The sequence below is a fragment of the Enterobacter sp. BIGb0383 genome, from assembly GCF_003751845.1.
In the GTDB taxonomy this organism is placed as follows: Bacteria; Pseudomonadota; Gammaproteobacteria; order Enterobacterales; family Enterobacteriaceae; genus BIGb0383.
The window spans coordinates 1,712,754-1,770,424 of the sequence record NZ_RJKQ01000001.1 but is presented as its reverse complement, the minus strand read 5'-3'; the positions used below and the strand labels follow the sequence as shown (position 1 = coordinate 1,770,424).

Genomic DNA, 57,671 nt, shown 5'->3' with positions numbered 1-57,671 from the left:
CTCCGTCGATCCGCTTGGCTTACGGCGCTTGCCGACGTTTTTGGCGTCGCGATGGCGTACTTTCACCCGCACCTTCTCTTTATCTTTCTCTTTTTTCTGCTCTGCGCGCTTCGCCAGCACTTTCTTCGACGGCTTGCCGGTCTGCTTCTCGCTCGGTGCGCGGGAGGTCGGACGCAGCTCGTCGATAACGCGGGGTTTCAGCGGCTCTTCAATATAGCGGCCGATCTTGCCCAGCAGCAGGTGGTCGTGCGCTTCAACCAGCGAGATCGCAGTCCCTTTACGGCCCGCACGGCCGGTACGGCCAATACGGTGCAGATAGGTATCGGCGGTGCGCGGCATATCGAAGTTAAAGACGTGGCTGACGTCCGGGATATCGATCCCACGGGCGGCGACGTCGGTCGCTACCAGCACGTTAACGCGACCGTCGGTGAGGCGCTTAATCGCTTCGGTACGTTTGGCCTGCACCATCTCGCCTTCGAGGTAGCAGTTGTTAATCCCGACCTTACGCAGCAGCTCTGCCAGCTCATGCACACGCTCGCGCTTGCGCACGAAGATGATGGAGCGGGAGACGTCCGGCTGTTTTAACAGGTGGGTCAGCAGGGCGGTTTTGTGCTCTGCGTTGTCGGCGCGGTAGTACCACTGATGAATTTTCTTACGCTCGCGGGTGGACGGCGTCGCGGAAACTTCGACCGGATCTTCCAGCAGGCGCTTGGCGAAATCGCTGACGGCGTTGCCTTCCAGGGTCGCGGAAAACAGCATGGTCTGCTTGCGCCAGCGGGTTTCACCGGCAATATGTTCGATGTCCTGAGCGAACCCGAGGTCCAGCATACGGTCGGCTTCGTCAAGGATCAGCGTCTCAACGGCGCGGCAGTCAAAGTTCTCTTCTTTGATGTACTGCATCAGGCGACCGGTCGTCGCGACCACGATATCCTGGTTTTCGCTGAACACTTCGGCGTGATTCATAAAGGCCACGCCGCCGGTGATGGTGGCGATATCCAGATGGGTGTTCGCCGCCAGTTCGCGGGCGTGTTCTGCCACCTGCACGGCCAGCTCGCGGGTCGGTGTCAGGATCAGAATACGCGGCGGGCCGGATTTTTTACGCGGAAAATCGAGAAGATGCTGCAACACCGGCAGCAAATATGCCGCCGTTTTACCGGTGCCTGTTGGCGCGGAACCGAGCACATCACGCCCCTCTAGCGCAGGCGGAATGGCAGCAGCCTGAATGGCGGTTGGGCGTGTGAAGCCTTTATTCTGGAGGGCTTCCAGCAGGCTCTCGTCGAGTTCGAGTTCGGAAAAAGTCGTTACAGTCATTATCTACCTCTGTGTGGGGCGCTGATTATAGACGTTACGGCCACAATCTTCATCTGTTTGTATGGTTAAGGCTTCTCCGGTATCGTTCATTACCCTATGCTATCGACCTTTTTTTGCCAGAAAGGTGGCTTTTGATGTCTGAATCAGGTTCCGCACTGCGTCGTGATGGATTTACCTTTAAACAGTTTTTTGTCGCCCACGATCGCTGTGCGATGAAAGTGGGTACCGACGGGATCCTGCTGGGCGCATGGGCGCCCGTCGCACGAATCAAACGTATCCTCGATATCGGTACCGGTAGCGGGCTGCTGGCCTTAATGCTGGCCCAGCGGACCGACGACACCGTCACCGTGGACGCCGTTGAAATTGACAGTGAGGCGGCTGAACAGGCCAGAGAAAATGCAGCGGCTTCTCCCTGGGCCGGGCGTGTTCAGGTACACGCCGCGGACATTCAGTCCTGGGTCGGGCAGCAAACCCAGCGTTATGATCTGATCGTCAGCAATCCGCCTTACTTTACGCCAGGCGTCGAATGCGCCACACCCCAGCGTGATCGGGCGCGTTCAACGTCGTCACTGGAGCATAGCGCCTTGCTGGCCTGTGCCGCCAGCAGTATTACGGAAGAGGGTTTTTTCTGCGTGGTCTTGCCGGAAAATATCGGCACTGTCTTCACCCAGCAGGCGCTGGAGATGGGCTGGCATTTGCGGCTGCGCACCGATATCGCGGACAACGATGCGCGTCTACCGCATCGGGTGCTGCTGGCGTTTTCTCCCCGCGCCGGGGAGTGCTTTAGCGATCGGATGGCGATCCGCGGGCCGGATCAGCAATACTCAGAAGCCTATACCGCGCTGACCCGTCCGTTCTATTTATTTATGTGAGGCGAGAGAATTGACGGTCCCGACGTCGGCAGCAGGTCCGGGTAGTCCAGCGTAAAGTGCAGCCCGCGGCTCTCTTTACGCTGTAGCGCACAGCGGACGATCAGCTCGGCGACCTGCACCAGATTACGCAGCTCAAGAAGGTTGTTCGAGACGCGAAAGTGGGCGTAGTACTCGTCGATTTCCTGCTGCAGCATGGTAATACGGCGCAGCGCTCGCTCCAGCCGTTTGGTGCTGCGGACAATCCCGACGTAGTCCCACATAAACAGCCGCAGTTCGTGCCAGTTATGCTGGATCACCACCCGCTCATCGGCGTTTTCGACCCGACTCTCATCCCAGGCCGGGATCGGCGGCCGCTCAGGCCCGGCAGACCGTCGCTTCTGAATATCATCGGCGGCGGACCAGCCGTATACCAGACACTCCAGCAGCGAGTTTGACGCCATACGGTTAGCGCCGTGCAGCCCGGTATAGCTCACCTCGCCAATCGCGTACAGACCGTCAACGTCGGTACGGCCATAGTCATCCACCATCACGCCGCCGCAGGTATAGTGGGCGGCGGGAACGACGGGGACCGGCTCTTTAGTCAGATCGATACCCAGACCGAGCAGCTTCTCGTAAATCATCGGGAAATGCTGGCGAATAAAAGCTTCCGGCTTATGGCTGATATCCAGATACATGCAGTCTGCCCCGAGCCGCTTCATCTCATGATCGATAGCTCTGGCGACGATATCACGCGGTGCCAGCTCGGCACGCTCATCGAAGTCCGGCATAAAACGCGAACCGTCCGGACGCAGGAGCCAGGCTCCCTCGCCGCGCAGCGCCTCGGTAAGAAGAAAATTGCGTGCCTGCGGATGAAACAGCGCCGTCGGATGAAACTGGTTAAACTCAAGGTTTGCCACGCGGCAGCCCGCACGCCAGGCCATGGCGATCCCGTCTCCGGAGGCAATATCCGGGTTGGTCGTATACTGATACACCTTTGATGCGCCGCCGGTCGCCAGCACCACCGATCCCGCCCGACAGGTTTCCACCGACTCTTTATTACGGTTCCAGATCCAGGCACCCACGGCGCGTCGGGGACCGGGCAGGCCAATCTTGTCGGAGATAACCAGATCGACGGCGTTACAGCGCTCAAGAATGCGGATATTGGGGTGACTCAGGGCTTTGCTCACCAGAGTGGTTGCCACCGCTTTACCGGTCGCGTCGGCGGCGTGCAGGATACGCCGATGGCTGTGGCCGCCCTCGCGGGTCAGATGCCAGGCGGTTTCACCATTTTCCCCGGTCTGCGTATCAAACAGGACGCCCTGATCGATCAGCCACTGCACGCAGTGGCGGGCATTTCCGGCCACGAAAGAGACCGCGTGGCGATCGCAGATCCCCGCACCGGCAATCAGCGTATCGTCAACGTGAGATTCAACGCTGTCGGTTTCATCAAAAACGGCGGCGATCCCGCCCTGCGCATAAAAGGTCGAGCCTTCGCTGACCGGGCCCTTGCTCAAAACAATAACCGAGCTGTGTTCAGCCAGGCGAAGCGCCAGCGACAGTCCCGCTGCGCCGCTGCCAACGATCAGCACGTCGCAGGAAAGTTCAGGTGTTACGTTCATGGTATTTGTTTAATTTACTAAACATGGTTACCGGAGCTTAGCATCGCAATGGTCGTTCAGGCAGCTATTTTTTCATTTTTGTTGTGTGCGCTAAACACGGAGGCGGAGGAAGAAGACGCCTGAGAGAAAGACGAAATAGTGCGAAGCCAATCGTTACCCTCAGATTTTATGATGAAAAAAGAGCAGGCATACGTTACTCTTCTGGCGTCTTTGTGCTTTTTCAGGCAGAAAGTGCGAGCTTCGCAGTGCGCGGACGTATAATGAGTGATAATTAAGCATCGCTGCGAAACGATACACAAAAACAAAGGCGTGACGGAACTTTACAATCAACTGACGCTCTAATCCTCTGCTTGCTCGTATTTGCAGTATTGGAGTGGCGTTCTGAAGACGCGTGGAAACAAGGTTTGGGGAGATATTACCTCGGATGAGCGAGCAGTTAACGGACCAGGTCCTGGTAGAACGGGTCCAGAAGGGAGACCAAAAAGCTTTCAACTTACTGGTGGTTCGCTACCAGCATAAAGTGGCGAGCCTGGTTTCCCGCTATGTGCCATCGGGCGATGTGCCTGACGTGGTGCAAGAATCATTTATCAAAGCCTACCGCGCGCTGGATTCGTTCCGGGGCGATAGCGCTTTTTATACGTGGCTGTACCGTATTGCCGTCAACACGGCGAAGAATTATCTGGTTGCTCAGGGACGCCGCCCGCCGTCCAGCGATATCGACGCGAATGACGCGGAGAACTTCGAAAGCGGTGGGGCGCTGAAAGAAATTTCGAACCCTGAGAACTTAATGTTGTCAGAAGAGCTGAGACAAATTGTTTTTCGCACCATCGAGTCGCTTCCGGAAGATTTACGCATGGCAATTACCTTGCGGGAGCTGGATGGCCTGAGCTATGAAGAGATAGCCGCCATTATGGATTGCCCGGTAGGTACGGTTCGTTCGCGTATCTTCCGTGCGCGAGAAGCTATTGATAATAAAGTTCAACCGCTAATCAGGCGTTGACGATAGCGGGATACTGGAAAAGGTATTAGGCATGCAGAAAGAACAACTTTCCGCTTTAATGGATGGTGAAATGCTGGATAGCGAGTTGCTCAGCGAGCTGTCGCGTAATCCTGAAATGCAAAAAACCTGGGAGAGTTACCACCTTATTCGTGACTCGCTCCGGGGCGATACCAGCGATGTCCTCCATTTCGATATCTCATCCCGCGTGATGGCCGCTATTGAGCAAGAGCCGCTGCGCCAGGTGACGACGCCGCTCATTCCTGAAGCTCAGCCCGCGCCGCATCAGTGGCAGAAGATGCCTTTCTGGGCAAAAGTACGTCCGTGGGCGAGCCAGCTGACGCAAATGGGCGTTGCTGCCTGCGTTTCACTGGCGGTGATCGTTGGCGTTCAGCAGTATAACGGACAGTCTGACTCAACATTGCAGGCTGAATCACCGGTGCTTAACACGCTGCCGATAATGGGCAAAGCCAGCCCGGTGAGCCTGGGCGTGCCTGCGGATGTGTCCGCCAGCGCCGGTTCGGGTCCACAGCAGGTTCAGGAGCAACGCCGCCGTATTAATGCTATGCTCCAGGATTACGAACTGCAGCGCCGCCTTCACGCTGAACAGCTTCAGCTTGAGCAGGCGCAAACCCAGCAGGCTGCCGTGCAGGTGCCGGGTAACCAAACTTTAGGAACGCAATCGCAGTAATGAAGCAACTCTGGTGTGCCATGTCACTTGTGACGGGTAGCCTGCTATTCCCCTTCAACGCCTCGGCAGATGTTTCGTCCGGGGCGTTGTTGCAGGAGATGTACCAGGCCAGTCAGTCACTCAATTACGAACTCTCTTTCGTCAGCATCAATAAGCAAGGCGTTGAATCTCTGCGCTATCAGCACGCACGTCTGAATAACCAGCCGCTGGCCCAGCTGCTTCAGCTCGATGGCCCGCGTCGTGAGGTGGTGCAGCGCGGCACGGAGATCAGCTATTTCGAACCGGGGCTGGAGCCTTTCACGCTCAACGGCGACTACATTGTCGATTCGCTGCCTTCGCTGGTCTATACCGATTTCAAACGCCTGACGCCTTACTACGATTTTATCTCCGTAGGCCGAACCCGTATTGCCGACCGGATGTGCGAAGTGGTTCGCGTCGTGGCGCGAGACGGGACCCGCTACAGCTACACCGTCTGGCTGGATGCCGAAAGCAAACTGCCTCTGCGTGTCGATCTTCTGGATCGCGATGGCGAAGCCCTGGAACAGTTCCGGGTTATTGATTTCAACATCAGTGCCCAGGTGAACAAGAGCATGCAGGAGCTTGCCGCTGCCAGTCTACCGCCGCAGCTCTCCGTGCCGGTTGGCGACAAAGTCAGCTTTAACTGGGCGCCGTCCTGGCTGCCACAGGGCTTCACGGAAGTTTCCAGCAGCCGCCGTCCGCTGCCAACCGTCGAAGGCCCAATTGAATCACGCCTCTATTCCGATGGCCTGTTCAGCTTCTCCATTAACGTGAATCGCGCCACCCAGTCCAGCACCGATCAGATGCTGCGTACCGGCCGCCGCACGGTGACTATCAGCGTCCGTAACGGCGCAGAGATCTCGGTGCTTGGCGAACTGCCTCCGCAGACGGCGAAACGTATTTCCGACAGTATTAAGTTCAGGGCAGCGCAATGATTAAAGAGTGGGCAACGGTAGTCTCCTGGAATAACGGACAGGCGCTGGTAAGCTGTGACGTGCAGTCCTCCTGCAGCAGCTGTGCTTCCCGCTCGGGCTGCGGAACACGCGTGCTGAACAAGCTTGGACCGCAGACGCAGCATACTCTCAGCGTGCCGAGCCAGGCACCGCTGGTGGCCGGGCAAAAAGTGGAATTAGGCATTGCCGAAGGGAGCCTGCTTGGCTCGGCGGTGCTGGTCTATATGTCGCCGCTGGTGGGGCTTTTTATCATGGGTGGCCTGTTCCAGGCGCTTTTCACCAGCGATCTCGCTGCCCTTTGCGGCGGCATTCTCGGCGGCGTCGGTGGATTCCTGCTGGCCCGTGGCGCTTCCCGTCGGCTGGCGGAAAAAGAAGCCTGGCAGCCGGTGATATTAAGCGTTGGTCTGCCACCTGATGCGCTGCGCGTTGATGCCTCACCTGCCGAAATAAGCCCGTAGTCCCGCTGCCCGCGATCCTTGCGTGCAAGTGGAGGACATAACCCATCAATGTAGTGTAGAATGCGGCGTTTTCGGACTCTACACGTCGGGCTCAGACAGCGCGTTGCGCGAAGCCTCTAAGTTATTCGTAAGGCATAATAATCTCCATATATGAAGAACATACGCAACTTTTCTATCATCGCTCATATCGACCACGGTAAATCGACGCTGTCTGACCGTATTATCCAGATTTGCGGCGGGCTTTCTGACCGTGAAATGGCTGCCCAGGTCCTCGACTCAATGGATCTGGAGCGCGAGCGCGGGATCACCATTAAGGCGCAGAGCGTCACGCTCGATTTTAAAGCCGCCGACGGTGAAACCTACCAGCTGAATTTCATCGACACCCCTGGCCACGTTGACTTCTCCTATGAAGTTTCCCGTTCGCTGGCCGCCTGTGAAGGCGCGCTGCTGGTGGTGGATGCCGGGCAGGGCGTGGAAGCGCAGACCCTGGCAAACTGCTACACCGCGATCGAAATGGATCTGGAAGTGGTGCCGGTTCTCAACAAAATTGACCTGCCTGCCGCCGATCCGGAACGCGTCGCTGAAGAAATCGAAGACATCGTCGGTATCGACGCCACCGACGCGGTACGCTGCTCGGCGAAAACCGGCGTCGGCGTACAGGACGTGCTTGAGCGTCTGGTGCGCGACATTCCTGGACCGGAAGGCGATCCGGAAGCGCCGCTGCAGGCGCTGATTATCGACTCCTGGTTCGATAACTACCTCGGCGTTGTCTCCCTGGTGCGTGTGAAAAACGGCACCCTGCGTAAGGGCGACAAAGTCAAAGTGATGAGCACCGGCCAGGTCTATAACGCGGACCGTCTGGGGATCTTCACGCCGAAACAGGTTGACCGTACCCAGCTGAATTGTGGCGAGGTAGGCTGGCTGGTTTGTGCGATCAAAGACATCCTCGGCGCACCGGTCGGCGATACCCTGACCCTGTCGCGTAACCCGGCAGACAAAGCCCTGCCTGGCTTTAAGAAAGTGAAGCCGCAGGTTTATGCTGGTCTGTTCCCGATTAGCTCCGATGACTATGAATCCTTCCGCGACGCGCTGGGTAAACTGAGCCTGAACGATGCTTCCCTGTTCTACGAACCGGAAAGCTCCACGGCGCTGGGCTTCGGCTTCCGCTGCGGCTTCCTCGGCCTGCTGCACATGGAGATCATTCAGGAGCGTCTGGAGCGTGAATACGACCTGGAACTGATCACCACGGCACCGACGGTGGTCTACGAAGTCGAGACCACCGGTAAAGAGACGGTCTACGTTGACAGCCCTTCCAAGCTGCCGGCGCTGAACAATATTTCTGAGCTACGCGAACCGATCGCGGAGTGTCATATGCTGCTGCCGCAGGAGTATCTCGGCAACGTAATGACCCTGTGCGTGGAAAAACGCGGCGTGCAGACCAACATGGTCTACCACGGCAATCAGGTTGCGCTGACCTATGAGATCCCGATGGCGGAAGTGGTCCTCGACTTCTTCGACCGTCTGAAGTCCACCTCCCGCGGCTATGCGTCGCTGGATTACAACTTCAAGCGCTTCCAGACCTCGGACATGGTGCGCGTGGACGTGCTGATCAACAACGAACGCGTGGATGCGCTGGCGCTGATCACCCACCGCGACAACGCGCCGTACCGCGGTCGTGAGCTGGTGGAGAAAATGAAAGAGCTGATCCCGCGTCAGCAGTTTGATATCGCCATTCAGGCCGCTATCGGCACCCATATCATCGCCCGTTCTACGGTTAAACAGCTGCGTAAAAACGTACTGGCGAAGTGCTACGGTGGTGACGTAAGCCGTAAGAAGAAACTGTTGCAGAAACAGAAAGACGGTAAGAAACGCATGAAGCAGGTCGGCAACGTCGAACTGCCGCAGGAAGCGTTCCTCGCCATTCTGCACGTTGGCAAAGACGGCAAATAAACCCTAAGGAGTTGGCATGGCGAATATGTTTGCCCTGATTCTGGTGATTGCAACGCTGGTGACAGGGCTTTTATGGTGCGTCGATAAATTTGTATTTGCACCAAAACGTCGGGAGCGTCAGGCCGCCGCGCAGGCTGCGACCGGCGACCAGCTGGATCCTAAAACGCTGAAAAAAGTCGGCCCGAAACCGGGCTGGCTGGAAACCGGCGCCTCCGTGTTCCCGGTTCTGGCGATTGTGCTGGTGGTGCGTTCGTTTATCTACGAACCTTTCCAGATCCCGTCAGGCTCGATGATGCCAACTCTGCTGATCGGCGACTTTATCCTGGTGGAGAAATTCGCCTACGGGATTAAAGACCCGATTTACCAGAATACGCTGATCGAAACCGGGCATCCGAAGCGCGGGGATATCGTGGTCTTCAAATATCCTGAAGACCCGCGCCTCGACTACATCAAGCGTGCGGTGGGCGTGCCGGGAGATAAAGTTACTTATAATCCGGTCTCGAAAGAAGTCACCATTCAGCCGGGCTGTCCTTCCGGGCAGGCCTGCGGCAGTGCGCTGGCGGTGACCTATTCTGACGTGCAGGCCAGTGATTTTGTCCAGACCTTCGCACGCAGCAACCGTGGGGAAACCAGCAGCGGCTTCTTCCAGCTTCCTCCGGGCGAAAGCCGTGAAAGCAGCGTTCGCCTGGCCGCGCGTAAAGAGACCCTTGGCGATGTGACCCACAATATTCTGACCGTACCGATCGTTCAGGATCAGCTGGGTATGTACTACCGCCAGCAGGACCAGCAGCTGGCGACCTGGGTTGTTCCACCGGGCCACTACTTTATGATGGGTGATAACCGCGATAATAGCGCGGACAGCCGCTATTGGGGCTTTGTGCCGGAGCGGAACCTGGTCGGTAAAGCGACGGCTATCTGGATGAGCTTCGAAAAACAGGAAGGTGAATGGCCCACCGGCGTGCGTCTGAAACGCATTGGCGGCATTCACTAATTTGTTCGGCTGCGGTCATAATGACCGCAGCCGAAATATTTAGTACATAAATCCCATCTGGCTAACGACAACCCCGGTCGTTGCGTATAGAATATTCCCCGCTATTGTAACGGTATTCAGGTTGTCTCCCCCGGGAGCCACGGCACACGAAAGCGCGTTGATTGACTCAGGTCGGTTTCGTGTGCTGCATTGTTGACGCATTCATTTATTGGTATCGCATGAACCCCATCGTAATTAATCGGCTCCAGCGGAAGCTGGGCTACACTTTTACTCATCAGGAGTTGTTGCAACAGGCATTAACTCATCGCAGTGCCAGCAGCAAACACAATGAGCGTCTGGAGTTTCTGGGAGACTCCATTTTAAGCTACGTTATCGCCAACGCACTCTATCACCGCTTCCCGCGAGTGGATGAAGGGGATATGAGTCGTATGCGCGCGACGCTGGTTCGCGGTAATACGCTGGCGGAGCTCGGTCGCGAGTTTGAGCTTGGCGAGTGTCTGCGACTGGGGCCGGGCGAGCTGAAAAGCGGCGGCTTCCGCCGTGAGTCGATTCTGGCGGACACCGTGGAAGCGCTGATTGGCGGCGTGTTCCTCGACAGCGATATTCAGAGCGTTGAGAAACTGATACTGAGCTGGTATCAGACCCGTCTGGACGAAATCAGTCCGGGCGATAAGCAAAAAGATCCGAAAACCCGTTTGCAGGAGTATTTGCAGGGTCGCCATCTGCCGCTGCCGTCTTATCTGGTGGTGCAGGTCCGTGGCGAAGCACACGATCAGGAATTTACTATCCACTGCCAGGTCAGCGGCCTGAGTGAACCGGTAGTTGGCACGGGTTCCAGCCGTCGTAAGGCGGAGCAGGCTGCCGCCGAACAGGCGCTGAAAAAACTGGAGCTGGAATGAGCGAAGAAAAAAGTTACTGCGGATTTGCAGCCATCGTGGGTCGTCCCAACGTTGGCAAATCCACCCTGCTGAACAAGCTGCTCGGGCAGAAGATTTCTATTACTTCCCGTAAAGCGCAGACCACGCGTCACCGCATCGTCGGTATCCACACCGAAGGGCCGTATCAGGCAATCTACGTGGACACCCCCGGCCTGCACATGGAAGAAAAGCGCGCTATCAACCGCCTGATGAACAAGGCGGCCAGCAGCTCCATTGGTGACGTTGAGCTGATCATCTTTGTCGTTGAAGGCACCCGTTGGACCGCCGATGACGAAATGGTGCTCAACAAACTGCGCGGCGGTAGAGCGCCGGTGATCCTCGCGGTCAACAAAGTAGACAATGTTCAGGAAAAAGCCGACCTGCTGCCGCACCTGCAGTTCCTGGCGAGCCAGATGAACTTCCTCGATATCGTGCCGCTGTCTGCGGAAACCGGTACTAACGTGGATACCATCGCGAGCATCGTGCGTAAGCATTTGCCGGAAGCGACCCATCACTTCCCGGAAGACTACGTCACCGACCGTTCCCAGCGCTTTATGGCCTCCGAAATCATCCGTGAGAAACTGATGCGTTTCCTCGGTGCGGAGCTGCCGTATTCGGTGACCGTAGAGATCGAACGCTTCCAGACCAACGAACGCGGCGGGTATGACATCAACGGTCTGATCCTCGTTGAGCGTGAAGGTCAGAAGAAGATGGTGATCGGCAACAAAGGGGCCAAGATCAAAACCATCGGTATCGAAGCGCGTAAGGATATGGAAGAGATGTTCGAAGCCAGCGTTTACCTTGAGCTGTGGGTAAAAGTGAAATCTGGCTGGGCCGATGACGAACGCGCCCTGCGCAGTCTCGGCTATGTAGACGATCTTTAAAGACGACGAATAAGATGGAGGGCTGGCAAAGGGCATTTGTCCTCCATAGCCGTCCGTGGAGCGAAACCAGCCTGATGCTGGACGTCTTCACGGAAGAGTCGGGTCGCGTGCGCCTGGTAGCAAAAGGCGCACGTTCAAAACGCTCCAGCCTCAAAGGCGCTCTGCAACCTTTTACCCCTCTGCTGGTCCGCTTTGGCGGGCGCGGCGACGTCAAAACCCTGCGCAGTGCCGAACCCGTTTCGCTGGCGTTACCGCTCAGCGGTATCACGCTCTATAGCGGTCTCTACGTCAACGAACTGATCTCCCGCGTCCTCGAACAGGAAACGCGCTTCTCCGAACTCTTCTTCGACTACCTCAACTGTATCCAGATGCTGGCGGGCGCCACAGGCTCGCCGGAACCGGCCCTGCGTCGCTTTGAGCTGGCGCTGCTGGGTCACCTGGGCTACGGCGTCGATTTCCTCCACTGCGCGGGGAGCGGTGACGAAGTGGATGACGTGATGACCTATCGCTACCGCGAAGAGAAAGGCTTTATTGCCAGTCTGGTTATCGATAACGCCACCTTTACCGGACGTCATCTGCGGGCGCTGGCCGCACGGGAATTTCCTGACAGCGACACCCTGCGCGCGGCGAAACGCTTTACTCGCATCGCCCTGAAGCCGTATCTTGGCGGCAAACCGCTGAAAAGCCGGGAGCTGTTCCGGCAGTTTGTGCCGAAACCGCGTTAAACTATTGCTCTTAATTCCAGGATCTGAGGATTGTCATGGCTGAATTACTGTTAGGCGTCAACATCGATCATATTGCTACTCTGCGCAATGCCCGTGGCACCGCGTATCCCGATCCGGTCCAGGCGGCTTTTATTGCCGAGCAGGCCGGGGCTGACGGGATCACCGTCCATCTGCGCGAAGATCGCCGCCATATCACCGACCGCGACGTGCGCGTTCTGCGCCAGACGCTGGATACGCGGATGAACCTGGAGATGGCGGTCACCGAAGAGATGCTGACCATTGCCTGCGAGACAAAGCCTCATTTCTGCTGCCTGGTGCCGGAAAAGCGTCAGGAAGTCACCACCGAAGGCGGGCTGGACGTAGCCGGTCAGCGGGACAAAATGCGCGACGCCTGTCAGCGCCTGGCCGATGCAGGGATCCTGGTATCGCTGTTTATCGACGCCGATGCAGAGCAGATCAAAGCGGCTGCCGAGGTGGGCGCGCCTTATATTGAGATTCATACCGGCTGCTATGCCGATGCCAAAGACGAAGCCGCTCAGGCGCAGGAGCTGGCGCGTATCGCTAAAGCCGCGACATATGCGGCAAGTCTCGGGCTGAAGGTCAATGCGGGCCACGGTCTGACCTACCACAACGTGCAGGCTATTGCCGCGCTGCCGGAGATGCACGAGCTGAATATCGGCCATGCCATTATTGGCCGGGCGGTGATGAGCGGCCTGAAAGAGGCGGTCAGCGAAATGAAACGCCTGATGCTGGAAGCGCGTCGCTAATGGCTATTCTGGGGCTGGGAACCGACATTGTCGAAATCGCCCGCATTGAAGCGGTGATTGGCCGCAGCGGGGATCGGCTGGCGAAGCGCGTACTCAGCGAAAACGAATGGGCTATCTGGGAGTCTCATCAGCAGCCCGTCCGTTTCCTGGCGAAACGCTTTGCGGTTAAAGAGGCGGCGGCGAAGGCCTTTGGCACCGGTATTCGCAACGGACTGGCGTTTAATCAGTTTGAGGTGTTTAACGACGAGCTGGGCAAACCGCGGTTACGGCTGTGGGGAGAAGCGCAGCGGCTGGCGGAAAAGCTGGGCGTCGGGTCGATTCACGTTACCCTGGCCGATGAACGCCACTACGCCTGCGCGACCGTGATTATCGAAAGTCGTTAAATCTTATCGGCGTGGTGCATCAGGACAAACTTGTCCCACAGCACTTCTTCGGTCTCGACCCGTGCCGGGTCCTTCACAATCGTATTGGGGATCGGGCACACTTTCAGGCAGGTCGGCGTTTCATAGTGGCCGATGCACTCGGTGCAGCGGTCGCTGTTAATCTCATAAATGCTGTCACCCATCGAAATGGCCTCATTCGGGCACTCCGGTTCGCACATATCGCAATTTATGCATTTTTTGGTGATTAACAGCGCCATCGGGAAACTCTCAGAAACAACACAAACAGGGCGGGCATTATACGCGCATTCCCTGCTCAGACCAGCTTTTTAACCAGCGCTTCGCTGTGGCGGATCCGCTCCGGCGCGCGCTCCAGATCCTGCTGAACCAGCCCCATAAACAGCAGATCGGTCAGCATCATCTGCGCGCTGGTGGACGAGATCGCCGCGCTGCGCGTGGCCTGCTCTTCGGCGATGGTATAGAGGCAGTGCGTGGCCCGCTGCTGTAGCGCGTTAGGGGTAAAGCCGGTGATCGCCAGGATCTTACCGCCCACGCGCAGGGTTTCATCTGCCGCGAGATTAATTTCACGCCGCTCGCCGCTGTAGGAGATCGCCAGCAGCACATCTTCCGGTGCCATCGCCTGTACCGTCGCCAGCAGGGCGTGCATATCCTGCTCCACCACCGCATTCAGCCCTATCTTCATTAGCTTCCAGCCGAAATTGCGCGCCACCAGGCCGGACGCGCCGATCCCGGTTAAGACGATACGCCGGGCATCGCGCAGCAGCGCAACGCTTTCCAGCAGCTTATCTTCGCTGTTGACGTCAAGCGAGGCATGCATGGCGGCCAGATTCTCTTTAATCAGCTTCTCGCCGACCAGGCGCAGCGGATCGTCGCCGCGGATCTGGTTATGGACCGGCACAGAGTGCGGCGTCGGACTGCTGGCCAGCGCCTCGCTCAGCGCCAGCTTGAGCGCCGGAAAGCCCTTAAACCCCATTTTTTGCGCGAACTTGACCACGCTGGACTGGCTGACACCGGCCTCCACGGCCAGCTGCTGCGAGCTGAGATGGCGGGCGCGATCGGGCTTGTCCAGCAGGAAGTCGGCCAGTCTCTTATCGCTTTGCGCCAGGCCTGGGTATCGCTGACGAATGCGGATCAAACAGTTCATGGAGGCTCCGGGGTAAAAATGTGACAGTAACAGCAACTTTGTGTTCTGACACCAACGAATGAATTTTATATTCCACGTCATGGTGGTTATTATGAATTAAATATTCAAAAAGGGTCAAATATGAATCTTGGATCGCTGATTTCAGAAACGCGTAACCCGCAGACGATGGATCTGGACGCGCTGACAACAATCGAGCTCGTTAACCGCTTTAATCAACAGGATACGCTGGTTGCGCAGGCGGTAAAAGCCACTTTACCCGATGTGGCGCGTGCGGTGGATGCGGCCGGAGCAGCGCTGCGGGCGGGCGGTCGTCTGATCTATATGGGCGCGGGCACCAGCGGGCGTCTGGGCGTGCTCGACGCCTCGGAATGTCCGCCGACCTTTGGCGTACCGCACGGGCTGGTGATCGGCCTGATTGCCGGAGGACCGGGCGCGCTGCTGAAAGCCGTGGAGGGCGCTGAGGATAATGCCCAGCTGGGCGCGGACGATCTGCAGGCGCTGGAGCTGCGTGCGGAAGATCTGGTCGTCGGACTGGCCGCCTCTGGCCGTACACCCTATGTGATTGGCGGCCTGGCCTGGGCCCGCAAAGTGGGCTGCGCGACGGTCGCTATCTCCTGCAACCCGGATTCGCCGATTGCCCGTGAAGCGGACATTGCTATCTCCCCGGTGGTTGGGCCGGAAGCCTTAACCGGCTCCACGCGGCTTAAATCCGGGACGGCGCAGAAACTGGTGCTGAATATGATCTCCACCGGGGCGATGATCCGCTTCGGCAAGGTGTACCAGAACCTGATGGTGGATATGAAAGCGACCAATATCAAGCTGATGGACAGAGCTTGCCGAATGGTCGTGGAGGCCACGGGAACCACGCGTGAAGAGGCGGAAGCGGTGCTGGAGCAAACGGATCATGAGGTCAAACCGGCCATTCTGATGGTCTTAACCGGGCTGGACGCGGCGGCGGCCAGGCTCAGACTCGACGCGCACCAGGGATTTTTACGCGCGGCACTGGAAAACTAAAAAGAGGCGGATATGGACAAAGCAGCAGCGCTTGCCCGCGAGATCCTGCAGGGCATCGGCGGTCAGAATAATATTGAACGGCTGGAAAACTGCATGACGCGGGTACGCATTGAGGTGCGGGACGAGGCGCAGATGGATCTGCCCCGGCTGCGTAAGCTGCCCGGCGTCAGCGGCTACGTTAAGCAGGGCGAGCAGCACCAGCTGATCGTCGGACCGGGAAAGGCGGCGCAGGTGGTGGATGCGATGCGCAGCCTGATAACGGCTCCTCAGGATAATGCGGTGACGGACGATATTGAGCGTAACAAGGCGCAGGCCAAGGCGAAGTACAAAGCCCCGATGAGCGATGCGCTGCGCCAGCTGGCGAATGTCTTTATCCCGCTGATCCCGGCGTTTATCGCCTCGGGTCTGATTACCGGTATCATCAATATCCTTAAACGGCCGGATATCGTCGGCGATTTCGCGACTCAGTATCCAAATATGCTGGGCCTGCTGGCGATCTTCGGCAGCGCGGTCTTCGCCATTATGAATATTCTGGTAGGGGTTAATACCGCCAAAGTCTTCGGGGGTTCACAGGCGATGGGCGGCGTGATGGCCGGGATCCTCTCCAGCCCGCAGCTGGCGCAGATCACGCTGTTTGGTGAGGCGCTGCAGCCGGGACGCGGCGGGGTGATCGCCGTGCTGCTGGTGGTGGTGCTGATGTGCTGGATCGAGCGCCGACTGCGCAACCTGCTGCCGGGCTCTCTCGAGCTGATCCTCAATCCGCTGCTGACCACGCTGATCGCCGGGACGGTCGCGATCGTGGTACTGCAGCCGCTGGGCGGCTGGATCGCAGAATCCATCGCCCACGGCGCGACCTGGGCTATCGATCGCGGCGGCCTGCTGGTCGGTGCGATCCTCGCGGGGACATTCCTGCCGCTGGTGCTGACCGGTCTGCATCAGGGCCTGGTGCCTATCCACGTGGAGTTGATCCAGGCGCACGGCTATAACGCGCTCCTGCCTATCCTGGCGATGGCTGGCGTCGGTCAGGTCGGCGCAGCGATAGCCGTGCTGATGAAAACGCGCAACGCCCGTCTGAAAAAGGTGATTAAAGGTGCGCTGCCGGTGGGACTGTTGGGGGTTGGCGAGCCGCTGATCTTCGGTGTGACCCTGCCGCTGGGCAAACCGTTTATCGCCGCCTGTCTTGGCGGCGCGGTTGGCGGGGCGCTCATCAGCTACTGTAAAGTGGCGACGGTGATCACCTTTGGTATCTCCGGCCTGCCGCTGGCAATGACGATAGTTACCGGAAAAGTCGTGCTCTATCTGTTAGGCTATTTAGTAGCGGTTATTGCCGGGTTCCTGTTTACCTGGCTGTTAGGGTTTAACGATCCAGAGGAGTAAGGTTTGGCAACGAACGAGCGTCGTGTGGTTTTTTTTGACCTGGATGGCACGCTGCATCAGCAGGATATGTTTGGCAGTTTTCTGCGCTTTTTGCTGCGTCATCAGCCGATCAATGCGCTGCTTGTGCTGTTGCTGCTGCCGGTCATTGGCGGTGGGCTGCTGGTAAAAGGCCGCGCCGCCCGCTGGCCGATGAGCCTGCTGCTGTGGGGCTGCACCTTTGGTCACAGCGAAGCGCGCCTGCGCGAGCTGGAAGCGAAATTTGTGGTCTGGTTTCGCAATAACGTAACCACCTTCCCGGTGGTTCACGCTCGCCTGACGGAGTACCTGACCAGCACCGATGCCGATGTCTGGCTGATCACCGGCTCGCCGCAGCCGCTGGTGCAGCAGGTCTACTTTGATACCCCGTGGCTGCCACGCGTTAATCTGATTGCCAGCCAGCACAGCCGCCGCTTTGGCGGCTGGGTGCTGACGGTACGCTGCCTTGGTCATGAAAAAGTCGCCCAGCTGGAGCGAAAAATCGGCACGCCGCTGCGACTCTATAGCGGCTACAGCGACAGCAACCAGGATAACCCGCTGCTCTATTTCTGCCAGCATCGCTGGCGCGTCACCCCCAGCGGTGAACTGCAGCAGCTGGAATAAGCTGGTTGTCCTGGCGGGCCGATGTGTATAATGCGGCCCGCTTTTTCATCTGGAGTGCTTACCGTGTCGGATAGTGAACTAAACCATGAATACTGGATGCGCCACGCGCTTCGGCTGGCCCGGCGCGCCTGGGAAGAGGGCGAGGTTCCTGTGGGTGCGGTACTGGTTCACGATAACCGGGCCATTGGCGAAGGCTGGAACCGGCCGATTGGCCACCACGATCCGACCGCGCATGCGGAAATTATGGCCCTGCGCCAGGGCGGGCTGGTGCTGCAAAACTATCGCCTGCTGGAAACGACGCTCTATGTCACTCTCGAACCCTGCGTGATGTGCGCCGGGGCGATGGTGCATGGCCGCGTCGGACGGCTGGTATTCGGCGCGCGGGATGCGAAAACCGGTGCGGCCGGTTCCCTGATGGATGTACTGCATCATCCGGGGATGAATCATCGGGTGGAGATTACGGAAGGCGTGCTTGCCGATGAGTGTTCCGCTCTGCTCAGCGACTTTTTCCGCCACCGCAGGGCGCAGAAAAAGGCGCTGAAACAGGCTGAGCAGTCAGACAAAGATATTATCTAGCCGACGGCGGTTCCATCAGCGCGGGTGGGATCGTCAGTCGCAGTCTGTCGAAGGCTTCATCCGGGGTGTAAGCGACAAACGGCAGCACGCCGGAACCGGCATATTTCACTTCACCCGGCGACACTGCCGGGTAACCGGCAGAAAGCTGCAGCGCTTTCTCCGCCATTTTCTCTTTTTCCAGCAGATAGCCGACCAGGCTGATTTCGTATTTGCGGATATTTTCCACATAGGCATAGGCTTCATGGCCCCGGGCGTAGCCGTAGGTCAGCTTACTGTACCAGGCCTTCTGGCTGAGTAGCGGCAGACGCTGCTTCACTTCCGTCCAGCTATCGGGATTCCCTTTCTGCTTCGCCGTCAGCGCCCGCGCATCCAGCATGTGGGCATAGCCCATATTGTAGGCCGCCAGCGCAAACCAGATCCGCTCCTCTTCCGGGACCGTACTCGGGACTTTATCCATCATATCTTTCAGATAGCGCGCGCCGCCGCTGATGCTCTGCTCGGCATCGGTACGGTCAATAATCCCGAGGCTCTGGGCGGTATTGCGGGTCAGCATCATCAGACCGCGCACGCCGGTAGGCGAGGTGGCCTGCGGATCCCAGTGGGATTCCTGATAAGAAATAGCGGCCAGCAGTCGCCAGTCGATATGCTCCGCGTATTTCTCAAACATCGGCTGCAGATCGGGCAGGGTGCTGTCTACCGCACGCAGGAAAGTGCGGGTATCGACATAGTCAAAACCGGCCCCGTGGCCGAGATACTTCTCTTCCAGACGTGAGAGGGTACCGTCTTCATTAATAATGCTAAAAAAGTCGAGTATCGCCGCCGACAGGGTATTGTCATCATCAAGCTGGCTAAACCAGGTCACCGGCTGTTCATCGGTGATATCCAGCGCTACCGCCAGCTCAGGGTGCACGCGCTGGAACAGGCCGATCGCCACGGAATCGGAGACGGTGTAGTCGAGCTGGCCATCAGTTACCGCTTCCAGCAGGCCAAGGGTGCCGCGTTTGTCGTCAACGGTCCAGCTGAGGTCCGGATATTTATCCGCTTTTAACGCCTTCAGGTCGTTGATCGCCACGTGCCCGGGCGCAATCGTCAGCTGCTGCGCGTTGACCGTCGCCAGCGAGCGCGGGCGATAGTTGCCGACGCGATAAACCAGCTGCTGAGAGACCGAGTAATAGGTTGGGCCTGGCTGATAGTTTTTAACGCGCTCGCTGTTGTAGACCAGACCGGCGGCCAGCAGATCCGCGTCGCCGTTATCCAGGTCGTCGAACAGCTGGTTAATATTCTGGCGCACGGTAATCGTCAGCTTTACGCCGAGATAATCGGCAAAGTGTTGGGCCAGCTCATAGTCCAGGCCGATCACTTTGCCGTTGACGTCGGTATAGGTGACCGGTGAAACAATGGTACTGACGCGCAGCTCTCCCCGCGACTGAATCGCGGCGATACGGTTTTCGGCTTTGCCGAACCAGGGGATCGAAGGCCATAGGGCCCCTGCCAGCAGCAGCGTAACCATGCCGATGAGCAGATAATTAATCTTTAATTTTTTCAATTAGTTAATTCTCTGCGTCGTGCTAAGCCTCAGCGTACCGTAGCCATAAAAAGTTGAAGAGCCTGGAGGTGAATGAGCGGCATTTTGCTTAACATTGCGTCAGTTGGCAACTAATTCGCGATGTGGGCCACATAGAATGGTAAAAAAACGCGTTGATTTTATTTCGACGCAAACGGTTTCGTCGAGAGCCAGGATTCTTTATAATAACGCCCGTTTTCCCCCCTTGCGCACACTTAAAGCGCCCCGGCGCTTAGAAGACGAGAGACTTATGATGGAAATTCTGCGTGGTTCGCCTGCACTGTCTGCATTTCGTATTAACAAACTGCTGGCACGATTCCAGGCGGCCAACCTTCCGGTAAGCAACATTTACGCTGAGTATGTCCATTTTGCCGACCTGAATGCGTCCCTGAGTGAAGATGAACATGCGCGACTGGCGCGCCTGTTAAAGTATGGTCCGAGCCTGAGCAGCCATACCCCTTCCGGCAAACTGCTGCTGGTGACCCCGCGTCCTGGCACCATCTCCCCCTGGTCTTCAAAAGCAACCGACATCGCCCATAACTGCGGCCTGAATCAGGTGAGCCGACTGGAACGCGGCGTGGCGTACTCTATTGATGCCCCGACCCTGAGCGCCGAACAGTGGCAGGATGTTGCCGCAGAGCTGCACGACCGTATGATGGAGTGCGTATTCGACGCGCTGGAAGAGGCGGAAAAACTCTTTGCCCACCACCAGCCTGCGCCGGTACAGAGCGTTGATCTGCTGGGGCAGGGCCGCCAGGCGCTGATTGACGCCAACCTGCGTCTTGGCCTGGCGCTGGCGGAAGACGAAATCGACTACCTACAGGATGCGTTTACCCGCCTGGGCCGCAACTCGAACGATATCGAGCTCTATATGTTCGCGCAGGCGAACTCTGAGCACTGCCGCCACAAAATCTTCAATGCCGACTGGATCATTGACGGTGAACAGCAGCCGAAATCGCTGTTCAAAATGATCAAAAACACCTTCGAGCAGACCCCGGACCACGTTCTGTCGGCCTATAAAGACAACGCCGCGGTAATGGAAGGGTCTGAAGTAGGGCGTTTCTTTGCCGACCACGAAGCCGGTCGCTACGCGTACCATCAGGAGCAGGCGCATATCCTGATGAAGGTGGAAACCCACAACCACCCGACCGCCATCTCTCCGTGGCCGGGTGCGGCAACGGGCTCCGGCGGCGAGATCCGCGATGAAGGCGCGACCGGTCGCGGCGCGAAGCCGAAAGCAGGCCTGGTCGGCTTCTCGGTCTCTAACCTGCGTATCCCTGGCTTTGAACAGCCGTGGGAAGAGGACTTCGGTAAGCCTGATCGTATCGTCAGCGCGCTGGATATTATGACCGACGGCCCGCTGGGCGGCGCTGCGTTTAACAACGAGTTTGGCCGTCCGGCCCTGAACGGCTACTTCCGTACCTACGAAGAGAAAGTCACCAGCCACAACGGCGAAGAGCTGCGCGGCTACCACAAGCCGATTATGCTGGCGGGCGGGATCGGTAACATTCGCGACGAGCACGTGCAGAAAGGTGAGATCGTCGTCGGCGCGAAACTGATCGTGCTGGGCGGTCCGGCCATGAACATCGGTCTTGGCGGTGGGGCAGCCTCCTCAATGGCCTCAGGTCAGTCCGATGCCGACCTCGACTTTGCGTCCGTTCAGCGTGACAACCCGGAAATGGAGCGTCGCTGCCAGGAAGTGATCGACCGCTGCTGGCAGCTGGGCGATGCCAACCCGATTCTGTTTATCCACGACGTGGGCGCGGGCGGTCTCTCTAACGCCATGCCGGAGCTGGTCAGCGACGGCGGCCGCGGCGGTCGTTTCTCCCTGCGCGATATCCTCAGCGACGAGCCGGGCATGAGCCCGCTGGAAATCTGGTGTAACGAATCCCAGGAACGCTATGTCATGGCGGTGGCAGCAGACCAGCTGCCGCTGTTTGATGAGCTGTGCCGCCGCGAGCGCGCGCCTTATGCGGTGATTGGTGAAGCGACCGAAGCGCTGCATCTGACCCTTAACGACAGTCATTTTGACAACCAGCCGATCGATATGCCGCTGGATGTGCTGCTCGGCAAGACGCCAAAAATGACCCGCGACGTGCAGACGCTGACGGCGAAAGGCGAAGCCTTTGCGCAGCAGGGCATCACCGTCGCCGAGGCGGTTAATCGCGTTCTGCATCTGCCTGCGGTCGCGGAGAAAACCTTCCTGGTGACCATTGGCGACCGTACCGTGACAGGGATGGTTGCCCGCGACCAGATGGTCGGTCCGTGGCAGGTTCCGGTGGCGAACTGCGCGGTCACCACCGCCAGCCTCGACAGCTACTATGGCGAAGCGATGGCGTTGGGCGAACGCGCTCCGGTCGCGCTGCTGGACTTCGCCGCCTCCGCCCGTCTGGCGGTCGGTGAGGCGCTGACTAACATCGCCGCGACGCAAATTGGCGATATCAAACGTATTAAGCTTTCCGCTAACTGGATGTCTGCTGCAGGCCATCCGGGTGAAGACGCCGGCCTGTATGCGGCGGTTAAAGCTGTCGGTGAGGAGCTGTGTCCGGCCCTGGGCCTGACCATTCCGGTGGGTAAAGACTCCATGTCGATGAAAACCCGCTGGCAGGAAGGTAACGAGCAGCGCGAGATGACCTCGCCGCTGTCGCTGGTGATCACCGCCTTCGCCCGCGTGGAAGATGTGCGTGCCACCATTACGCCGCAGCTCTCGACCGAAGATAACGCCCTGCTGCTGATCGACCTCGGTCAGGGCAACAACGCTCTCGGCGCGACCGCGCTGGCGCAGGTCTATCGTCAGCTGGGCGACAAGCCTGCCGACGTGCGCAGCAGCGCGCAGCTGAAAGGCTTCTACGACGCCATTCAGGCGCTGGTCGCCGCCCGTAAACTGCTGGCCTACCATGACCGTTCCGACGGCGGCCTGCTGGTGACCCTGGCGGAAATGGCCTTTACCGGCCACTGCGGCGTTGAAGCGGATATTGCGGCGCTCGGCGAAGACCGTCTGGCGGCGCTGTTTAATGAAGAGCTGGGTGCGGTGATTCAGGTTCGCGCAGCGGATCGTGAAGCGGTTGAGGCGACCCTCAGCGCCCACGGTCTGGCAGAGTGCGTCCACTATCTGGGCACGGCAACCGCTGGAGATCGCTTTGTGATTACCGCTGACGGTCAGCCGGTATTCAGCGAAAGCCGTACCACCCTGCGTACCTGGTGGGCGGAAACCACCTGGCAGATGCAGCGCCTGCGCGATAACCCGGAGTGCGCCGATCAGGAACACGAGGCGAAAACCCACGACCGCGATCCGGGTCTGAACGTTAAGCTCTCTTTCGACATTAACGACGATGTGGCTGCGCCTTATATTGCGACCGGCGCGCGTCCGAAAGTGGCCGTACTGCGAGAGCAGGGCGTCAACTCCCACGTTGAGATGGCGGCGGCGTTCCACCGTGCCGGCTTCGATGCGATTGACGTGCATATGAGCGACCTGCTGGCAGGACGTACCGGGCTTGAGAGCTTCCAGGCGCTGGTGGCCTGCGGCGGCTTCTCCTACGGGGACGTGCTGGGTGCGGGTGAAGGCTGGGCGAAATCGATCCTCTTCAATAGCCGCGTGCGCGATGAGTTCGAAACCTTCTTCCACCGTCCGCAGACGCTGGCGCTGGGCGTCTGTAACGGCTGTCAGATGATGTCGAATCTGCGCGAGCTGATCCCGGGCAGCGAGCTGTGGCCGCGCTTTGTGCGCAACCATTCCGATCGCTTTGAAGCGCGTTTCAGCCTGGTGGAAATCACCCAGAGCCCGTCGTTGCTGCTGCAGGGCATGGTCGGATCGCAGATGCCGATTGCCGTTTCCCACGGCGAAGGCCGCGTTGAAGTGCGTGATGATGCCCATCTGGCCGCGCTGGAGAGCAAAGGCCTGGTGGCACTGCGCTATGTCGATAACTTCGGTAAAGTGACCCAGACCTATCCGGCGAACCCGAACGGCTCTCCGAACGGGATCACCGCGGTAACCAGCGAAAATGGCCGTGCGACCATCATGATGCCGCACCCGGAGCGCGTATTCCGCACCGTCAGCAACTCCTGGCACCCGGAAAACTGGGGCGAGGACAGCCCGTGGATGCGTATCTTCCGCAATGCCCGTAAGCAGCTGGGCTAAGCCCTGACGTCACAGAAGGCCCTTCGCGAGAGCGGAGGGCTTTTTTTATGTGTCGGTTTTTGCAGACAGGGACTGCCTGAAGGTGTCTCCAAAAGGAGACATTTAACTTGTTGATTTTAAAGCTGGGTATGAAAGCTCCTGCAGGGTGTCGCTAAAAAGAGACGCCATGGTTAATAATTAGTCAGTTATGTGTTTTGTGATTCATTTATAAAATCAATGTAAAACAACGCGTTAATAAATTTATTTGTATTGTGGCACGGATGATGCATAATAATAACCAGTGGCTCATTCACCTTCTTATGTCAGCCCCTTCGGGACGTGCTACATAAACTTCGAATGACGCACAAAAAGGTGCCTGCCGTCCAACTTCTGATAATTGCTTTGCTTTATCAACCATCGGGCGAAACGTTGAGTTAGGCACCGCCTTATTCCATAACAAAGCCAGGCCTGCGCCTGGCTTTGTTGTTTCTGCTTTCCGGGTTTAGCGTAATCAGGGCTTTAACCGGACGGCGACCTCAGTTAGCATCCCATGAAAGCCGATGACAGTGAGACGATTTCCGTGAAGCGCTGGTCCCTTTTTCCCCGTTCGTTACGCCAGCTGGTGATGCTGGCCTTTCTGTTGATCTTACTGCCGCTGCTGGTGCTTGCCTGGCAGGCGTGGCAGAGCCTTAACGCGCTCAGCGCCCAGGCCGCGCTGACTAACCGAACGACGCTTATCGACGCCCGCCGCAGCGAAGCCATGACTAACGCGGCGCTTGAGATGGAGCGTAGCTATCGCCAGTACTGCGTGCTCGACGATCCCACCCTGGCGCGTGTCTACCAGAACCAGCGTAAACGCTATTCTGAAATGCTCGACGCTCACGCGGGCGTGCTGCCGGATGAGAAAATCTGGCAGAGCCTGCGCCAGAGTCTGAACGATCTGGCGAAGATCCAGTGTCACAACAGCGGGCCGGATGCGCAGGCCTCAGCGTGGCTGGAAGGGTTTGCCAGCGCCAATACCGAGATGGTGCAGGCCACCCGCACGGTGGTCTTTTCCCGCGGCCAGCAGCTCCAGCAGGAAATTGCCGAGCGCGGCCAGTTCTTTGGCTGGCAGGCGCTGGTTCTGTTTCTCGTCAGCCTGACGATGGTTCTGCTGTTTACCCGGATGATTATCGGCCCGGTTAAAGGCCTGGAGCGGATGATTAACCGGCTGGGCGAGGGCAGAGCGCTGAGCAATCAGGCCGTGTTCAGCGGGCCGCGCGAACTGCGCTCCGTCGGGCAGCGTATTATCTGGCTCAGCGAACGGCTGGCCTGGCTCGAATCCCAGCGCCACCAGTTTCTGCGTCACCTATCCCACGAGCTAAAAACGCCCCTTGCCAGCATGCGTGAAGGCACCGAGCTGCTGGCCGACGAGGTCGTCGGGCCGCTCACCGCCGAGCAGCAGGAGGTGGTGGCGATCCTCGATAACAGCAGTCGTAATCTGCAAAAACTGATTGAGCAGTTGCTGGACTACAACCGTAAACTGGCTGACGGGGCGGTGGATCTGGAAAGCGTTGAGCTGGCACCGCTGGTCGAAATGGTCCTCTCCGCCCACAGTTTGCCAGCACGGGCTAAAATGATGCATACCGGGGTGAAACTCGACGCCCCGACCTGCCTGGCGGAGCCGATGTTGTTGATGAGCGTGCTGGATAATCTTTATTCCAATGCGGTGCACTACGGCGCTGAATCCGGTAACATTTACATCCAGAGCACTCTCCAGGGCACACGCGTCTTTATCGACGTCGCCAACACCGGCACGCCGATTCCTGACGCGGAAAGAGCCATGATTTTTGAGCCTTTTTACCAGGGGAGCCACCAGCGCAAGGGCGCGGTAAAAGGCACCGGTCTTGGCCTGAGCATTGCCAGAGACTGTATCCGCCGTATGCAGGGCGAACTTCAGCTGGTAGACGACAGCGCGGGCGACGTCCGTTTTCGCATTGTGCTCCCCCTTGCAGCGCCGGAAAACACCATACAATGAATCAATATCGGGTGAGTATGTCACAGGCCTTAGCACGTAATTTTAACGCGAAAATCGTTCGTTCCTTACTGGCCGGGCTGGCGGGACTGACCCTGGCCGGATGCGTATCCCCTTCTTCCGATAGCCCGCCGAACGGCGGTATTAGTGAAAAACTTCCCCAGCATCAGCTGGCCGACTATCTGCTCACCGACTGTGATGATATCCAGCTGATGACCGGGACGGCGACGGAAAGTAACCCGCTGTTCTGGATGCGGGCCATGGACTGCGCCGGACGTCTGCCTCCCGCCGAGGCCCGCGCACAGGCGCGTCTGCAGCTGGATGACACCTGGCAGGACGGTTTTATGCACGCCATTTTACTGGGCAGCGCGAAGATCACCCCGCTGGAGCGTCGGGAAATGATGGCGCGTCTCGATGCCTTTAGCAGCGGGATCCCCGGTCAGGTGCGGCCGCTGTATCAGATCTGGCGCGACGGGCAGATGCTCGAACTGCAGCTCTCCAGCGAACGTTCCCGCTACGCGAAGCTGCAGCAGTCTACCGACGGCGAGCTGGACACGCTGCGTCAGCAGCAGGAACACCTGCGCAACCAGCTTGATCTCACGACCCGCAAGCTGGAAAATCTGACCGATATCGAAAGGCGGCTGTCGTCGCGTAAACCCACGGCGGCTTTCAACCCGGACAGCGACCGGAGCGGTGACAAATCTGCCCCGGAAGATGAACCACAGGGAGAGGAGAATCCATGACGGGGCATAAATCGGCGCATTTGCTGCTGGTCGATGACGATCCGGGCCTGCTGAAGCTACTGGGCATGCGTCTGACCAGCGAAGGCTACAGCGTGGTCACCGCCGAAAGCGGTCAGGAAGGCCTGCGGGTACTGGCCCGGGATAAAATTGACCTGGTGATCAGCGATCTGCGGATGGATGAGATGGACGGCATGCAGCTGTTCAGCGAAATCCAGAAGGTCCAGCCGGGAATGCCGGTCATCATTCTTACCGCCCACGGCTCGATCCCCGACGCCGTGGCCGCCACCCAGCAGGGTGTCTTCAGCTTTCTGACCAAGCCGGTCGACAAAGATGCGCTCTACCAGGCGATTGACGGCGCGCTGGAGCATACCGCGGCTTCCAGCGATGAACAGTGGCGCGAGTCGATTGTCACCCGCAGCCCGCTGATGCTGCGCCTGCTGGAGCAGGCCAGGATGGTGGCGCAGTCGGATGTCAGCGTGCTGATCAACGGTCAGAGCGGCACCGGTAAGGAGATCCTCGCCCAGGCGATTCACAACGCCAGCCCGCGCTGTAAAAACCCCTTTATCGCTATTAACTGCGGCGCGCTGCCGGAGCAGTTGCTGGAGTCCGAGCTGTTTGGTCACGCCAGAGGGGCGTTTACCGGGGCGGTCAGCAACCGGGAAGGGCTGTTTCAGGCGGCCGAGGGCGGTACTCTGTTCCTCGATGAGATTGGTGATATGCCCGCGCCTTTGCAGGTGAAGCTGCTGCGTGTCCTGCAGGAGCGCAAGGTGCGTCCGCTGGGCAGCAACCGCGATCTGGATATCGACGTGCGCATTGTTTCGGCGACCCACCGGGATCTGCCTAAGGCGATGGCGCGCGGCGAGTTTCGTGAAGATCTCTTCTACCGCCTGAACGTGGTCAATCTGAAGATCCCGGCGCTGGCCGAGCGGTCTGAAGATATTCCGCTGCTGGCAAACCATCTGCTGCGCCAGTCGGCGGACCGGCATAAACCCTTTGTGCGCGCGTTTTCTACCGATGCCATGAAGCGCCTGATGACGGCCAGCTGGCCGGGCAACGTGCGTCAGCTGGTGAACGTGATCGAGCAGTGTGTGGCCCTGACCTCATCGCCGGTGATTGGTGATGCGCTGGTTGAGCAGGCGCTGGAAGGGGAAAACACCGCGCTGCCGACCTTTGTTGAGGCGCGTAATCAGTTTGAGCTGAACTATCTGCGTAAGCTGCTGCAAATTACCAAAGGCAATGTGACCCACGCTGCAAGGATGGCCGGCCGCAACCGGACCGAATTCTACAAACTGCTGTCGCGCCACGAGCTTGAGGCGAATGATTTCAAAGAGTAGTTTTCCTGCCGCAAATTTTCGACAGTTGTGATACGTTGGACGAGCAACCGGTTACGTGATGACAGACAGGCGAGTAGCAAAGGAACACCATGAAAAAGATTGATGCGATTATTAAGCCCTTCAAACTGGACGATGTCCGCGAAGCGCTGGCAGAAGTAGGCATTACCGGGATGACGGTAACCGAAGTGAAAGGCTTTGGTCGTCAGAAGGGCCATACCGAGCTTTACCGTGGCGCAGAGTATATGGTCGATTTTCTGCCGAAAGTGAAAATTGAAATCGTGGTGACTGACGATATCGTCGATACCTGTGTGGATACGATTATCCGCACGGCGCAGACCGGTAAAATTGGCGACGGTAAGATTTTTGTCTTCGACGTGGCACGCGTGGTACGTATTCGTACCGGCGAAGAAGACGACGCGGCAATCTGATGTATCACCCGGCCTTCTTCGCAAGAGAAGGCCGGATATTTACGCTTACAGCACCTTATGCGGGCCGAAGCATTCGTAATGAATACGCTCTGCGTCCACGCCCAGCGCTACCAGCTGCTGTGCAGCAAACTGCATAAACGCCACCGGACCACAAAGCCAGAACTCTCCCTTCGGATTGCTGAACTGCCCCTCAAACTGCCCCAGATTCATTAATCCTTCGCTGTTAAAGCGTCCGTCCGCCCGATCGGCTTCGTCCGGGGTGCGATACCAGATATGCGAGGCGAAACGCGGCAGCTGGCTGCCCGCGGCGCTGACCTCATCGGCAAAGGCATGCACCGCGCCGTTTTCGGCGGCATGGAACCAGTTGACCTGGGCCGGATGCTGACTTCCGGCAAGCGTTGCGAGCATCGCCAGCATCGGAGTCTGGCCGACGCCTGCCGAGATCAGCGTGACCGGCGTCTGCGGGCTAACCTGCATAAAGAAGTCGCCAGCCGGTGCGGCCAGATGGATCACGTCGCCCGCTTCGGCGATGTCATGCAGCCAGCTGGAGACACGACCGCCATCTTCGCGCTTCACGGCGATACGGTAATGCTGCGGATTATCTCCGCCGGTGAGGGAGTACTGACGGATCTCCTGATACTCAAAGCCGTCGGGTTTTAACCAGACGCCGAGGTACTGACCCGGTTTATATTCCGCAATGGCTTTACCATCGACCGGTGCCAGTTCGAAGCTGGTAATCAACCGGCTGCGCGGCGTTTTTGCCACAATGCGGAACGCGCGAGTGCCTTCCCAGCCGCCGGATTTCGCGGCGTTCTGCTGGTAAAGCTGATCTTCACGCTGAATAAAGACCCCGGCCAGCACACCGTAGGCTTTGCCCCAGGCATCCAGCACCTCCTGACCCGGGCTGAACATCTCATCCAGGGTTGCCAGCAGATGTTCGCCGACGATGTTGTACTGCTCCGGCTTAATCTGGAAGCTGGTGTGCTTCTGGGCGATCTTCTCCACCGCAGGCAGCAAAGCGGCCAGATTCTCAAGATTGCTGGCATAGGCGGCAATGGCATTGAACAGCGCTTCACGCTGATCGCCGTTGCGCTGGTTGCTCATATTGAAGATATCTTTCAGTTCCGGATTGTGGGCAAACATGCGGTCGTAAAAGTGGGCGGTCAGCTTAGGACCGGTTTCTACCAGCAGGGGAATGGTCGATTTTACCGTTGCGATGGTTTGGGCGTCTAACATAGTCTCTTCCTTCATATGTTACTTATAAGTTGTATTTTAGATGCATCTTATAGGTAATCCCCCTCGGTTGTAAAGGAGATGTTTCGCGCCGACGACCGCGCATGAAGGTGAATTATTTGCATCTGCAAACTGAAAATAAATCCGTTTTTGCGGCGCAGGTCTTTGTTGGTCAAACCCTTGTGTCATGCGGAGCCAATCGTTTGCGTAAAATCCTTTGTCAAGACCTGTTATCAGAATTTGAATCAGTTATACTGTTGGCCGTTGTCCAACAGGACTGCCTTTTACGGGCAAAATTTTATTGTTAGCTGAGTCAGGAGATGCGGATGTTAAAGCGTGAAATGAACATTGCCGATTATGATGCCGAACTGTGGCAGGCTATGGAGCAGGAAAAAGTACGTCAGGAAGAGCACATCGAACTGATCGCCTCCGAGAACTACACCAGCCCGCGTGTGATGCAGGCGCAGGGCTCTCAGCTGACCAACAAATATGCTGAAGGTTATCCGGGCAAACGCTACTACGGCGGCTGCGAGTATGTTGATATCGTTGAGCAGCTGGCGATTGACCGTGCGAAAGCACTGTTCGGTGCCGACTACGCTAACGTGCAGCCGCACTCCGGCTCACAGGCTAACTTCGCGGTCTATACCGCGCTGCTGCAGCCGGGCGATACCGTTCTGGGTATGAACCTGGCGCAGGGCGGTCACCTGACCCACGGCTCCCCGGTTAACTTCTCCGGCAAACTGTATAACATCATCCCTTACGGTATCGATGAGTCCGGCAAAATTGACTACGAAGATATGGCGAAGCAGGCGCAGACCCACAAACCGAAGATGATTATCGGTGGTTTCTCTGCCTATTCCGGCGTGGTTGACTGGGCCAAAATGCGTGAAATCGCAGACAGCATCGGTGCGTATCTGTTCGTTGATATGGCGCACGTTGCCGGTCTGATCGCCGCTGACGTCTACCCGAACCCGGTTCCACATGCTCACGTTGTGACCACCACCACTCACAAAACCCTGGCAGGTCCACGCGGTGGCCTGATCCTGGCGAAAGGCGGTGACGAAGAGCTGTACAAAAAACTGAACTCTGCCGTTTTCCCAAGCGCGCAGGGCGGCCCGCTGATGCACGTTATCGCGGCGAAAGCCGTGGCGCTGAAAGAAGCGATGGAGCCGGAGTTCAAAGTTTACCAGCAGCAGGTTGCCAAAAACGCCAAAGCGATGGTGGAAGTGTTCCTGAACCGCGGCTACAAAGTGGTTTCCGGCGGCACGGAAAACCACCTGTTCCTGCTGGATCTGGTGGATAAAAACCTGACCGGTAAAGAAGCTGACGCTGCCCTGGGCCGCGCCAATATCACCGTCAACAAAAACAGCGTGCCGAACGATCCGAAGAGCCCGTTTGTGACTTCCGGTATCCGTATCGGTTCTCCGGCGGTCACCCGTCGTGGCTTTAAAGAAGCGGAAGTGAAAGAGCTGGCCGGCTGGATGTGTGACGTGCTGGACAACATCAATGACGAAGCCGTTATTGAACGCGTGAAGCAGAAAGTACTGGAAATCTGCGCTCGCTTCCCGGTTTACGCATAAGCGTTATCGTTTGAAGCTAAGAAGGCCGCCGCGTGCGGCCTTTTTAATCTGTTAGCATCATCACCTTGAGATTTTTTCCCTCTATTGGGAAAATTATCAAGCGTTCACCATTTTATGTGGCGACTAACTATAACTATCATGAATATAGCAAATACCCCGACAGGCCAAATTGGTCCTTCCGGAAAGAAATATACCAGGGTGGTTGCAAAAAAAAGTGTCAGCAATCCTGGGCCATATATTGAGAATAAAAACTTACATTGCCATTTTAAAAATCGTTTGAGAAGTTTTATCATAGTTGCCTAATCATCGCTGCATTATATTAATTATAATTTGAATGTATGGTTTTCTTGATGGGGTTATTTTAATCCCCAGAGGTTACCATTTCACGTAACGAGCAAAGATAACGCAAATGAATAAGGCGAACAAACCTGTAGGCAATAGTGAGCTTTCAGGGAAAAAACACCCCTGAGCTAATGCGAATATAATGATTAGTGCTAACTGACCATAATGCGAAACTAAGGATCTGAAAAGCCTTCTAAAAAACCTTTTTATATAACCCATCATGATCACCGAACCATTTTGATAATGATTTCTGCAATGCCGCCATTCGACGCCTATTTTGTTTTATATGCCTGCTCGATCAAATACCCTGATATTCATCAGTGAAGCAAGAGGTGTAATAAAGCAGGCGGGTCGCTCCTGCACCTATTGTTGTAACATGATCGGCTACTTTTTCTCTGACACCCGTTAACGCGTGGTCAAGCTTTAATGCGAGGATTCTGTTGGATTGTAAATAGCCTGTGACTTCATTCCTGTAGTACATAACCGCTCCTTGCGAATTTATACTCCATCAGTTCGGCAAGAATAAGCGTTCCAGGTTGGCGAGTAAATAAATATAAGGCCCGAAAGCGGGTTCTCCTTCGGGCCTGACTTTATAATATGGCTACCGTGGGGTTATTGATTTTTCTGTCTTTGCCTTAGTGTCAGCCCCACATTGCCACCCGGATGCACCGCCAGCAGGCTTTCTTTCGAATAGCCACTTTCGCTCATCAGACATGCGCAGGCGGCGTCGAAAATGGCCAGCACCAGAATAATGGAGGTGGTCGCCAGCATATTCAGCGGGTCGGCCTCGCGCTGGACGCCGGTAGAGATAACCAGCCGCGACGCCAGCGCTATCGCCGACGCCGGGTTTTCGGTAACGGCCAGCACCGGCACGTTTCTGGCCGCCAGTCCCGGCAACAGCCGGGTCAGCTCGTCCGAGTTGCCGCCGCGGGAGAGCATAATCACCAGGTCGTCTTCGCGTAAAAACCCCATGTCGCCGTGGGCGGCATCGGTGGCGCTCAGGTAGATCGCCGGACGCTCGACGCAGGCCAGCATATGGGCGATTTTGCGCGCGGCAATGCCGGAGGTACCGACTCCGGTGACGACAATTTTCCCCTGACATCCGCGCAGTTCCGCCATCAGCGATGCCCACAGGGATTCGTCCAGATGCTGGCCTAAACCGGCCAGCGCTTCACTGTAGAGTGTCCAGGTGCCGGTGGCCTGCTGCCATGCGTGGTTCATACGTCCTCCTGCATTAACTGACGGTATTTCATATGGTCCTGGTACATCTCATGGAACACCCGGTATTTGCGGTCGTAATACTGCTTGATGCGGTTGGTCTGCGGCGTTACCGTTTTGCCAATCCGGCTCATCGCGGACATGGCTTCCGGGAAGGTCTCAAAGACGCCAGCGGCGACGGTGCCCATCATCGCGCTGCCGAGCAGCATTGCCTCGCTCTCTTCCGGGAGCAGCATGGCGCAGCCGGTGGCGTTGGCGTGCTCCTGCACGAACACCGGATTTTTGGTGCCGCCGCCGCTGGCCATAATGGTGTCGATGGTGTAGCCGCTCTGATTCATCGTTTCGATAATATGGCGGGTGCCGAGTGCGATAGCCTGGATGGTCGCCAGATAATGCAGCGCCATATCTTCCGGCGTGCGCGACAGCTTCAGGCCGGTAATCGCGCCGGTCAGCGTCGGGTTAGCGCGCGGCGAGCGGTTGCCGTGGAAGTAGGGCAGAAGATGGATATCACGGGTCAGGAAGGCGATATTTTCTGGTTCGCCGGCCATCTTGCGCAGCAGCGCGTTCAGCGCTTCGTAAATGGTCTGCCCCTGGGCTTTAGCCTGGGCCAGCAGAGCGTCATAGCAGGGATGAGACTGAATCATATGGTCGATAAGCGCCCCGGTTGCCGACTGGCCGCCTTCATTGAGCCAGGAGTCAGGCAGCACCGCCGAGTAGTACGGGCCCCAGACGCCGCCGATAAAGCGCGGCGTTTTTGAGATAGCCATATGGCCCGTTGACGTGCCGCCAATCAGCGCGATGCGGCGGTCAAAATCGGCGACTTCACCGGAAACGCCGCAGGCGCCGAGCGTCCCGAGCGTGCCCGCGTGGGCATCGATAATCGACACGCTGACCGCCGTACCCGGTATCAGCCCCATTTCGCTGGCGGCGCGCTGGGTCAGACCGTGACCCAGCGGCTCGCCCATGGTTTTCACGTAGCGGCCGATTTTCTCGGCATCATGTACCAGCAAATCCTCCAGGCCAATCTGGCGGAAATAGCTGGCGTCCCAGCTATCTTCATGGCCCATATAGGTCCATTTACAGACCGTGGAGCAGAGCGAGCGCGTATCGTCCCCGGTGGCGCGCCAGGTCAGGAAGTCGGGGAGATCGAAAAAGTACCCTGCGTTAGCCCAGGTATTGGGCATATGCTGCTTCAGCCACAGCAGCTTCGGCGTCTGCATTTCCGGCGAGATAATGCCGCCGACGTAGTCCAGGACGCGGTGGTGCAGGGCGTTGATGCGCTCGGCCTGCGTAATGGCGCGGTGATCCATCCATACCACGATATTTTGCTCGCTGCGTCCGGACGGGCTGACGGTCAGGGGCTTGCCCTCTTTATCCAGCACCACCAGTGAGCAGGTGGCGTCGAATCCCAGCCCTTTGACCTGAATCGGGTTGATATCCGACTGGTTAATCGCATCGCGCACCGCGTTACACACCCCCTGCCAGATATTGTCTGAGGATTGCTCCACGAAATCGGCCTGCGGGCGATAAATTTCAATGGCCCGGCTGGCCTGACCGACCATTCTGCCGTTCAGATCAAACACGCCTGCGCGCGCGCTCCCGGTCCCTACATCCACACCAATGAAGTAACTCGCCATTATTTTTCTCCCGACATCAGGCTTTACGATTTTGTAATGCGATAAAGAGGATCAGCACGGCGCCCCAGAGCGCCATCGTGAGGTAGCTACTGACCCCCAGCAAATTCAGGCCGCTTTCCAGCATTTGCAGCACGATGAGCGCCAGGACCAGACCGATAACGCGCCCGAAGCCGCCGTCCGGGTTAATCCCGCCGAGCACCGAGGCCAGGATGGTCACCAGCAGGTAAGATTCACCGTATCCCGCTTTCGCCGAGTTGAATTTCGCCATCATCAAAATGGCGGCCGCCCAGCCGAGCAGCGCGGAAATCACATACACCGCAATCTGCACGCGCACGGTATTGACGCCGCTGTAGCGCGTGGCCTGTTCGTTGGATCCCACCAGATAAAGGCTGCGCCCGAGCGTGGTATGCTCCAGCAGCACCCACAGCAGCACCGCCACCAGCAGAAAGAGCAGCAGCGCGACGGGGATACCCGCGATGCTGGCATTGCCGAGGAACTGAATCGCCGCCGGAAAGCCGGAAATCACCGTCCCGTCGGAGAGCAGAATGTTGAGGCCGGAGATCAGCGTCATGGTGCCAAGCGTGGCGAGGATCGGCGAGACACCCACCCAGGCGATAAGCGCCCCGTTAAGCGTGCCGATTGCCACCGCCACCGCGAGACCGGCCAGCAGCGCCAGCAGCAGAAAGAGTGGATTATCGGGATGGCTGACAATGATCGCCGCCATCACCAGCGAGCAGGCGTTGGCCCCGGCGATAATCGACAGGTTAATGCCGCCCGTGAGCATGGTGATGCCCATCCCGAGCGCCAGCAGGCCAAGAATCGGCAGCTGCGAGCTGATGGACTGGAAGTTGGCGATGCTGAAGAAGCGGCTGCCCAGCAGGACTGAAAAGACCACGGCAACCAGGATAATCATCACGCACTGCAGGCGGATGATGGCATCACCGGGTAAGCGTCTGATGAAGGCGTTCATCTCAAACCTCTCTCGCAAGTTTGCGTTTTTCATTCCAGGCCGTGGCGCTGATGCTGACCAGGATAATGGCGCCGCTAAAGACGGTGTGCCAGTAGGAGGAGACGCCAAGCAGCGTCAGGCCATTCTGCAAAAAGGCCAGCAGGATCACCCCGAGCAGCGTGCCGGTAAGCGTGCCGCGTCCGCCGCTCATGCTGGTGCCGCCAAGGACCACCGCCGCCAGCACGGTCAGCTCAAAACCAAGCAGCGAGTTGGGGGCCACGGACTGGGTGATCTGCGCCTGCACCACGGCGGCGATACCGGCGAGGATGCCCATATAGCCATAGACGTAAAAATGCAGCTTCGGCAGGTTCAACCCGAGCCGTGAGGCCGCGTCGCGATTGCCGCCCATGGCGTAAACCTGGCGGCCAAGGCGGGTGAAATTCATCAGCACGGCGGTAAAGAGAATGACGGCCGCCAGGCAGAGCAGGGGAAGCGTCAGCCCGTAGTCATAACCGTCGGCGGCGGTGAAGGAGAACCAGTTGATGCCATTCATAAACCAGTCCGGAAAACCGTACAGCCAGGTGCCTTTGGTGGTGTAGACCAGCAGCCCGTAATAGAGGTTTAACGTGGCGATAGTGATAATAATCGCCGGGACCCGCAGCCAGTAGACCAGGAAGCCGTTAATCAGTCCCAGCAGAAGTCCGACGGCAATGGCGATAAGCAGCGCCAGCGCAAAGTTGCCGCCGTGGGCGAGGGTCCAGCTTGCCATGGCGTACTGGGCGATGGCGGTCATCGCCGGGAACGAAATGTCGATCCCGCCGGAAATCAGCACCACAAAGAGCCCGCAGGCGAGAATGCCGAGAATGGCGTAGCTGGTGGCGACATCCGTCAAATTGCCGAGCGAGAGAAACTCCTCGGTGCTGACGCTCAGGCCGACAGCGAGAGCGACCACCAGCAGCCCAAGCCAGAACTCATGTTGCCCGACCAGGTGGGCGATACGGTTATTCATGGATTACCTCGACCACGTCAGCAATCTCCTCTTCGCGGCAGCGATGAGGATTAAATTCAGCCACCAGCCTGCCGCGACGCATGACCAGCACGCGGTGACTGTTGTAGTAGGCTTCCGGGATTTCGTCGCAAATCATCAGCACCGCCATCCCCTGTTCCGCCAAATCGCGGGCAATCTGGTAGATCCCCTCTTTGTTGGCAATATCGACGCCGACGGTTGGCGAATCGAGGATAAGAATGCGCGGATGGGTGGCGACCCATTTGGCGATGGCTATCCTCTGGGCATTGCCGCCGGAGAGCGTTTTAACCGGCAGCTGTGGGTCGGAGACTTTGATATTCAGCCCGCGAATCAGATCGTCTACCAGCGTCCGGGCCTTACGGTGATCGAGCAGGCCGCCTCGCGTGTGGAGCTTGTCAAAAACCGTCACGATGGTGTTGTCGTAAATCGACTGCTCCATGATCAGTCCCTGAGTCAGGCGATCTTCCGAGACATAGCCGATCCCGTGTTTGATAGCGTCGTGGTTACTGCGCAGCTTGACCGGTTTGCCGTTGATCCAGATTTCGCCGCTTTCGGGCTGGGTCATTCCGAACAGGCTCAGACAGAGTTCGGTGCGTCCCGCGCCCAGCAGGCCGACGATTGAGACAATCTCGCCGCTGCGCAGGGACAGGTTAATATCCTGGTACTTATCTTTGCGACTTAAATGGCGTACCTCCAGCATCGGTTCCTGCTCGACGGGCGGCTTCTCCGGCAGGGGACTGTAGTGAAAGCGCTGTCCGGTCATCAGGAAAGCCAGCTCGTGGCTGTCGAGTTCGCTTGCGGGGAAGGTGCCGACCAGCTTGCCGTCACGCATGACGCTAATCCGATCCGCCACCTCCATCACCTCATCAAGGCGGTGGCTGACGAACACCACGCAAATTCCGGCGGCTTTTAATTCGTTAACCACCCGTAGCAGGCCGTTCACCTCCTGACGGGTCAGAGACGCGGTGGGTTCATCCATGATCACCAGCCGGGCGTCGGCGGCGATGGCGCGGCAAATCGCCACCAGCTGGCGGTCGGCAATCGACAGCTTTTCGACTTTCTTATCCGGGTCTATCGTTACGCCGATACGCTTCATTGCCGCCAGCGCCTGCTGTTGCATCGCGCCACGCCGCACCCAGATATCACCGCCCGGCAGATAGCGGTTGACGGCGATATTCTCCGTGACGCTGAAGTTGGGGAACAAAGAGAGATCCTGGTAAATCACCTGGATACCGTAGTGGGCGGAAAGCGAGGGCGTCAGGTGATGGAACAGTTTGCCGTCGAGCAGGATCTGCGCCCCTTTTTCCGGCTGATAAACCCCGGAGATCACTTTGATAATGGTGCTTTTACCGCAGCCGTTCTGTCCCGCCAGACAGTGAACTTCGCCTTTTTTCAGGGTCAGGTTCACCTTATCCAGCGCCCGCACGCCCGGGAATTGCTTGCTGATATTCTCAAGAGTGATAAATGCGGTGGTGTCTGTCATCGACAATACCCCTGCGAGCGCCCGTACGGGCGCTGAGTGTTAATCGGTTCGGTAGCGCCGGCCAGACGGCCGGCGTTGGGTTCCCTGGTGGTGGCTGAAAGCCTCAGAACCCGAGTGACTGCGCGTTATCTTTGGTGACTTCGAGGATCTTATTAAAGCGGATCACTTTCTTATCCATGTCGACATCGGCTTTTCCTAAGCCATCGAGGGTCAGGTCGGGTGTGACCTCTTTGCCCTGCAAGAGCTGGTCGGCAACCGTCACCAGCGCGTATCCCGCGTCTTTCGGATCCCACAGCAGGGCTTTTTTGATATCGCCCCGCATCAGATAAGGTGCAGCCTGTCCTGGCATGGCGATCCCGACCACGGCAATTTTATCTTTGGCGCGTTTCTTCTGAACGGCCTGACCGGCACCAATCGGGCCGAGCGACCCGAAGCCAATAATCCCTTTCATCTGCGGATACGTTTTCATCAAATCCAGGGTGGTGGAGTACGATTTATCGATGCTTTCCGCCACCGGCAGACGCGAGGTGACTTCAAACATCTCCGGATACTTCTCTTTCTGGTACTTAATGGCGTAATCGGCCCAGGCGTTATGCAGCGGCACGGTCAGCGAGCCGACGTAAATGGCATAGCCGCCTTTTCCGCCCATACTTTTCGCCAGCTCGTCGACGTTGGCCTGCGCGTATTTTTCGCTGTCGATGGTTTCGATATCCCACTGGCCGATCTGCTGATCCGGGGATTCGTGCGTCAGCACCACGATGCCTTTGTCGCGGGCTTTTTTCAGCACCGGCTCCAGCACTTTGGCGTCGTTCGGCACCACGATAATGGCGTTAACGTTTTTGGCGATCAGATCCTCAATCACCTTGACCTGCTGGGCAGGATCGGGCGTCGAAGGGCCGGTCTGATACGCATTCACATCGAGTTTCTTCGCCGCGTCGTTAACGCCGGTCTCCATACGGTTAAACCACGGAATACCGGTGACCTTAGCGACTACGGCAATGTCGTATTTTTTTTCCGCCGCAGCGGACGTACCGGACAACATGCAGGCAGAAACCAGGGCTGCGCTGAGTAATGCGAGTTTGAATTTCATCGTTGTACCTTTTTTGAGGGCCGGAGCATGTCACGGCCTGAGGTTAGCAACGAAGGGAAGAGGGAATGAATCACAGATCGGCTAAATGTGATGGCTAACCGTTATTGTAAAATATTGGATCTAATTTGGTTATCAAATAGTTAAAAACATAATATCACCCCAGTACCAGGGCGGTTTTAAATGTTAAAAAAGGATGGAGGGTAAACATTTAATTAACATTTGTGTATCATTTACATCGACAGGACGTGAATTCAGCCCGTTTTAATCCGCCCGCGAAGGCGGAAAATAACCGAATTTGTGAACTGAAACGAGACAGGAAATAACGCCCTGCGTATTTACCGCAGTCCCGCGTACCCATGGATCGCCATATACACGCCGACGATAGCGATCAGGGCGCTGGAGAGATAAGGCGCTTTGCCAATCAGGCGGTTTAGCCCCGACCAGCGCTTTGTGGCCTGGCGCAGGCTAATCGCCGCCCCGACGCCCACCGCCACCAGGGTTAACGCCAGCCCGATACTGAAACTCACCACCAGGGTTGCGCCCAGCGACAGCGCCTTAAGCTGGATACAGATCAGCAGCACGGTAATGGCCGCAGGGCAGGGGATAAGCCCGCCGGTCAGGCCGAAGAGAATGATTTGCGTGTTGCTGACGTCGTTACGACTAAAGCGGCGCTCAATATCTTTTGCATGGGCTCTGGCATGTGCATCCTGATACTCCTTCGAATCCGGCAGCAGCCCGGCCAGCTCAGGATGATGATCCTGCTGATGGGCCTGCATCACCATTGGCCTCGGGGCCAGCGTGGCGGTGCCGTCGATACGGGCTATCGTGGTAAACGCTTTTGGAGCAGGTGGATGGCTGTGCTGCTGCTCATCCAGCCAGCTTTTTTCCCCGCGCCACGTCCGCCAGAACATCCAGGCTGCGGTTGTCAGAATAATGACCGCGGAGATCATCTGTAGCCACGGCTCAACGGCCTCGGCGGTAAACCGACGGCTGACGTACATGCCGCCCAGCGCGATCAGCCAGACGATGGCGGTGTGGCTGACGGTTGCCGCCAGTCCCAGCATCACCGCCTGCCTGACCGTTCCTTTGATAGCGATAATAAACGCCGCCATCATGGTTTTAGAGTGTCCCGGCTCAAGGCCATGCAGGGCACCGAGCAGAATCGCGCTCGGGATAAAGAACCAGGCATTTCCCTGCTGTAAGAGCGTTGAAAAGTCGTTCATGAGAAGCATTCTCGATCGTTTTTTGTGCGCTTAAATCTACTCCCCCCCAGTAAAAAATACTACCCCCCAGTAGAATTATCTTCTCCCTGGTGAATGCATGGTATGCTGTCGCCCAGCTCACAACGGCAGTTTGAGGTTTGTATGTCGCATACCATTCGCGATAAGCGGAAACTAAAAGCGCGGGCCAGTAAGATCGAAGGTCAGGTCGCGGCGTTGAAGAAAATGCTCGATGCGCCCCATGAATGTGCGGAAGTTTTGCAGCAGATCGCCGCAATTCGCGGCGCGGTCAACGGTCTGATGCGGGAAGTGATTAAGGGCCATTTGACCGATCATATCGTGCATGAAAACGACGAGGTCAAACGCGAAGAGGATCTGCAGGTGGTGCTTAGCGTGCTGGACTCCTATATCCGCTAGCCCGATGCCTCAAGCTGTGCTTCAACGTATAAATAGCCAATCCCCATAATTTGCTGGGATCGGCTCAGCTGCCCCAGTCCAATCTGGGTTGCCCGACTACGGGAGCACTCTCCCTGGTCGAAGGGGTTAAGCCCGGTCTGTCTGACGATGCTGGCAAGCCAGGGTTCACCAAACGCGCAGCTGCGACCGTAAAGCCAAATCTGATTAATATTCAAAATATTCAAAAAGTTATACAGGCTCAGCCCGATGGCATTCGCGGCATTCTCGACCCAGGCATTGATGCGGATATCGCCCTGTTGCCAGGCCGCAATAAGCTGGTCCGAAGTCAGGGTTTCCGGGTCAAGGCCCGCAGAGGGCTGCAGTTTCAGCCAGGTCCGCGCCTGTTTCTTTAGCGCGCTCAACGAGGCCAGCGTTTCCAGACAGCCGTAGCGCCCGCAGTCGCAGGCCGCCCCATCCGGATTAACAATGGTATGGCCTATCTGGCCGCTGCCGTACAGGCTCCCGCGATAGATTTGATCGTTGATGACGAAGGAAGAACCGATCCCGTAGTCGACGTTAATCACGCAAAAATCGCGGCCGCGGGCGTCGTTTTGCCACTTCTCCGCCAGGGCCAGCATCACGCAGTCGTTATCCACCTTCACGCGGATCCCCAGCCTCTCTTCCAGCAGATATTTTACCTCGACCGGCGTTGTCCAGGGCGCCTGGGGCATGGTTTGCGACACCCCGGTAACCGGATCGACCTGCCCGTGGATCGCCAGCGCAAGATTGATGGTTCGCCCCGGCCACAGCCTGCGGTGGCGATGCCAGCACTGTTCAATCTCCGCCAGCAGCGCCTGCGGATCGGGGGCGCTAATGGCAAACCGTTCGAATTCGCCTTTGGGGCTCAGGCAGGCGTTCGCCAGCTGGCATTCGATGCTGGTGGGCGTGACGTTAACGCACAGCGTCCAGTCGCCATCCGGGGCAATAAGCCAGATGCCGCTGCTGTGGCCGCGCGTTTGTTTTTCATCTTCGACATTGAGCACCCGCTTCTCGCGCTCCAGTTCATCGAGGATGTTACTGACCGCCGGGATCGAGATCTGCGCCAGCCGCGCCAGGGTCGATTTATTGGCACGCTTATGTCGGTAGAGAAGTTCGAGGATCACGCATTTGTTATAGCGGCGAATCTGCTGATTGTTGATACAGGCTCTCATGTCACTAAACCTTGTTTACTTTATTGCGTGATTATTGTGCGAAAACAGTGCCAGATTGTTCATTAAACTGCCATCAATCTTTTCATTCAGTATGTCTTGTTAATATTGAGGGCGATTATGGATCCAGTAAAAGTTTGGCAGGAAAGCATCAGTATCCCGACCTATGAAACCGGGCCGCAGGATATTCATCCCATGTTTCTGGAAAATCGTGTCTATCAGGGATCGTCCGGCGCGGTCTATCCCTACGGCGTAACGGATACGCTTAGCGAGCAGAAAACACTGCGGCAGTGGCAGGCGGTCTGGCTGGAAAATGACTACATCAAAGTGATGATCCTGCCGGAGCTGGGCGGGCGCGTGCATCGGGCGTGGGACAAAGTTAAACAGCGCGATTTTGTCTATCACAATGAGGTGATCAAACCCGCCCTGGTGGGGCTGCTGGGGCCGTGGATCTCCGGCGGGATTGAGTTCAACTGGCCGCAGCACCACCGTCCGACCACCTTTATGCCGGTGGACTTTACCATTGAAGCCCATGACGACGGATCACAAACTCTGTGGGTTGGGGAAACCGAACCCATGCACGGACTGCAGGTGATGACCGGCTTTACCCTGCGCCCGGATCGCGCCGCGCTGGAAATCGGCAGCCGTGTTTATAACGGTAATCCCACCCCGCGCCACTTCCTGTGGTGGGCCAACCCGGCGGTGAAGGGCGGGGATGGGCACCAGAGCGTCTTCCCGCCTGACGTCACCGCCGTATTCGATCACGGAAAACGTGCGGTCTCCGCGTTTCCCATCGCCACCGGTACCTACTACAAAGTGGACTACTCCGCCGGGGTGGATATCTCCCGCTATCAAAACGTGCCGGTACCGACGTCCTATATGGCGGAGAAATCGGCCTACGATTTTGTCGGCGCCTGGTGCCATGACGAAGATGGCGGCCTGCTGCACGTCGCCAACCACCATATCGCGCCGGGGAAAAAACAGTGGAGCTGGGGCTACAGTGAATTTGGCCAGGCCTGGGATAAAAATCTCACCGATGAAAACGGGCCTTATATTGAGCTGATGACCGGGATTTTTGCCGACAACCAGCCAGACTTCACCTGGCTTGATGCCTGGGAAGAGAAACGCTTTGAGCAATATTTCCTGCCGTATCACTCGCTGGGCATGGTGCAGAACGCCTCCCGCGATGCGGTGATCAAACTGCAGCGCTCTGATGAGGGGATCGCGTGGGGCCTCTACGCCATTGCGCCACTGGTCGGCCACCGGCTGGCGATCCGCGAAGCCGGTAACCCGCAGGCGCTGCTTGATAAGGCAATTTCCCTGACCCCGGCTACCGCGATACAGGACGTGCTGAAAGGGCGCGATCCGGCAAGGATGACCATCGAACTGTCGGATGCCAGCGGCAATATTGTGCTCTGCTATCAGGAGCACCAGCCTGAGGCGGTTCCGCTTCCTGAGGTGGCGAAAGCGCCGCTGGCGGCCGCAGAGATCGCCAGCGCCGATGAAGCCTGGTTTATCGGCCAGCACCTGGAGCAGTATCACCACGCCAGCCGTTCCCCGTTTGACTACTACCTGCGCGGCGTGGCGCTGGACCCGCTCGACTACCGCTGCAACCTCTCCCTGGCGATGCTCGAATACAATCGTGCCGACTACGACCGTGCCGTGAGCTATGCAACCGGGGCGCTGAAGCGCGCCCACGGCCTGAATAAAAACCCACAGTGCGGCCAGGCGAGTCTGATCCGCGCCAGCGCGTATGAACGGCTGGAAAAATGGCAGGATGCCGAAGAGGATTTCTGGCGGGCGGTCTGGAGCGGTAACAGCAAAGCCGGGGGGTATTACGGCCTGGCGCGTCTTTGCGCCCGTCGCGGCGACCCTGAAGCCGGGCTGGATTTTTGCCGTCAGAGCCTGCTCGCCTGCACGACAAATCAGGAGGTGCTGTGCCTGCAAAACCTGCTTCTGCTGCTGAGCGGACGCGAGGAGAATGCCCGTCTGCAGCGGGAAACGCTGCTGCGCGACTATCCCCTGAACCCGACCTTATGGTGGCTGGACTGGTTTGCCGAGCGTAGCGAGGCCAGCCTGACCCGGTGGCGGGAGATGTGCCGTGGCCGCGACGTTAACGCGCTGCTCACCGCCGGACAGCTTATCAACTGGGGGATGCCGTCCCTGGCGGCGGAGATGCTGGCGGCGCTCGACTGCCCGCGCACCCTGCCGCGCTATCTGCAGGCCAGCCTGCTGCCGCAGGCGGCGCGCGGCGCGCTGGTTGAGCAGGCGCGGGAAGCCTTCCCGGCGTTTGTCCGCTTCCCCAATACGCTCGACGAAGTGGCCGCCCTGGAAAGTATTGCGGAGTGCGGGTTCGCCCGGCATCTGCTGGCCTGCTTCTTCTATAACAAACGCAGCTATGAAAAAGCGACCGCCCTGTGGCAGAGCTGCGTTGAGATGATGCCGGAGTTTGCCGACGGCTGGCGAGGTCTGGCGATCCACGCCTGGAACAAAGAGCACGACGCCGGGCTGGCCGCCCGTTACCTGGATACCGCCTGCCGCCTTGCGCCGCAGGATGCCCGTCTGCTGTTCGAGCGCGATCTGCTGGATAAACTGACCGGTGCCGCGCCGGAAACACGGCTTGCCCGGCTTGAGGCCAGCCTCGACTGCGCCCTGAAGCGCGACGATATGACCGCTGAACTGCTGGATCTCTGGCATCTGGCCGGCGAGACGGAGAAAGCGGCGCAGTGCCTGGCAACGCGTAAGTTCCATCCGTGGGAAGGCGGCGAAGGGAAAGTCACCGGCCAGTACATCCTTAACCAGCTCCTGCGTGCCTGGCAGCAGATTGCACGGAAGCAGCCGCAGGCGGCGGCAGAGCAGCTCCATGCGGCTCTGCGCTATCCCGACAACCTGAGCGAAGGGCGTCTACCGGGGCAGACGGATAACGATATCTGGTTCTGGCTCGCCGTTTGTGCCCGCGAGCAGGGCGATTCGACGGAGGCCACGCGCTGTCTGCGGCAGGCGGCAACGGGTGACCGGACCATCAATATCCACAGCTACTACAACGATCAGCCGGTGGATTATCTCTTCTGGCAGGGGATGGCGCTGAAGATGCTCGGCGAGCAGCAGGCGTCGACTCAGCTGTTCACGGAGATGAAACAGTGGGCGCAGCAGATGGCGAAAAGCCACATCGACGCGGACTTCTTCGCCGTCTCCAGGCCGGACCTGCTCTCACTCTATGCCGATCTGCAACAGCAGCACAAAGAGAAATGCCTGACGGTAGAGGCGCTGGCCGCCGCAGGGCTGGGCGATATCGACGGGTATGAAAACGCCTGCGCCGCGCTGGACGGGATTAATCCGGCATGGCCGAAGGCCGCGCTGTTCCGTCAGGTGATGCCCTTTGTGCTTCCCCTTGTTCACTAACGTTCCTTAACCGTCATCTTTGAGCGGCCTGACCGGCCGCTCCGTTTCAGAGGCCTGGCGTATGTCGCAATAACCTTACAGGAGGCACCTATGTGCACAACCACCAGAACGTCCTTACGTTCGCTCTTCTTCTTCACGCTGTTGAGTTTGTCCTTTTCCGGCTTCGCCGCCGGGAAGCAGATGACGATTGGCGCTATTTATCTCGATACCCAGGGCTACTACGCGGGCGTGCGGCAGGGCGTGCAGGATGCGGCAAAAACGTCCGATGTGCAGGTGCAGCTGATCGAAACCAACGCCCAGGGGGATATCTCCAGAGAGAGCACCTTCGTGGATACCCTCGTGGCGCGTAACGTCGACGCCATTATCCTTTCCGCCGTCTCTGAAAACGGCAGCAGCCGCACGGTGCGTCGTGCCAGCGAGGCCGGTATTCCGGTGATTTGCTACAACACCTGCATTAACCAGAAAGGCGTCGATAAATATGTCGCGGCCTATCTTGTGGGCGACCCGCTGGAGTTTGGCAAAAAGCTCGGCAACGCCGCCGCCGACTATTTTATCGCCAGCAACATCGCGGAGCCGAAAATCGCCGTTATTAACTGTGAAGCCTTCGAGGTGTGCGTCCAGCGACGGAAAGGCTTTGAGGCGGCGCTGACGGCCCGGGTGCCGGGGGCGAAAATCGTCGCTAACCAAGAAGGCACGGTGCTGGATAAAGCCATTTCCGTCGGTGAAAAGCTGATTATTTCTACGCCCGGCCTGAACGCCATTATGGGCGAATCGGGTGGCGCGACCCTGGGGGCGGTGAAAGCGGTACGTAACCAGAATCAGGCGGGAAACATTGCCGTCTTTGGGTCAGATATGACCACCGAAATTGCCCAGGAGCTGGCTAACAATCAGGTACTGAAAGCGGTAGTGGATATTTCCGGTAAAAAAATGGGCGATGCCGTTTTTGCGCACACCCTTGGCGTTATCGAGAAAAAGCCGCTGACGGAGAAGGTGATTCAGGTGCCTGTCGATCTCTATACCCAAACCGAAGATGGCAAACAGTGGCTGGCAACGCATGTTGATGGTCTGCCTTAACTCTCTTGATGAATCGCTGAGGTTCCCGTGTCCATAACAAGGCAAACAGAGGCTGTGCCGGTCGCAAAAGTGGTGGGCGGCAATAAACGTTATCCCGGCGTGGTGGCGCTGGATAACGTCAACTTCACCCTTAACAGAGGCGAGGTGCGTGCCCTGCTCGGCAAAAACGGGGCCGGTAAATCGACCCTGATTCGGATGCTGACCGGCAGCGAGCGCCCGGACAGCGGTGATATCTGGCTGGGTGAGACGCGGCTGGAGGGCGATGAGGCCACGCTGACCCGCCGCGCCGCCGAACTGGGCGTGCGGGCGGTGTATCAGGAGCTCAGCCTGGTGGAAGGGCTGAGCGTGGCGGAGAACCTCTGCCTCGGGCAGTGGCCGCGCCGCGGCGGCATGGTGGATTACGCCCGGATGAAACAGGAGGCGCAGCAGAGCCTGCAGCGCCTCGGGGTCGATATCGATCCCGACATGCCGGTCGCCGACCTGAGTCCGGCGCAAAAGCAGCTGGTGGAGATTGCGCGGGTGATGAAGGGCGAGCCGAAGGTGGTGATCCTCGACGAGCCCACCAGCTCGCTGGCCAGTGCGGAAGTGGATCGGGTGATTAACGCGGTGAAGAGCATGTCCGCGCTGGGCGTGGCGGTGATCTACGTCAGCCACCGGATGGAGGAGATCCGCCGCATCGCCTCCTGCGCCACCATTATGCGCGACGGTCAGGTGGCGGGCGACGTGATGCTGGAGAGCACCACCACTCTCCATATCGTCTCTCTGATGCTCGGCCGCGAACACGCGGATAGCGCTCCGGTCGCCTCCGCCGCCATTCACGGCGAGCCGGTACTGGAGGTGAAAGGCCTGCAGCAGGCGCCGAAGCTCAGGGACATCTCTTTTAGCCTGCGCCGTGGCGAGGTGCTCGGTATTGCCGGACTGCTGGGCGCGGGGCGCAGCGAGCTGCTGAAAGCCCTTGTCGGGCTGGAGCCTTTTGAGCGCGGAGAGATCCTGCTCAACGGCGAGGCCATCCGACGGCCCGACTATGCCGACATGCTCCGGCGCGGCATTGGCTATACCCCGGAAAACCGCAAAGAGGCCGGGATCATCCCCTGGCTTGGCGTGGATGAAAACACCGTCCTGACCAACCGCAGCAAAGTCAGCGTGCGCGGCCTGCTGCAGTGGGAAAGGATCCGCCAGGTCACGGAGGCGATGATGCAGAGGATGACGGTGAAAGCCGCCAGCGCTGAAACGGCTATCGGGACGCTCTCCGGCGGCAATCAGCAAAAAGTGGTGATCGGCCGCTGGGTGTACGCCGCCAGCCAGATCTTACTGCTTGATGAGCCAACGCGGGGCGTGGATATCGAAGCGAAACAGCAAATTTACCGCATCGTGCGCGAACTGGCTGCCGAGGGGAAAAGCGTGGTGTTTATCTCCAGCGAAGTGGAAGAGCTGCCGCTGGTCTGCGATCGCATTCTGCTGCTCCAGCACGGCACCTTCACCGGGGAGTATCAGGCTCCCGTCAGCGTGGATGCGCTGATGTCCGCCATCCTGTCCGCGCACTGATGAAACGTATACCGAGGAGTTCAACGATGTCAGCGTCGTCATTACCGCTGCCGCAAGGCAAGAACGCATCGCTCAGGCAGTTTTTCAGCCGCCACATTAACGAGATTGGCCTGCTGGTGGTGATCGCCATCCTGTATCTGGTGTTTTCGCTTAACGCACCGGGCTTTATCTCTCTCAATAACCAAATGAACGTCCTGCGCGACGCCGCCACGATCGGGATCGCCGCCTGGGCCATGACGCTGATTATCATCTCCGGCGAAATCGACGTCAGCGTCGGGCCAATGGTGGCCTTTGTCTCCGTGTGCCTCGCGTTTTTACTCCAGTATCAGGTGCCGCTCGGCGTTGCCTGCCTGCTGGTGCTGCTGCTCGGGGCACTGATGGGGACGCTCGCCGGGGTGCTGCGCGGCGTGTTTAACGTGCCGAGCTTTGTCGCCACCCTCGGGCTGTGGAGCGCCCTGCGCGGAATGGGGCTGTTTATGACCAATGCGCTGCCGGTGCCGATTGACGAAAGCGAAGTGCTGGACTGGCTCGGCGGGCAGTTTCTCGGCGTGCCGGTCTCGGCGCTGATCATGATGCTGCTCTTCGCGCTGTTTGTCTTTATCAGCCGCAAAACGGCCTTTGGCCGCTCGGTCTTTGCCGTGGGCGGCAACGCCACCGCTGCACAGCTGTGCGGTATTAACGTCCGCCGGGTGCGCATTCTGATCTTTACCCTCTCGGGGCTGCTTGCCGCCGTTACTGGCATTTTACTGGCCGCGCGTCTCGGCTCCGGCAACGCCGGGGCGGCAAACGGCCTGGAGTTTGACGTCATCGCCGCCGTGGTGGTGGGTGGCACGGCGCTTTCCGGCGGCCGGGGTTCGCTGTTCGGCACGCTGCTGGGCGTGCTGGTGATTACCCTTATCGGCAACGGACTGGTGCTGCTGGGGATTAACTCCTTTTTCCAGCAGGTGGTGCGCGGCGTCATTATCGTGGCGGCGGTGCTGGCAAATATCCTGCTGACGCAGCGTAGCGGTAAAGCAAAACGCTGAACGATTCCGACCCCTGACGCACGGGCGGCAGGGGTGAAAATTCATCGTAGTGATAATGAGGGACTTATGAAAACTATGCTGGCTGCTTATTTACCGGGTAACTCCACCGTCGATCTGCGCGAAGTACCGGTGCCAACGCCGGGGATTAATCAGGTGCTGATCAAAATGAAATCCTCCGGCATTTGCGGAAGCGATGTGCATTACATCTACCATCAACACCGTGCGACGGCGGCTGCGCCGGACAAGCCGCTGTATCAGGGATTTATCAACGGCCATGAACCCTGCGGCCAGATTGTGGCAAAAGGGCAGGGGTGTCGCCATTTCAGCGAGGGGGATCGGGTGCTGGTGTACCACATCTCCGGGTGCGGCTTCTGTGCAAACTGCCGCCGTGGATTTCCCATCTCCTGTACCGGAGAGGGCAAAGCCGCCTACGGCTGGCAGCGCGACGGCGGCCATGCGGAATACCTGCTGGCGGAAGAAAAAGATCTGATCCGCCTCCCGGACGCGCTCAGCTATGAGGACGGGGCGTTTATCAGCTGCGGCGTCGGAACCGCCTATGAGGGCATCCTGCGCGGGGAGGTTTCCGGGAGTGATAACGTGCTGGTGGTCGGGCTGGGACCGGTCGGCATGATGGCGATGATGCTGGCGCGTGGACGCGGGGCGAAGCGGGTGATCGGCGTGGATATGCTGCCGGATCGTCTGGCGATGGCAAAACAGCTTGGCGTGATGGACACCGGGTATCTTGCCACCACCGAACGCCTGCCGGAGCTTATCGCGGAGATCACCCGCGGCGGGGCGGACGTGGCGCTGGACTGCTCCGGCAACGCCGCCGGACGCCTGCTGGCGCTGCAGTCTACCGCCGACTGGGGGCGCGTGGTCTATATCGGGGAAACCGGCAAAGTGGAGTTTGAAGTGAGCGCCGACCTGATGCACCACCAGCGGCGGATCATCGGCTCCTGGGTGACCAGTCTCTTCCATATGGAAAAATGCGCCCACGATTTAACCGACTGGAAACTCTGGCCGCACAGCGCCATTACCCACCGTTTTTCGCTGGCGCAGGCGGGGGAAGCTTACGGGCTGATGGCGAGCGGGAAATGCGGCAAAGTCGTGATTAATTTCCCGGATTAAGGAGGCGAAGGATGGCACTTTTTACCTTAACCCACGGCGACCTGCGTCTTGAGGTTTCCGACCAGGGCGGCGTGATAGAAGGCTTCTGGCGACAGGAAACGCCGCTGCTGCGCCCCGGTAAGAAAACCGGTATTGCCACCGATGCGTCCTGTTTTCCGCTGGTGCCGTTTGGCAATCGGGTCAGCGGCAACCGCTTTGTCTGGCAGGCGCAGGAGTATCATCTTGCGCCGAACGTGGCCTGGGATGAGCACTATCTGCACGGCGACGGCTGGCTCGGGGAGTGGCAGTGCGAATCGCAGACGGATGACGCCCTGACCCTGGCGTATCAGCAGCAGGACGGGGTTTATCGCTATCGGGCAACCCAGGGTTTTCATCTCACCGCAGAGTCGTTGGTGATGACGCTCTCGGTCACCAATCACGGCGCGGAAACCCTGCCGTTCGGGCTGGGCTGGCACCCGTTTTTCCCGCTGGCACCGCAAACGACCGTGCAGGCGAAGGCGAGCGGCTACTGGCTGGAGCGGGAACAGTGGCTGGCAGGGGCGTTCAGCGAACGCTTTGCTGACGGGCTGGATTTCAGTCATCCCGCACCGCTGCCGCGTCGCTGGCTTAACAACGGCTTTGCGGGCTGGGACGGCGTCGCCCATATTGCGCAGCCGCAGGCGGGTTACCGACTCACGATGGAAACCGATCCGCCCGCACCCTGTTACTTTCTCTTTGTCTCCGATCCCGCCTTCGACGAGGGTTACGCGTTTGAGTTCTTCTGTCTGGAGCCGATGAGCCACGCCCCGGACGATCATCATCGTCCTCACGGGGGCGATCTGACCGCGCTGGCACCGGGCGAGTCCACCTCGCTGAGTATGACGCTCAGAGTCAGTGAACTTCCTGAAGTTGGTTTTTCTTATGCAGTCGCCAGAAGGATGAAAGGGAATGGATAACACACAGACAGGATTAAAAATGGGCTACGTCTGGACGATTTGTCTGGTTGCAGCCTGCGGAGGCTTGTTATTTGGCTATGACTGGGTGGTGATTGGCGGTGCGAAGCCGTTTTACGAGGCTTACTTCTCGATTACCGACCCGGCGCAGTCCGGGTGGGCCATGAGTTCCGCCCTGGTGGGGTGCGTTTTTGGCGCGCTGGTATCGGGATGGTGCGCGGATAAATATGGCCGCAAAATGCCGCTGCTCCTTGCCGCGCTTCTGTTCGCGCTCTCCAGCTGGGGAGCCGCCGTCGCCAGTAGCTTCGATATGTTTGTTATTTTCCGCATCGTCGGCGGGGTGGGTATTGGTCTGGCCTCGGCGCTCAGCCCGCTGTATATCGCGGAAGTGAGCCCGGCGGAAAAGCGCGGGCGTTTCGTCGCCGTGAATCAGCTGACCATCGTGGTCGGCGTGCTGGCGGCGCAACTGATTAATCTGCTGATTGCCGAGCCGGTCGCGCCGGGCGCAACGCAGCAGGCTATCCTTGAGAGCTGGAACGGCCAGACGGGCTGGCGCTGGATGTTTGGCGCAGGTCTGGTGCCCGCGCTGGCCTTCCTACTGCTGCTTTTTCTGGTCCCCGAATCTCCGCGCTGGCTGGTGAAGGCCGGGCGTTCGGACGATGCCTGTAAAATGCTCCGGCGCATTGGCTCTGAGACGTATGCGGCGCAGACCCTGAGCGATATTGAACGCACCCTGCTGAAGGATACGCAAAAAGTGGCCTTCTCTACGCTGCTTGAGCCGCAGGTCAGGCCGATCATTATCATTGGTATGGTGCTGGCAATTTTCCAGCAGTGGTGCGGGATTAACGTCATCTTCAACTATGCCCAGGAGATTTTTGCCTCCGCCGGATTTGATATTAACGGCACCCTGAAATCGATTGTCGCTACCGGCATCATCAACCTGGTCTTTACCCTTGCCGCGCTGCCGCTGGTGGACAGGATCGGCCGCCGTAAGTTAATGCTGATGGGCGCGTCGGGCCTGACGGTGATTTACGTGTTGATTGCCAGCGCCTATGCGCTGGGGGTCATGGGATGGCCGGTTCTGCTGCTGGTGCTGGCGGCGATTGCCATCTATGCGCTGACCCTGGCCCCGGTCACCTGGGTGCTGCTGGCGGAGATTTTCCCCAATCGGGTGCGCGGGCTGGCGATGTCGGTGGGCACGGTGGCGCTGTGGGTGGCCTGCTTCCTGCTGACCTATACCTTCCCGCTGCTTAACGCCGGGCTTGGGGCGGCGGGCAGTTTCCTGCTCTACGGGATTATCTGCGCCCTGGGCACGCTCTTTATTCTGCGCAACGTACCGGAGACCAAAGGCGTCACCCTGGAGGCGCTGGAAGAGCAGCTGGCCGGTCGAACGGTGAGGCCACGGCTCTAGAGTGGTAACCTGCCGTAGACGCGGTGTACGGCAGGTTAGTCCATTAAATGTTAAATAAAAGTTAATAAGCATTTGGTAATTCGCTTGCGCTCCTCCCGCTTTCTCGCCAGACTATCGCCTCCAAAACGGGAGGGATTCATGGTCTTGCACTCCACGCGCTGGCTGGCGCTCAGTTACTTCACCTACTTTTTTAGCTACGGTATCTTTCTTCCTTTCTGGAGCGTCTGGTTGGATGGCGTTGGCCTGACGCCGGAAACCATCGGTATCGTACTGGGTGCCGGGCTGGTGGCCCGTTTCCTCGGCAGTCTGCTGATTGCGCCGAGGGTCAGCGATCCCTCCCGACTGATTTCTGCCCTGCGGATCCTGGCCCTGCTGACGCTGGTCTTTGTGCTGGCGTTTCATGCCGGAAGCCACGTGGCCTGGCTGCTGGTGGTCATGGTGGGGTTCAATCTCTTCTTCTCGCCGCTGGTGCCGCTGACGGATGCGCTGGCCGGAACCTGGCAAAAACAGATCTCAATGGACTATGGCCGGGTGCGGCTGTGGGGCTCGATTGCCTTTGTGATCGGCTCGGCCCTGACCGGCAAGCTGGTCAATATGTTCGATTACCGTGCGGTCCTGCTGCTGCTGAGTCTCGGCGTGGCGTCCATGCTGCTGGGAATGCTGCTGCGGCCTTCGGTTATGCCGCAGGGCGAAAGTCGTCAGCAGGATGCGCCGGGCTGGTCCGCGTGGCGCAAGCTTATCGTGCAGAACTGGCGCTTCCTGGCCTGCGTCTCTCTGCTGCAGGGCGCGCACGCCGCCTACTACGGTTTCAGCGCCATCTACTGGCAGGGCGCGGGCTACTCCTCATCGGCGGTCGGCTATCTCTGGTCGCTGGGCGTGGTGGCGGAAGTGGTGATCTTTGCCCTGAGCAATAAGCTGTTCCGCCGCTTTAGCGCCAGCGATCTGCTGCTGCTGTCGGCGGTGTGTGGCGTGGTGCGCTGGGGATTGATGGCCTGGACCACGGAACTGCCGTGGCTGATCGTGGCCCAGATCCTCCACTGCGGCACCTTCACCGTCTGCCACCTGGCCGCGATGCGCTACATCTCCGCGCGGCAGAGTGGGGAAGTGATTCGTCTGCAGGCGGTCTATTCCGCCATCGCCATGGGCGGCAGTATTGCGGTGATGACGGTCTTTGCCGGCTTCCTGTACCAGCATTTGCAGCAGGGCGTTTTCTGGGTGATGGCGCTGGTGGCGCTGCCCGCTCTGCTCCTGCGCCCTGGCGTGGCGGCGCAGGCGCGGGACTAAGATTCCAGCATGGTGCGGATATGCCGACACTGGTTGGTGCTCAGCGAAGGCTGAGCGTGGATCAGCGGCGGCGAGAACAGCGGCAGCGGGGTGGTGTAGGGCGTGACGATCAGCGCCACCTCTTTCGGCGCGCCGTGCTGCTGAAAATCCGCCAGCGGCAGATACTTAATATTGAGCGGCAGCAGGGTCAGCTCCCGCAGCTGCTGCTCAAGCGCCTGCTCCCGCCGGGGATCGTTGGCGGTCAGCAGCAGGACCTGTTTTTCCTGTAAATCCTTTTCCTGCATCAGCCAGGCACCGAAGATCACCGCCACCAGGCCGATCTCCTCCTCGCTGAATTGCAAACCCCAGGTACATTCAAAATCGTGGAAGGCTTCGCGGGTGGTGCGCATCAGCCGGGGATAGAGCCGTCCCACTTCTTCCGTCAGACTGTTATCAATGCCAATCCCAAACAGGCTGCGGTCCAGCGCCTGGGCCAGATGAATATAGAGTCGGTCAATCAGGCCCTGCTCATCGTTAAAGCGTAAACCCGCCGACTCGCGGAAGCGGGAAATCATCGCCGTAATGGCCCGGCGCAGGCGGTGGTCGTGCTGCTGGTCATCGCGCAGCGGATCGGGAATTCTCAGCAGAATAAACAGCAGGGCCAGGAAAAGGTGCTCGTTGTCGTGGGGCGGCTGGACAACCCGACGCTGCCAGTGGCGCACAATCTCCTGCACTGCCGGATACTCCATCCGGGTTTGCGTCCACTGGCGCTGGGCCGGGTTAAACTCCGGCGTGATCCCCATCTGATGCTGGAGCAGACAGTACTGCAGATAGAGACGCAGAAATTCAATATCCCGCCAGGCGAACTGCCGCTGCAGGCGACGGCCGCAGAGATTCACCAGCGCCTGGAGATTGGTATCGTCATACAGGGTGCGGGCCAGCCCCCGCTGTTTCAGCTGGGTTTTAAGAGCGGGCGTAAAATGATGGCTAATAAACTGCGGGCACAGACGCAGGGCCCGACGCAGCCAGTGCATCAGGCACAGGCGCCGATCCAGCGGCGTGCCTTCAATCCGGTAGCTGCCGTCCTGCTGCAGGGCGATGGTTAACTGATGATAACGCTGGATCTCCGTGCCGGTCTCGGCTATATCTTGCCGGGCGACAGCGTCATCCACGCCGTTCAGTTCGCTAATCAACGCGGTGGTAATGGCTTGCTCCGGCAGATAGAGCATCAGCAGCACCTGGCAGCGGCGCTGTGGACTGGAAAGCAGAGATGGCGGTTGGTCAATGATCGTCATCTGTTATTAGTTCCAGTTAGGGTGTCTAATCAAGGATAGCGAAAGGTGGCTATGGTGAAAGCCTTCACGCCATCTTCCTGCCAGGAATGCCGGGAGGCATCACAGAATTTTTCACGTGAGGAAGAGATGAAGTTAGTGAAACAACGCGTCGGTGTAGCATTTATTGCTGCCTTATCCTTTGCCGCGCAGGCCCACCCTCACAGTTTTATCAGCCTGCACACCGAAGTCGTCGCTCGCGACGGCAAGATGGTTGGCCTGAATATGCGCTGGACCATGGATGAGCTCACCTCTGCCGACCTGCTGTATGACGCCGGGGACGCAAAGCCCGGCGATGAGATTTGGAAAAAGCTGGCTGCCGAGGTGATGGCGAACGTGCTTGGTCAGCACTACTTCACCGAGGTGTGGCATAACGGGCAGAAGGTGAAGTTTCAGAACCGGCCAACTGAATATGGCCTGAGTCGCGACGGGCATCAGGCGGTGCTGACTTTTGTTCTGCCGCTGGCACAGCCCCAGCCGCTGGCCGGTCAGACCTACACCTTCGCATCGTTCGATCCGACCTACTATGTCGATATGAGCTATGCCGACGACGCTGACGCCGCGTTGCCTGCCGCATTAAAGAAATCCTGCAAGATGTCGGTACTGACGCCGGAGCCGGATGAGCAGGTCATGGATTTTGCCCAGTCGCTGGATAAGGCCGATGCGCCGCCGGAGGATATGGAGCTGGGTAAACAATTTGCACAAACGGTGACCTTAACATGTCAGTAATCGCCCTTACACGTTCAGGACGTTACCGCCATCTCTGGCCGCTGGCGCTTTTCGCCGTGGTGATGCTCATTGGCGGCGTCTGGCTGTGGCAGGCCTGGCCGCAGGTGATGCTGAAAAGCATTATCTGGCAGCGCGAGGTCAATCAACAGATGAGTACGCTGCTGAAAGCGGTCGCGGAAAATCCGACTCAGGCAGGCGGATCGCTGCTGATATTCAGCTTTGTCTACGGTGTTCTGCACGCGCTGGGTCCGGGACACGGCAAGATAGTGATTACGACCTGGCTCGCCACTCATCCGTCGAAACTCAAATCCAGCATTAGCCTGACCCTGGCCTCTTCGCTGCTGCAGGGGCTGGTGGCGATTGGGCTGGTCTTGATCGTGCTTTCGGTCCTGCAACTTCCGGCCAGACAGCTGCATCTGAGCGGGTTCTGGCTGGAGAAAGCCAGCTATGCGCTGGTCGGCGTGCTGGGGTTGATGCTTTGCTGGCGGGCGCTGAAAACCCTGCGTTCGCTGCTGAAGCGCCCTAAATTTACTGCCTTTACGCCACACCATGAGCATCATGAAAATTGTGGCTGCGGACACCAGCATCTGCCTTCTCAGGAACAGCTGCAAAGCGGCGATGACTGGCGCGCAAGGCTGATGATTATATTGTCGATGGGAATGCGGCCCTGCTCGGGCGCGCTGATGGTGCTGCTGTTCAGCAAGGTCATCGGCGTATTTTACTGGGGAATGGCCTCGGCGCTGGCAATGGCGGCGGGAACATCACTGACCATTACGTCGCTGGCGCTGTTTGTGCATAGCTTCCGCCGGATAGCGATAAGGCTGAGCGGCAATCGTGCGCCGGCGCTGTGGCGTAGGGTCGGCTGGACGACGCTGGCATTAGCGGGCGGTGTCTTTTTAGTGGCGGCGGCGGTGGTGATGTGGGTCAGTGCAGCTCCGGTGGCAAGAGGGATCCGACCGTTTTAAACAACTTGCCCCTCGGGAGAGGGGCAAGGAGAGAGATTAACGCTTCAGGGCGTCGCTCAGCTCGTCACGCATATTCGCCAGCATTGATTTCACGACGCGCGGGTTACCTGCGACAACGTTGCCGGTGTGCATATAGTTATGACCGCCGGTGAAATCACACACCAGACCGCCCGCTTCACGTACCAGCAGTTCGCCCGCGGCGAAATCCCACGGCTTCAGGCCAATCTCAAAGAAACCGTCCACGCGGCCAGCGGCAACGTAGGCCAGATCCAGCGCGGCAGAGCCGGTGCGACGGAAGTCTGCACACTCAGTGAAGAGTTTACCGATGATGTTCATATAGGTGGTGGCGTACTGTTTGGCTTTAAACGGGAAGCCGGTCGCCAGAATGGTGCCATCCAGATCGCGAGCGATGCTGCCGCGCAGACGGTAGCCGTTCAGCTGTGCGCCCTGACCGCGAGTGGCGGTGAACAGTTCGTTGCGCATAGGATCGTAAACCACAGCCACTTCAGTGCGGCCTTTGATACGAACGGCGATAGATACCGCGAAGTGCGGCAGGCGTTTAACGAAGTTGGTCGTGCCATCCAGCGGATCGATGACCCATTGTACATCCTGGTCTTCACCTGAGTGCTCACCGCTTTCTTCGGTGATAATGGTGTGCTGCGGATAGGATTTGCGAATGGTTTCAATAATCATCGCTTCGGCAGCTTTATCCACGTTGGTTACGAAATCGTTAGTCCCTTTCTGATTCGTTTCAACGGAATCAGGCGTTTCGTAATGTTTGGCAATCAGGTTACCCGCCTTGCGCGCAGCGCGCACGGCGATGTTGAGCATCGGATGCATCGGTCTCTCTCACTGGATGTTAAAGAACGGAAAACGGCGCATATCATAGCAGCGAGTTCGTTATCTGTCTCTCGTTTATGGTAATATGGCCAAATATTCTTTAGCCGTAGAAAAATGATGCTGCAAAATATTCGAATCGTGCTGGTGGAAACCTCGCACA

General features: G+C 58.4%; 51 protein-coding genes and 1 pseudogene (2 of these 52 cut by a window edge). 35 read left to right on the top strand and 17 right to left on the bottom strand.

Features of this window, described 5'->3' with window-relative positions:
- Positions 1 to 1,311: the 5' portion of an ATP-dependent RNA helicase SrmB gene (gene srmB, locus EDF81_RS08385; RefSeq protein ID WP_123347612.1), read on the bottom strand. Its footprint begins 30 nt before the window's first position; 1,311 of the gene's 1,341 nt are visible here — the first part of the coding sequence; it begins with the start codon at positions 1,309 to 1,311; the stop codon falls past the left edge of the window.
- A 134-nt stretch (positions 1,312 to 1,445) separates the two neighbouring features.
- On the opposite strand from srmB, the gene EDF81_RS08380 reads away from it, so the two are divergent.
- Positions 1,446 to 2,183, top strand: a complete 738-nt coding sequence (locus EDF81_RS08380) for a tRNA(1)(Val) (adenine(37)-N(6))-methyltransferase TrmN (RefSeq protein WP_123347611.1) — start codon at positions 1,446 to 1,448, stop codon at positions 2,181 to 2,183.
- On the opposite strand, the gene nadB is transcribed toward EDF81_RS08380, so the two are convergent.
- The gene (nadB, locus tag EDF81_RS08375) at positions 2,168 to 3,781 is read right to left on the bottom strand and encodes an L-aspartate oxidase (RefSeq protein WP_123347610.1); all 1,614 of its coding nucleotides are present in this window, start codon (positions 3,779 to 3,781) and stop codon (positions 2,168 to 2,170) included. The genes EDF81_RS08380 and nadB overlap by 16 nt on opposite strands.
- Before the next feature lie 350 nt (positions 3,782 to 4,131).
- Here nadB and rseD point away from each other — a divergent pair, with 350 nt between their 5' ends.
- The 12 genes from rseD to acpS all read left to right on the top strand — a co-directional run bounded on the left by rseD (position 4,132) and on the right by acpS (position 13,515).
- A complete protein-coding gene (rseD, locus tag EDF81_RS24220; protein ID WP_260232689.1) occupies positions 4,132 to 4,209 on the top strand; it encodes a rpoE leader peptide RseD in 78 nt (25 codons plus the stop codon).
- Positions 4,206 to 4,781 carry an RNA polymerase sigma factor RpoE gene (gene rpoE / locus EDF81_RS08365; protein ID WP_123347609.1) on the top strand — a complete coding sequence of 192 codons (576 nt, stop codon included), beginning with the start codon at positions 4,206 to 4,208 and terminating at the stop codon, positions 4,779 to 4,781. The genes rseD and rpoE overlap by 4 nt, the downstream gene beginning before the upstream one ends.
- A 31-nt stretch (positions 4,782 to 4,812) precedes the next feature.
- Positions 4,813 to 5,469 (top strand): anti-sigma-E factor RseA, encoded by a 657-nt coding sequence (rseA, locus tag EDF81_RS08360; RefSeq protein ID WP_123347608.1) that lies wholly within the window; start codon positions 4,813 to 4,815, stop codon positions 5,467 to 5,469.
- On the top strand, positions 5,469 to 6,422 hold the full coding sequence (gene rseB / locus EDF81_RS08355; protein ID WP_123347607.1) for a sigma-E factor regulatory protein RseB: 954 nt from the start codon (positions 5,469 to 5,471) through the stop codon (positions 6,420 to 6,422). The genes rseA and rseB overlap by 1 nt, the downstream gene beginning before the upstream one ends.
- Positions 6,419 to 6,898, top strand: a complete 480-nt coding sequence (gene rseC / locus EDF81_RS08350) for a SoxR-reducing system protein RseC (RefSeq protein WP_123347606.1) — start codon at positions 6,419 to 6,421, stop codon at positions 6,896 to 6,898. Before rseB ends, rseC begins: the two co-directional genes overlap by 4 nt.
- 150 nt (positions 6,899 to 7,048) lie before the next feature.
- On the top strand, positions 7,049 to 8,848 hold the full coding sequence (lepA, locus tag EDF81_RS08345; protein WP_123347605.1) for a translation elongation factor 4: 1,800 nt from the start codon (positions 7,049 to 7,051) through the stop codon (positions 8,846 to 8,848).
- A gap of 16 nt (positions 8,849 to 8,864) precedes the next feature.
- Positions 8,865 to 9,839 (top strand): signal peptidase I, encoded by a 975-nt coding sequence (lepB, locus tag EDF81_RS08340; RefSeq protein WP_123347604.1) that lies wholly within the window; start codon positions 8,865 to 8,867, stop codon positions 9,837 to 9,839.
- Positions 9,840 to 10,057: 218 nt separating this feature from the next.
- Positions 10,058 to 10,738, top strand: a complete 681-nt coding sequence (gene rnc / locus EDF81_RS08335) for a ribonuclease III (protein ID WP_123347603.1) — start codon at positions 10,058 to 10,060, stop codon at positions 10,736 to 10,738.
- Positions 10,735 to 11,640 (top strand): GTPase Era, encoded by a 906-nt coding sequence (gene era, locus EDF81_RS08330; RefSeq protein WP_123347602.1) that lies wholly within the window; start codon positions 10,735 to 10,737, stop codon positions 11,638 to 11,640. The genes rnc and era overlap by 4 nt, the downstream gene beginning before the upstream one ends.
- A gap of 14 nt (positions 11,641 to 11,654) precedes the next feature.
- Positions 11,655 to 12,365, top strand: a complete 711-nt coding sequence (gene recO, locus EDF81_RS08325) for a DNA repair protein RecO (RefSeq protein ID WP_123347601.1) — start codon at positions 11,655 to 11,657, stop codon at positions 12,363 to 12,365.
- Positions 12,366 to 12,400: 35 nt separating this feature from the next.
- Positions 12,401 to 13,132, top strand: a complete 732-nt coding sequence (gene pdxJ / locus EDF81_RS08320; protein ID WP_123347600.1) for a pyridoxine 5'-phosphate synthase — start codon at positions 12,401 to 12,403, stop codon at positions 13,130 to 13,132.
- Entirely contained in the window at positions 13,132 to 13,515 is a 384-nt protein-coding gene (acpS, locus tag EDF81_RS08315; protein ID WP_123347599.1) for a holo-ACP synthase, read from the top strand. Before pdxJ ends, acpS begins: the two co-directional genes overlap by 1 nt.
- On the opposite strand, the gene EDF81_RS08310 is transcribed toward acpS, so the two are convergent.
- The gene (locus EDF81_RS08310) at positions 13,512 to 13,772 is read right to left on the bottom strand and encodes a YfhL family 4Fe-4S dicluster ferredoxin (RefSeq protein WP_123347598.1); all 261 of its coding nucleotides are present in this window, start codon (positions 13,770 to 13,772) and stop codon (positions 13,512 to 13,514) included. The two genes, acpS and EDF81_RS08310, sit on opposite strands and share 4 nt — an antisense overlap.
- Positions 13,773 to 13,828: 56 nt before the next feature.
- Entirely contained in the window at positions 13,829 to 14,677 is an 849-nt protein-coding gene (locus EDF81_RS08305; RefSeq protein WP_123347597.1) for a MurR/RpiR family transcriptional regulator, read from the bottom strand.
- Positions 14,678 to 14,797: 120 nt separating this feature from the next.
- Between EDF81_RS08305 and murQ the strand changes: the two genes are divergently transcribed.
- Genes murQ through tadA form a run of 4 tightly spaced genes read left to right on the top strand, consistent with a single transcriptional unit; the run spans position 14,798 to position 18,283 of the window.
- Positions 14,798 to 15,691 (top strand): N-acetylmuramic acid 6-phosphate etherase, encoded by an 894-nt coding sequence (gene murQ, locus EDF81_RS08300; protein ID WP_123347596.1) that lies wholly within the window; start codon positions 14,798 to 14,800, stop codon positions 15,689 to 15,691.
- 12 nt (positions 15,692 to 15,703) lie between these two features.
- Positions 15,704 to 17,068 carry a PTS transporter subunit EIIC gene (locus EDF81_RS08295; RefSeq protein WP_123347595.1) on the top strand — a complete coding sequence of 455 codons (1,365 nt, stop codon included), beginning with the start codon at positions 15,704 to 15,706 and terminating at the stop codon, positions 17,066 to 17,068.
- Between the two features lie 3 nt (positions 17,069 to 17,071).
- A complete protein-coding gene (yfhb, locus tag EDF81_RS08290) occupies positions 17,072 to 17,707 on the top strand; it encodes a phosphatidylglycerophosphatase C (protein ID WP_123347594.1) in 636 nt (211 codons plus the stop codon).
- A gap of 30 nt (positions 17,708 to 17,737) precedes the next feature.
- Positions 17,738 to 18,283: a tRNA adenosine(34) deaminase TadA gene (gene tadA / locus EDF81_RS08285; RefSeq protein WP_123347593.1), complete on the top strand. Its 546-nt coding sequence runs from the start codon at positions 17,738 to 17,740 to the stop codon at positions 18,281 to 18,283.
- Here tadA and mltF read toward each other — a convergent pair.
- Positions 18,276 to 19,829, bottom strand: coding sequence for a membrane-bound lytic murein transglycosylase MltF (gene mltF, locus EDF81_RS08280; protein WP_123347592.1), 1,554 nt, complete (start codon positions 19,827 to 19,829; stop codon positions 18,276 to 18,278). The genes tadA and mltF overlap by 8 nt on opposite strands.
- 268 nt (positions 19,830 to 20,097) lie before the next feature.
- Here mltF and purL point away from each other — a divergent pair, with 268 nt between their 5' ends.
- The 5 genes from purL (at position 20,098) to glnB (ending at position 28,483) form a co-directional block, all read left to right on the top strand.
- A complete protein-coding gene (gene purL, locus EDF81_RS08275) occupies positions 20,098 to 23,985 on the top strand; it encodes a phosphoribosylformylglycinamidine synthase (RefSeq protein WP_123347591.1) in 3,888 nt (1,295 codons plus the stop codon).
- 559 nt (positions 23,986 to 24,544) lie between these two features.
- Positions 24,545 to 25,981 (top strand): two component system sensor histidine kinase QseE/GlrK, encoded by a 1,437-nt coding sequence (gene qseE / locus EDF81_RS08270; protein ID WP_123347707.1) that lies wholly within the window; start codon positions 24,545 to 24,547, stop codon positions 25,979 to 25,981.
- Positions 25,982 to 25,998: 17 nt separating this feature from the next.
- On the top strand, positions 25,999 to 26,721 hold the full coding sequence (gene qseG / locus EDF81_RS08265) for a two-component system QseEF-associated lipoprotein QseG (RefSeq protein WP_260232676.1): 723 nt from the start codon (positions 25,999 to 26,001) through the stop codon (positions 26,719 to 26,721).
- Positions 26,718 to 28,055 carry a two-component system response regulator GlrR gene (gene glrR, locus EDF81_RS08260; protein WP_123347589.1) on the top strand — a complete coding sequence of 446 codons (1,338 nt, stop codon included), beginning with the start codon at positions 26,718 to 26,720 and terminating at the stop codon, positions 28,053 to 28,055. The genes qseG and glrR overlap by 4 nt, the downstream gene beginning before the upstream one ends.
- Before the next feature lie 89 nt (positions 28,056 to 28,144).
- Positions 28,145 to 28,483 carry a nitrogen regulatory protein P-II gene (glnB, locus tag EDF81_RS08255; protein ID WP_002438074.1) on the top strand — a complete coding sequence of 113 codons (339 nt, stop codon included), beginning with the start codon at positions 28,145 to 28,147 and terminating at the stop codon, positions 28,481 to 28,483.
- Between the two features lie 45 nt (positions 28,484 to 28,528).
- On the opposite strand, the gene hmpA is transcribed toward glnB, so the two are convergent.
- Entirely contained in the window at positions 28,529 to 29,719 is a 1,191-nt protein-coding gene (gene hmpA, locus EDF81_RS08250) for an NO-inducible flavohemoprotein (RefSeq protein ID WP_123347588.1), read from the bottom strand.
- A 323-nt stretch (positions 29,720 to 30,042) separates the two neighbouring features.
- On the opposite strand from hmpA, the gene glyA reads away from it, so the two are divergent.
- On the top strand, positions 30,043 to 31,296 hold the full coding sequence (gene glyA, locus EDF81_RS08245) for a serine hydroxymethyltransferase (RefSeq protein WP_123347587.1): 1,254 nt from the start codon (positions 30,043 to 30,045) through the stop codon (positions 31,294 to 31,296).
- A 643-nt stretch (positions 31,297 to 31,939) separates the two neighbouring features.
- Here the strand turns inward: glyA and EDF81_RS08235 are convergent.
- From EDF81_RS08235 to EDF81_RS08200, 8 genes and pseudogenes are all read right to left on the bottom strand, one after another.
- Positions 31,940 to 32,119: pseudogene (locus tag EDF81_RS08235) on the bottom strand (hypothetical protein); the annotation flags it as partial.
- Positions 32,120 to 32,250: 131 nt separating this feature from the next.
- A complete protein-coding gene (locus EDF81_RS08230) occupies positions 32,251 to 32,859 on the bottom strand; it encodes an SIS domain-containing protein (RefSeq protein ID WP_123347584.1) in 609 nt (202 codons plus the stop codon).
- Positions 32,856 to 34,493 (bottom strand): FGGY-family carbohydrate kinase, encoded by a 1,638-nt coding sequence (locus tag EDF81_RS08225; RefSeq protein ID WP_123347583.1) that lies wholly within the window; start codon positions 34,491 to 34,493, stop codon positions 32,856 to 32,858. Before EDF81_RS08225 ends, EDF81_RS08230 begins: the two co-directional genes overlap by 4 nt.
- Before the next feature lie 16 nt (positions 34,494 to 34,509).
- Positions 34,510 to 35,463, bottom strand: coding sequence for an ABC transporter permease (locus EDF81_RS08220; protein WP_184999475.1), 954 nt, complete (start codon positions 35,461 to 35,463; stop codon positions 34,510 to 34,512).
- A gap of 1 nt (position 35,464) precedes the next feature.
- Positions 35,465 to 36,451, bottom strand: coding sequence for an ABC transporter permease (locus tag EDF81_RS08215; RefSeq protein WP_123347581.1), 987 nt, complete (start codon positions 36,449 to 36,451; stop codon positions 35,465 to 35,467).
- Positions 36,444 to 37,952, bottom strand: coding sequence for a sugar ABC transporter ATP-binding protein (locus EDF81_RS08210; RefSeq protein ID WP_123347580.1), 1,509 nt, complete (start codon positions 37,950 to 37,952; stop codon positions 36,444 to 36,446). Before EDF81_RS08210 ends, EDF81_RS08215 begins: the two co-directional genes overlap by 8 nt.
- Positions 37,953 to 38,055: 103 nt before the next feature.
- A complete protein-coding gene (locus tag EDF81_RS08205) occupies positions 38,056 to 39,042 on the bottom strand; it encodes an autoinducer 2 ABC transporter substrate-binding protein (protein ID WP_123347579.1) in 987 nt (328 codons plus the stop codon).
- A 335-nt stretch (positions 39,043 to 39,377) separates the two neighbouring features.
- Entirely contained in the window at positions 39,378 to 40,265 is an 888-nt protein-coding gene (locus EDF81_RS08200) for a nickel/cobalt efflux protein RcnA (RefSeq protein ID WP_123347578.1), read from the bottom strand.
- Between the two features lie 141 nt (positions 40,266 to 40,406).
- Between EDF81_RS08200 and rcnR the strand changes: the two genes are divergently transcribed.
- Positions 40,407 to 40,679: a Ni(II)/Co(II)-binding transcriptional repressor RcnR gene (gene rcnR / locus EDF81_RS08195; protein WP_123347577.1), complete on the top strand. Its 273-nt coding sequence runs from the start codon at positions 40,407 to 40,409 to the stop codon at positions 40,677 to 40,679.
- Here rcnR and EDF81_RS08190 read toward each other — a convergent pair.
- Complete coding sequence (locus tag EDF81_RS08190; protein ID WP_123347576.1) at positions 40,676 to 41,869, bottom strand: ROK family transcriptional regulator; 1,194 nt, start codon at positions 41,867 to 41,869, stop codon at positions 40,676 to 40,678. The genes rcnR and EDF81_RS08190 overlap by 4 nt on opposite strands.
- Positions 41,870 to 41,986: 117 nt before the next feature.
- Here EDF81_RS08190 and EDF81_RS08185 point away from each other — a divergent pair, with 117 nt between their 5' ends.
- The 8 genes from EDF81_RS08185 to EDF81_RS08150 all read left to right on the top strand — a co-directional run bounded on the left by EDF81_RS08185 (position 41,987) and on the right by EDF81_RS08150 (position 53,667).
- Positions 41,987 to 45,268 carry a DUF5107 domain-containing protein gene (locus EDF81_RS08185; protein WP_123347575.1) on the top strand — a complete coding sequence of 1,094 codons (3,282 nt, stop codon included), beginning with the start codon at positions 41,987 to 41,989 and terminating at the stop codon, positions 45,266 to 45,268.
- A 90-nt stretch (positions 45,269 to 45,358) separates the two neighbouring features.
- Positions 45,359 to 46,342 (top strand): substrate-binding domain-containing protein, encoded by a 984-nt coding sequence (locus tag EDF81_RS08180; protein ID WP_123347574.1) that lies wholly within the window; start codon positions 45,359 to 45,361, stop codon positions 46,340 to 46,342.
- 33 nt (positions 46,343 to 46,375) lie between these two features.
- Complete coding sequence (locus EDF81_RS08175) at positions 46,376 to 47,887, top strand: sugar ABC transporter ATP-binding protein (protein WP_123347706.1); 1,512 nt, start codon at positions 46,376 to 46,378, stop codon at positions 47,885 to 47,887.
- Positions 47,888 to 47,913: 26 nt separating this feature from the next.
- Positions 47,914 to 48,912, top strand: a complete 999-nt coding sequence (locus EDF81_RS08170; protein WP_123347573.1) for an ABC transporter permease — start codon at positions 47,914 to 47,916, stop codon at positions 48,910 to 48,912.
- A gap of 66 nt (positions 48,913 to 48,978) precedes the next feature.
- The gene (locus tag EDF81_RS08165) at positions 48,979 to 50,040 is read left to right on the top strand and encodes a zinc-binding dehydrogenase (RefSeq protein WP_123347572.1); all 1,062 of its coding nucleotides are present in this window, start codon (positions 48,979 to 48,981) and stop codon (positions 50,038 to 50,040) included.
- An 11-nt stretch (positions 50,041 to 50,051) separates the two neighbouring features.
- On the top strand, positions 50,052 to 50,975 hold the full coding sequence (locus tag EDF81_RS08160; protein WP_123347571.1) for an aldose 1-epimerase: 924 nt from the start codon (positions 50,052 to 50,054) through the stop codon (positions 50,973 to 50,975).
- On the top strand, positions 50,968 to 52,383 hold the full coding sequence (locus tag EDF81_RS08155; RefSeq protein WP_123347570.1) for a sugar porter family MFS transporter: 1,416 nt from the start codon (positions 50,968 to 50,970) through the stop codon (positions 52,381 to 52,383). Before EDF81_RS08160 ends, EDF81_RS08155 begins: the two co-directional genes overlap by 8 nt.
- 138 nt (positions 52,384 to 52,521) lie before the next feature.
- Positions 52,522 to 53,667, top strand: coding sequence for a 3-phenylpropionate MFS transporter (locus EDF81_RS08150; protein WP_123347569.1), 1,146 nt, complete (start codon positions 52,522 to 52,524; stop codon positions 53,665 to 53,667).
- On the opposite strand, the gene csiE is transcribed toward EDF81_RS08150, so the two are convergent.
- Positions 53,664 to 54,941: a stationary phase inducible protein CsiE gene (gene csiE, locus EDF81_RS08145; RefSeq protein WP_123347568.1), complete on the bottom strand. Its 1,278-nt coding sequence runs from the start codon at positions 54,939 to 54,941 to the stop codon at positions 53,664 to 53,666. The two genes, EDF81_RS08150 and csiE, sit on opposite strands and share 4 nt — an antisense overlap.
- A gap of 126 nt (positions 54,942 to 55,067) precedes the next feature.
- Here csiE and EDF81_RS08140 point away from each other — a divergent pair, with 126 nt between their 5' ends.
- Entirely contained in the window at positions 55,068 to 55,706 is a 639-nt protein-coding gene (locus EDF81_RS08140) for a DUF1007 family protein (RefSeq protein ID WP_123347567.1), read from the top strand.
- Positions 55,697 to 56,671 (top strand): nickel/cobalt transporter, encoded by a 975-nt coding sequence (locus EDF81_RS08135; RefSeq protein WP_123347566.1) that lies wholly within the window; start codon positions 55,697 to 55,699, stop codon positions 56,669 to 56,671. Before EDF81_RS08140 ends, EDF81_RS08135 begins: the two co-directional genes overlap by 10 nt.
- A 36-nt stretch (positions 56,672 to 56,707) precedes the next feature.
- Here the strand turns inward: EDF81_RS08135 and suhB are convergent, their stop codons facing one another.
- The gene (gene suhB / locus EDF81_RS08130) at positions 56,708 to 57,511 is read right to left on the bottom strand and encodes an inositol-1-monophosphatase (RefSeq protein WP_123347565.1); all 804 of its coding nucleotides are present in this window, start codon (positions 57,509 to 57,511) and stop codon (positions 56,708 to 56,710) included.
- A 117-nt stretch (positions 57,512 to 57,628) separates the two neighbouring features.
- Here suhB and trmJ point away from each other — a divergent pair, with 117 nt between their 5' ends.
- Positions 57,629 to 57,671, top strand: the 5' portion of a protein-coding gene (trmJ, locus tag EDF81_RS08125; RefSeq protein ID WP_123347564.1) for a tRNA (cytosine(32)/uridine(32)-2'-O)-methyltransferase TrmJ. Its footprint extends 689 nt past the window's final position; the window shows 43 of its 732 coding nt (coding positions 1–43); the start codon lies at positions 57,629 to 57,631; the stop codon falls past the right edge of the window.

Coding starts and splice junctions, on each gene's coding strand:
- purL (WP_123347591.1), top strand. CDS start 20,098: ATGATGGAAATTCTGCGTGGTTCGCCTGCACTGTCTGCATTTCGTATT.
- EDF81_RS08205 (WP_123347579.1), bottom strand. CDS start 39,042: ATGAAATTCAAACTCGCATTACTCAGCGCAGCCCTGGTTTCTGCCTGC.
- qseG (WP_260232676.1), top strand. CDS start 25,999: ATGTCACAGGCCTTAGCACGTAATTTTAACGCGAAAATCGTTCGTTCC.
- glyA (WP_123347587.1), top strand. CDS start 30,043: ATGTTAAAGCGTGAAATGAACATTGCCGATTATGATGCCGAACTGTGG.
- era (WP_123347602.1), top strand. CDS start 10,735: ATGAGCGAAGAAAAAAGTTACTGCGGATTTGCAGCCATCGTGGGTCGT.
- murQ (WP_123347596.1), top strand. CDS start 14,798: ATGAATCTTGGATCGCTGATTTCAGAAACGCGTAACCCGCAGACGATG.
- rcnR (WP_123347577.1), top strand. CDS start 40,407: ATGTCGCATACCATTCGCGATAAGCGGAAACTAAAAGCGCGGGCCAGT.
- pdxJ (WP_123347600.1), top strand. CDS start 12,401: ATGGCTGAATTACTGTTAGGCGTCAACATCGATCATATTGCTACTCTG.
- EDF81_RS08380 (WP_123347611.1), top strand. CDS start 1,446: ATGTCTGAATCAGGTTCCGCACTGCGTCGTGATGGATTTACCTTTAAA.
- suhB (WP_123347565.1), bottom strand. CDS start 57,511: ATGCATCCGATGCTCAACATCGCCGTGCGCGCTGCGCGCAAGGCGGGT.
- tadA (WP_123347593.1), top strand. CDS start 17,738: ATGCGGCCCGCTTTTTCATCTGGAGTGCTTACCGTGTCGGATAGTGAA.
- EDF81_RS08220 (WP_184999475.1), bottom strand. CDS start 35,463: ATGAACGCCTTCATCAGACGCTTACCCGGTGATGCCATCATCCGCCTG.
- EDF81_RS08165 (WP_123347572.1), top strand. CDS start 48,979: ATGAAAACTATGCTGGCTGCTTATTTACCGGGTAACTCCACCGTCGAT.
- acpS (WP_123347599.1), top strand. CDS start 13,132: ATGGCTATTCTGGGGCTGGGAACCGACATTGTCGAAATCGCCCGCATT.
- EDF81_RS08140 (WP_123347567.1), top strand. CDS start 55,068: ATGAAGTTAGTGAAACAACGCGTCGGTGTAGCATTTATTGCTGCCTTA.
- EDF81_RS08310 (WP_123347598.1), bottom strand. CDS start 13,772: ATGGCGCTGTTAATCACCAAAAAATGCATAAATTGCGATATGTGCGAA.
- lepB (WP_123347604.1), top strand. CDS start 8,865: ATGGCGAATATGTTTGCCCTGATTCTGGTGATTGCAACGCTGGTGACA.
- EDF81_RS08215 (WP_123347581.1), bottom strand. CDS start 36,451: ATGAATAACCGTATCGCCCACCTGGTCGGGCAACATGAGTTCTGGCTT.
- rseB (WP_123347607.1), top strand. CDS start 5,469: ATGAAGCAACTCTGGTGTGCCATGTCACTTGTGACGGGTAGCCTGCTA.
- EDF81_RS08160 (WP_123347571.1), top strand. CDS start 50,052: ATGGCACTTTTTACCTTAACCCACGGCGACCTGCGTCTTGAGGTTTCC.
- EDF81_RS08180 (WP_123347574.1), top strand. CDS start 45,359: ATGTGCACAACCACCAGAACGTCCTTACGTTCGCTCTTCTTCTTCACG.
- EDF81_RS08200 (WP_123347578.1), bottom strand. CDS start 40,265: ATGAACGACTTTTCAACGCTCTTACAGCAGGGAAATGCCTGGTTCTTT.
- EDF81_RS08155 (WP_123347570.1), top strand. CDS start 50,968: ATGGATAACACACAGACAGGATTAAAAATGGGCTACGTCTGGACGATT.
- EDF81_RS08185 (WP_123347575.1), top strand. CDS start 41,987: ATGGATCCAGTAAAAGTTTGGCAGGAAAGCATCAGTATCCCGACCTAT.
- rpoE (WP_123347609.1), top strand. CDS start 4,206: ATGAGCGAGCAGTTAACGGACCAGGTCCTGGTAGAACGGGTCCAGAAG.
- EDF81_RS08150 (WP_123347569.1), top strand. CDS start 52,522: ATGGTCTTGCACTCCACGCGCTGGCTGGCGCTCAGTTACTTCACCTAC.
- nadB (WP_123347610.1), bottom strand. CDS start 3,781: ATGAACGTAACACCTGAACTTTCCTGCGACGTGCTGATCGTTGGCAGC.
- glnB (WP_002438074.1), top strand. CDS start 28,145: ATGAAAAAGATTGATGCGATTATTAAGCCCTTCAAACTGGACGATGTC.
- hmpA (WP_123347588.1), bottom strand. CDS start 29,719: ATGTTAGACGCCCAAACCATCGCAACGGTAAAATCGACCATTCCCCTG.
- lepA (WP_123347605.1), top strand. CDS start 7,049: ATGAAGAACATACGCAACTTTTCTATCATCGCTCATATCGACCACGGT.
- EDF81_RS08190 (WP_123347576.1), bottom strand. CDS start 41,869: ATGAGAGCCTGTATCAACAATCAGCAGATTCGCCGCTATAACAAATGC.
- glrR (WP_123347589.1), top strand. CDS start 26,718: ATGACGGGGCATAAATCGGCGCATTTGCTGCTGGTCGATGACGATCCG.
- rseC (WP_123347606.1), top strand. CDS start 6,419: ATGATTAAAGAGTGGGCAACGGTAGTCTCCTGGAATAACGGACAGGCG.
- recO (WP_123347601.1), top strand. CDS start 11,655: ATGGAGGGCTGGCAAAGGGCATTTGTCCTCCATAGCCGTCCGTGGAGC.
- rnc (WP_123347603.1), top strand. CDS start 10,058: ATGAACCCCATCGTAATTAATCGGCTCCAGCGGAAGCTGGGCTACACT.
- EDF81_RS08210 (WP_123347580.1), bottom strand. CDS start 37,952: ATGACAGACACCACCGCATTTATCACTCTTGAGAATATCAGCAAGCAA.
- rseA (WP_123347608.1), top strand. CDS start 4,813: ATGCAGAAAGAACAACTTTCCGCTTTAATGGATGGTGAAATGCTGGAT.
- EDF81_RS08135 (WP_123347566.1), top strand. CDS start 55,697: ATGTCAGTAATCGCCCTTACACGTTCAGGACGTTACCGCCATCTCTGG.
- EDF81_RS08230 (WP_123347584.1), bottom strand. CDS start 32,859: ATGAACCACGCATGGCAGCAGGCCACCGGCACCTGGACACTCTACAGT.
- EDF81_RS08170 (WP_123347573.1), top strand. CDS start 47,914: ATGTCAGCGTCGTCATTACCGCTGCCGCAAGGCAAGAACGCATCGCTC.
- EDF81_RS08225 (WP_123347583.1), bottom strand. CDS start 34,493: ATGGCGAGTTACTTCATTGGTGTGGATGTAGGGACCGGGAGCGCGCGC.
- EDF81_RS08295 (WP_123347595.1), top strand. CDS start 15,704: ATGGACAAAGCAGCAGCGCTTGCCCGCGAGATCCTGCAGGGCATCGGC.
- EDF81_RS08305 (WP_123347597.1), bottom strand. CDS start 14,677: ATGAACTGTTTGATCCGCATTCGTCAGCGATACCCAGGCCTGGCGCAA.
- csiE (WP_123347568.1), bottom strand. CDS start 54,941: ATGACGATCATTGACCAACCGCCATCTCTGCTTTCCAGTCCACAGCGC.